This window comes from Thermomonospora echinospora, assembly GCF_900108175.1.
GTDB classification, from domain to species: Bacteria; Actinomycetota; Actinomycetes; order Streptosporangiales; family Streptosporangiaceae; genus Thermomonospora; species Thermomonospora echinospora.
This window is the reverse complement of sequence record NZ_FNVO01000010.1, coordinates 54385-112055: the sequence shown is the minus strand read 5'-3', so window position 1 is coordinate 112055 and position 57671 is coordinate 54385. Positions and strand designations below refer to the sequence as shown.

Genomic DNA, 57671 nt, shown 5'->3' with positions numbered 1-57671 from the left:
AGGCGGTGGCAAGCCAGGCCGAGGCCGCAGACGAGGAGCCGGTGGTACGGCCGGACGGGTCGTTCGCCGGGACGCCCGGCGACCCGGCACAGGGCGGACCCGCCGTCGCGGAGCCCGCCGAGCCGCCGGCCCGCACCGAGGCCCCGGCCCCCGGCGGCCCCTTGGCGTACGCCGAGGCTCCCGCGCACGACCAGCCCCCGGCCCTTGCCGAGGCTCCCGCGCACGGGCAGCCCCCGGTCCCTGCCGAGGCTCCCCTGCACGAACAGCCTCCGGCACGCGCCGAGGCTCCGGCGTACCCGGAGGTCCCGGTGCACCGCGAGGCTCCGGTTCCCGCCGCGGGCCCCTCGCCGGTGGACGCGCTGATCGCCGTCGCGGCCCCGGTGCCCGCCGAGCCCCCGGTGTCCGCCGAGCCCCCGGCGCCCTCCGCAGCCGCCGAGCCGCGGCCGGCCGCGGTGGGCGAGCCCCCGGTCGACTCGGTGGCCGTGGCCGAGCGGACGCCCGAGCAGCGGCAGCCGTACGTCGAGCTGGGCATGAACGAGGGGGAGTACCGGCGGGTCCGCGACATCCTGGGTCGCCGTCCCACCGCCGCCGAGCTGGCGATCTACTCGGTGATGTGGAGCGAGCACTGCTCGTACAAGAGCTCCAAGGTCCACCTGCGGCAGTTCGCCGACAAGGCCCCGCAGAACGACGCGCTGCTGGTCGGCATGGGTGAGAACGCCGGTGTGGTGGACGTCGGGCGCGGTCTGGCGGTGACGTTCAAGGTCGAGTCGCACAACCATCCGTCCTACGTGGAGCCCTACCAGGGCGCGGCGACCGGCGTGGGCGGGATCGTCCGCGACATCCTGTCGATGGGCGCCCGGCCGGTGGCGGTGATGGACTCGCTGCGGTTCGGGCCCGCCGACGCCCCCGACACCCAGCGGGTGCTGCCCGGCGTGGTGGCGGGCGTCGGCGGCTACGGCAACTCGCTCGGCCTGCCCAACATCGGCGGGGAGACCGTCTTCGACGCCTGCTACCTGCAGAATCCCCTGGTCAACGCGCTGTGCATCGGCGTGATGCGGCACGACGACATCAAGCGGGCGATCGCCCCCGGCCCGGGCAACCAGGTGATCCTGTTCGGCGCGACCACCGGGCCGGACGGCATCGGCGGCGCCTCGGTGCTGGCCTCGGCGACCTTCGACGAGGAGTCGCAGGCCAAGCGGCCCAGCGTCCAGGTCGGCGACCCGTTCATGGAGAAGCTGCTCATCGAGTGCTGCATGGAGCTGTACCGCGAGGACCTCGTGGTCGGCATCCAGGACCTCGGCGCGGCCGGCGTCTCCTGCGCCACCACCGAGCTGGCGGCGGCCGGCACCGGCGGGATGCACGTGGTGCTGGACCGGGTGCCGCTGCGCGACCCCACCCTGCGGCCCGAAGAGATCCTGATGAGCGAGTCGCAGGAACGCATGATGGCCGTGGTGGAGCCCGCCAAGGTCGAGCGCTTCCTGGAGATCTGCGCCCGCTGGGAGATCCCGGCGACGGTGATCGGCGAGGTCACCGACACCGGGCGGCTGGTGATGACCTGGCGCGACGAGGTGATCGTCGACATCCCGCCGGGCACCGCCGCCGACGAGGGCCCGGTCTACGAGCGGCCGTACGCGCCGCCCGCCGACCTGGCCGCACTGCAGGCCGACACCCCCGGCCGGCTGGCCCGCCCCGCCAACGCCGACGACCTGCGCAACACGGTGCTGTGGCTGGCCGGCTCGCCCAACCTGTCCGCCAAGACCTGGGTGACCTCCCAGTACGACCGGTACGTGCTGGGCAACACGGTGCTGGCCATGCCGGAGGACGCCGGGGTGCTGCGGCTCGACGACGAGAGCGGGCTGGGCGTCGCGCTGTCCCTGGACGGCAACGGCCGTTACGCCCGGCTCGACCCGTACGCCGGGGCGCAGCTGGCGCTGTCGGAGGCGTACCGGAACGTGGCGGCCACCGGGGCGCGCCCGCTGGCGGTCACCAACTGCCTCAACTTCGGCTCGCCGGAGGACCCGGGCGTGATGTGGCAGTTCGCGCGGGCCACCGAGGGGCTGGCCGACGCCTGCCAGGCGCTGGGCGTGCCGGTCACCGGCGGCAACGTCAGCTTCTACAACCAGACCGAGACCCAGCCGATCAACCCGACCCCGGTCATCGGGGTGCTGGGCGTGCACGACGACGTCCGCCGCCGGGTGAACATGGCCTTCCCCGCCGAGGGGCACATGCTGGTGCTGCTCGGCCAGACCCGTGAGGAGTTCGGCGGGTCGGAATGGGCGCACGTGGTCTACGGCCACCTGGGCGGACTGCCGCCGCTGGTGGACCTGGCCGCCGAACGGGCGCTGGCCGCCGTGCTGATCGCCGGAGCCCGTGAGGGACTGCTGTCGGCCTCGCACGACATCTCCGACGGCGGGCTGTCGCAGTCGCTGGTGGAGTCCTGCCTGCGCGGCGGGCTGGGCTGCCGGATCACCCTGCCGGGCGACCCGTTCGTCACGCTGTTCAGCGAGTCGGTAGCGCGGGCCGTGGTGGCCGTCCGCCCCGGCTCCGAGGCCCGCCTCGGCCAACTGTGCGAGGCCGCCGGGGTGCCGGTGACCCAGCTCGGCGTGGTCGGCGGCGACTCGTTCACCGTCGAGGGCCTGTTCTCCATCCCGCTGCACGAGCTGCGCGAGGCCCACGAGCGCCTGCTCCCCAGCTACGTCGCCTGACCGCCGCTCAGCCGGCCCGAAGGGGCGCCCCCGGCCAGGGGGGTGCCCCTTCGGCGTCCTTACCGGCGCGGTCCCGCACTCACGCGCGTTCGTCACGGCCTGGAACCGGCACCCCGCCGTGCTGAGCGGGTGTGCCGGCCTTCCCCGCCCATCCAGGCACCGGCATGCTCTCCATGAAGTCGCGGCCCTCTGGTGATGTCAGGCCGACAGTTCGGCGGAGGTCGGCTGCTCGGTGTCGCTCCGTGCGGTCCCGGCCGCGGGACGGGAGCCCAGGCCGAAGGCGACGATGACCGCGCCGAGGGCTGCGGCGGCCACCGGGACGAGCAGGGCCGTCCGGATCGCGTCCAGGCCCGCCTCCGGCGAGTTTCCGGTGCCCAGCGCCGCGACGTTGACGGCCGTCACCGCCGACAGGCCGAGTGCGATGCCGAACTGCGTCGCGGTGTACAGCAGGCCGACGGCCAGGCCATGCTCGCGTTCCGCCACGCCCTCGACGGCGGCCATGGTCAGCGGGCCGTAGGCCAGGGTGAAGGCCAGGCCCAGCAGGACCAGCGACGGCAGCATGGCGGCGTAGGTCCACTCCAGCCCGACCGGCAGGAACAGCGCGTACGCCACGGCCGCCAGCACCAGCCCGCCGAACAGCACCCGGGCGTTGCCGAACCGGTTCACCAGCCGCGGGGTCAGCGTCGGCGCGAGCACGATGTCGATGGCGATCACCAGCATGGCCAGACCCGTCTCCAGCGTGCTCCAGCCCCGCAGTTCCTGCAGGTAGAGGGTGACCAGGAACTGGAATCCGCCGAACGCTCCCAGGAACAACAGCGCCGCCGCGTTCGTGCGCACCAGGACGCCCGAACGCAGGACGCCCAGCCGCACCAGCGGGTCGGAGGACCGCCGCTCGATCGCGGCGAAGGCGGCCAGCAACGCCAGCCCGGCGGCGAGGACCCCGGCGGTGACCGCCCGGCCCTGCGCGGGGTGCTCCAGGCGGACCACCCCGTATGCCAGCAGCAGCATCGCACCGGTGATGGTCAGCGCACCGGGCAGGTCGAATCCGCCGGCCGGCCGCTCGGAGGTGCTTTCGGTGTCCTTGACCAGCGGGATCGCGACCGCCAGAATCACCGCCGACATGATGACCGGGGCGAAGAACACCCACCGCCAGCCGAGGGAGGCCAGCAGGCCCCCGGCGACCAGCCCCAGCGAGAAGCCGCCGGACGCAGTTCCCGCGTAGACGCCCAGTGCCTTGGTGCGCTGGGGCCCCTCCGGGAAGTTGCCGGTGATCAGTGCCAGCCCGGCCGGCGCCATGAACGCCGCCGCGACCCCGGTGACGAACCGGGCCACCAGCAGCATCCAGCTCTCGGTGGCCAGCCCGCCCAGCCCCGAGAACACGCAGAAGACCGCCAGCCAGAGCAGGAACATCCGGCGGCGGCCCAGCAGGTCGGCGGCCCTGCCACCGAGCAGCAGGAATCCTCCGTAGCCGAGCACGTAGGCGCTCACCACACCACTGAGCGTCCCGGTGGACAGGTCCAGATCTGCCCTGATCGACGGCAGCGCCACGTTGAGCATCGCGACGTCGACCCCCTCCAGGAAGATCGCGCCGCACAGCACCAGCAGTACGCCCCAAGCCCTGCCGTCCATCCGGCCGTCCGTCGTGGACATGAGTCGGCCCCCCTTCGATGCGGACCGATGCCGGTATCACCGGCGCCGGTCAGTTCCTCCTTGTAACCGAGAGCATCGTGGGACACCATGGGGAACCGTGGAAGAAGGCACTTCGAAGTCCCTCGGTAACTGCTGTGGTACCGGCGACGACCAGGACGCCTTCCAGTGGGACGCCCGGGCGGACTGCGAGGTCCGGCAGATCCTCGACCGGATCGCCGACAAGTGGTCGCTGCTGGTGATCGCCCTGCTGGACCGGCGCAGCCTGCGCTTCACCGAACTGCGCCGCAAGATCGACGGCATCAGTCAGCGGATGCTCACCCGTACCCTGCGCCATCTCGAACGCGACGGCCTGATCAGCCGCACCGTGCATCCGACCGTCCCGCCGCGGGTGGACTACGCGCTGACACCGCTGGGCGTGACCCTGCACGCCACCGTCCAGACGCTGGTCACCTGGACCGAGGAGCACCAAAGCGAGATCGCCGTCGCCCGCACCGCCTATGACGCCCGCACGGCCGCCGAGCAGGAGGCCGCCCGCCGGGAGGCCGCCGAACGCGACGCCGTCGCCCGCGACGTCCTGACCGGCCGCCGCTGACCGCACGGCCCGGGGCGCACGAAGACGGGACGACACGCCGGGCCCCGTGCCGCTCCGGCCCTCATCGCCCCTGCGGAAACCACGGCCGCCCGGCCCCTGCGCATCCCGGACGCGACGAGGGGCGCCCTGGTCGGGGCGCCCCTCGTTGTCCCGCGAGCTGCAGAGCGTCGGTCAGAAGACCGAGATGTGCACGTGGTCGAAGTGGTTCTGGGTGATGCTGCCGCGGTCGGACATCATCTTCCAGCCGGGGCTGCGCAGGTCGTAGATGCGCTGCTTCCAGATGATGTACTTGATGCCCAGCCGGGAGGCGTTCCTGATGGCGTAGTCGGACACCGCGTCGCCGTGGGCCAGCCGGGCGGAGGAGGGCATCGCGCCGGCGGTGCTCTCCATGAAGTCGCAGGCGCGGCCGGAGCCGTGGTCCAGCGGGTCGCCGGGGCGGGTGCAGCCGATCACCGGGAACGGGCCGTACTCGGCCTCGATCTCGTCCCGGACCTTGATCATGCGGGGGGTCATGCCGCCCGAGCCCACCATGGGGGACTCCGGCTTGTACTTCTTCAGCAGGAGCTGGACCCGGTCCCGCTCCTTGGCGATCTCGGCGATGTCCTTCTCCAGCGCCTTGATCTTGGCCTCCGCCTCCTGGCGGGCCTTGTCCTGCTGGGCGACCAGGGAGGCGATCTGCTGGACCTTGGCGGAGTGGGTCTGCGACAGGTGCCGGGCCAGGGAGGCGTTGCTGAGCACGCTGCCGGGGTCGTCGCTGGCGACGATCTGCACGGTGGGCTCGATGCCGTTGGTCATGTACTGCGAGGCGGCCAGCTGGGCGACCAGGGCGCGGGCGCCGATCAGGTCGCGGCGCAGCAACTCGACCTTCTCCAGCGCCTTCTTGGCCTCTTTCCGGGTGTCGCGCAGCTGCTCGAGATTGCCCCCGTACTCCTTCTCGAGCGACTTGATCTCCTTGGTCAGCTCGGCGACCTTCTTGATGTTGTCCGGATCGGCGGCCACCGGCTGCGCCGTCGCGGAGGCCAGCAGAAAGGCGCCGGCGGCCGTCGTGAGAGCCATGGTGGCGCGCCGGAACCCGCCGCGCGCCGTGCGCTTGCCACGAGTGGAGTCAGGGGTCTCCACGTCCTCTCCTCTCCTCGATCGCCTACCGGGTTAGCTGACGGGTTCGGGCCGGGAGATCGGCCCTGTCGCGGCCTGACAGGGCCGTGAGTTCACCCCGGGTCTGGTTGGGTCCCCGGTTCCCGGGCGGGACGACGCCGCGGGATTCGGCTTGCCGGTGCCCGGATCGCCCGCGGAGCGCCGGACGCGCCGTCCGGACGGCCCATGGGCAAAAAGGGCACCGTCGTGCACTTCGCCAAGATTAAACCCCTTGGGCACCGCTAGTGGCCATGGCTCCTCTTGACCATTTCCTGTCCGTCCCTTCACCCAGGGAGGCCGGGCCATCTTATGCGACCGACATCACAGGCCGCCCTTGAACAGCAGCCGGTTGCGGGTGCCGGCCGGCAGGCCGGTGATCTTGCCCTTGGTGGAGTTGGTGACCAGCCACCTGCGCACGTCGGAGAACTTGGCGCGGGGGTGACGGGACAGGTAGAGCGCGGCGGTGCCGGCCACGAACGGGGTGGCCATGGAGGTGCCGTCCAGCACCTTGCTGGAGCCGTTGCGCCAAGTGGAACGGATGCCGTAGCCGGGCGCATGGATGTCCACACACTCGCCGAAGTTGGACCAGACGGCCCGCTTGTCGGTCACGGTGGTCGCGCCCACCACGATCGTCAGGGGCGCCGAGGCCGGGGAGAAACGGCACGCGTTGTAACCGCGGGTCGCACCATCGCCGTTGCCGGCCGCGCTGACCACGGGGACGCCCGACCGGGACAGGGCGGAGACCGCTTCGTTGGCCGCGTTCGACTTGTTTCCGGCCAGGGACAGGTTCGCCACCGCGGGCTTTTGCGCGTTGGTCCGCAGCCACTGCAGGGCGGCGATGACGTCGGACATCGAGCCCTGCCCGTACCGGTCCAGGACGCGCAGCGAACGCAGTTGCACGGCCTTGGCCACGCCGTACTGGCGCGAGCCGATGATGCCCGCCACATGGGTGCCGTGCCCGTTGAGGTCCCGGCCGTCGCCGTTGAACTGGGGCGCGGCCCACACGCTGCGGGCCCGCTTGCCGAACTGCGGGTGGTTCGCGGTGATGCCGGTGTCGATGACGTAGGCGTGCACGCCCTTGCCGGTGGACCGGTAGGTGTAGCTCTTGGACAGCTTGGCGGAGCGCTGGTCGATGCGGTCCAGCCCCCACGGCAGCGGCGTGCGCTGCACCGTGGTGATCTTGACGACCTGGTCCTGCTCGATGGCCGCGACCTTGTCGCTGCGGCGCAGCTTGTCGAGCTGGGAACCGGTGAGCTTGGCGGAGAACCCGTTGAGCACCCCGTCAAAGCGCTTGACCCCGGTGGCGCGCACCTTGCCCGCCTCGGTGGAGGTGGAGGCGCCCGGCTTCAGCGTGACGATGTACTGCCCCGGCACGGGGGTGCCGTTCGCGGCGACCTGGATCGGCACCTGCTCCGGCCCGGCCAGCCCGGGCACGGTGACGGCGACACCGACGCTCGTCGCGACTGTGACGACGACCAGCACCCTTCGGGGGGTGACCCGCAAAGTGAACTCCTTCAGTCGGGGGACCGCCGGGCCCTAGGGGGATTGGGGGCGATACGGCGGTGGCAGAAGGGAACGGTAGTGGATTCAATCACCCGATTGTGGCCGAACCGGGACACGGGTCCTCTGCGGGCAGTGAGACGAGCGGTCAGCCCCGGCTGAGCGCGGCCCGGTAGCTCAGCGACGTCCCGGCCCTGGCCCAGGCGTAGTCGAGGCCGCCGCCGGGCTTGCGCGTCACCACGACGTTCCCTGCCGTGACCGTCCGGCAGGCGCCGGTGGGCTGCAGCGTCATCTCCAGCCTGACCCCGGTGCCGCCGGTCAGGGTCAGGCTGCACACGCAGTTGCGCGGGTAGACGGCGGTCGCGACGGTCCGCCCTGCCTCGAAGGTGACCTGGATGGGGAACGAGGCCTGCCGCTGCGAGTTGACCGCCGTGCCCCGCCAGGTGCCGGCGAACGACTGCGGGATGCTGCTGACCGGGCGGTCGTCGGCGGCCGACTGGGACGTCCCCGCCGTGCCGCCGCTCTTGCCGGAGTCGCGCATCTGCGGCCACAGCACCAGCACGATGATCGCCGCACCGGCCAGCACCCCGACCGCCAGCGAGACCAGCACGCCCAGCGGACGGTGGGTCCCTCCCGACCGGGCCTGCGGCGGCGTACCCGCGGGCGGGTGGGCGGCCCGGCCGTCCCGCTGCCACGGTATGGGCGACGGCTGCCGGCCGCCGCCCGCTTGCGCGGAGGCGGCGGTGAACCCGTCGAGATCGGAGTACACGGCGGTCTCGGACTGGCCCGCGTCCCCCGCCGGGGGGTACGGCGACGCCGCGAACGGCGGCGCGGACGCCCCTTGCGGCTCCGGGCCCTCCCCGAACCACCCGCCGCCTCCGGAGCCGTGCGCTGCTCCGGAGCCGTGCGACGCCGCCGCGGCGCCCTGCGGGGAGGGCGCGGCCGGGACCTCGGGCATGGGCTCGGTGTCGGTCGGGGGCGCCGGGCGCGGGGGACGCTCGGCGGCCAGGGTGCGGGCCTCGGTGACCATGGGCTCGGGCATGTCGCTCACCGGGCTCTCCTGGCCCAGCAGCCGGTCCAGCAACTGCCGGGCGGTGGGGCGGCGGGCGGGGTCCTTGGACAGCGCCTCGCCCACGACGCCGCGCAGCGACTGCGGCAGGGGGCCCAGATCCGGCTCCTCGTACAGCACCCGCTGGATCACCGCGGGCACCGAGTCGGCGCCGAACGGCATCCGCCCGGACGCGGCGAACAGCATCGTGGCGCCCCAGGCGAACACGTCCGCGGCGGGCCCCACCTCCGCCCCACCGAGCTGCTCGGGCGCCATGTAGGCGGGGGTGCCGGGCACGCCCCCGGCCAGCGTGAGGCCGCCGAGGTCCATGGCCCGGGCGATGCCGAAGTCGATCACCCGCGGGCCGTCGTTGCCGAGCAGCACGTTGTGCGGCTTGAAGTCGCGGTGCACCACCCCGGCCCGGTGGATGGCGGTCAGCGCGGTCGCCGTCCCGATGGCCAGCCGCTCCAGCGCGCTGCGCCCGCGCGGCCCATCGGTCAGGACCAGGTCCTGCAGCGAGGGCCCGTCGATGTACTCGCTGACGATGTAGGGCCGGTCACCGGCCACATCGGCGTCCAGCACGGCGGCGGTGCAGAAGGTGGCGACCTGCTTGGCCACCTCCAGTTCGCGGATGAAGCGGGAGCGGGCCAGCGCATTATCGCTGAGCCGGGCGTGCAGGAGCTTGACCGCCACCTGCTCGTCACCCGGACCGTGGCCCAGCAGGACCACACCCTGCCCACCCTGGCCGAGTCGGCCGACGATCTGGTAATCGCCGAGCCGTTCCGGATCGGTGGGGTCTAGCGGCCGGGCCTGGGGCATCGGCAAACCTCCGTGCATGAATCTCCAGCCACGCGGGCGGCATCTCCCGCGCGCCCCCTCGTCCTGGCCCCCGCGCCAGCGACCGTCCCTTTTTACCGTCTGGCCGGTGCTCCGGGATGCAGAGCCGCACACGTAACCCCGGTAACGTCGGTACCGATGTCCCGGTCACCTCTCAGCCGTGCCGTGTTGAACGAGCGGCTCGCCGCGCTCGGCCGCCCTCCTTACGAGGGCCCCGACGAGCCCGCCGCGTTGCGTCTGGCCGCCCTGAACGCCGTGCTGGCCGCCCTGGACTCCGGAGTGGAGCCGGGCCGGCCGGACCGGCCCCTGGTGCGGGGTGCGGTACGTGTCCTCCTCGACCGGCTCGCGGCAGCTTCGCCCGGCCGTTCGGTGGAGGTGCGGGTCCCACCGTACGCCGCCGTGCAGTGCGTCGCAGGCCCTCGGCACACCCGGGGCACCCCGCCCAACGTGGTCGAGATGGACGCAACCACCTGGATCCGGCTGGCCACGGGCAGGCTGAGCTGGGACGAGGCGGTGGCGAACGGGCTGGTGCGCGCCAGCGGGGCCCGCGCCGACCTGTCGGCGCTGCTGCCCGTTCCCCCGGCCTGATCCGCGGCGGAACGTCTCAGGAGTGGCCTCAGGGGGTGGTCTCGCCTCAGGGGTGGCCTCAGGGGGTCGGCTGGGGGCGGGCGAAGGGGAACTCCCGCTCGATGCAGTGCTGGCGGTCGGCGTCGGTGGGGTAGCGGTCGGGGTCGGCGCACTTGGCGGCATTGCTGAGCAGCCAGAACAGGCCCAGCGCACCCACCAGCAGGGTCACCAGCGAGACGCCGATGCCCATGAGGGCGATCCCTCGCCCTTCGGTGTTGCGCGAGGCCGCCACCACGCCCAGCACCAGGCCGGCCATCGCCAGCGGCAGCCCGAGCCCGCACAGCAGCAGCGTGGGCAGCCCCACCAGGCCCAGGACGAGCGAGGTCACCGCCATACCGGTACGGCGCTGCCGGACGGGGGCGTAGTGACGCTGGTAGCCGGGCACGGTCATCGCTGGGAACCTCCAGGGGAGCTGTGACGGGCGCGGACGCACGTCGTAGTCCAGGTTCCCGCCCGTCTGCGGCTGACGCCTTCCCCGAGGGCAAAGGTCCGTTCCAGGGTGGGCAAACAGGCATCATCGGGGACGCGGGACCCGTTGTGCGGCGTCCCCGGACGCCTCGGCGACGGAGCAGCCGATTCGGGCATCTAGACTGACCAGGTGCCTCAAGGTGACGGACGACTGAGCCACGACCTCGATCCCTTCGACCGCGGCCCGCAGGACGCCTGCGGCGTCTTCGGCGTCTGGGTACCCGCCGACGAGGCGACCCGGGCGGAGGTGAGCAAGCTCACCTACTACGGACTGTACGCACTTCAGCACAGAGGGCAGGAGTCGGCCGGCATCGCGGTCAGCGACGGCGCCCGCATCGTCGTGTTCAAGGACATGGGCCTGGTGGCCCAGGTCTTCGACGAGTCGGTGCTGAACACGCTGCGCGGCCACATCGCGGTGGGCCACTGCCGCTACTCCACGACCGGCTCGCCGACCTGGGAGAACGCCCAGCCGACGTTCCGTTCCTCAGGTGCCGGCGGGCTGGCCCTCACGCACAACGGCAACCTGATCAACACCCCGGAGCTGGCGGCCCGGCTGGAGTCGGCCGAGCTGACCGGCACCTCCGACACCGAGGTCCTCACCGCGCTGCTGGCTACCCGCGAGGGTGGGCCGTTTGCGGCGGCGCGGGAGATCCTGCCGGTGGTGCGGGGGGCGTACTCCCTGGTCTTCATGGACGAGGGCACCCTGTACGCGGCGCGCGACCCGGAGGGCATCCGGCCGCTGGTGCTGGGCCGGCTCCCGGTGGCCGGGCACGCCGGGCACGGCGGCGAGATCCGCCAGGGCTGGGCGGTGGCGTCCGAGACCGCCGCCCTGGACATCGTGGGCGCCCAGTTCGTCCGGGAGATCGAGCCCGGCGAGATGATCGCCGTCAACGAGGACGGGCTGCGCTCGCAGCGGTTCGCCGAGCCGCGCCCCAAGGGCTGCCTGTTCGAGTACGTCTACCTGGCCCGTCCCGACACCACCATCGCGGGCCGCAACGTGCAGTCCACCCGGGTGGAGGTGGGCCGGCTGCTGGCGCGCGAGCACCCGGTCGAGGCCGACATGGTCATCCCGACCCCGGAGTCGGGCACCCCGGCCGCGATCGGCTACGCCGAGGCGTCCGGCATCCCCTACGGCCAGGGCCTGGTGAAGAACTCCTACGTCGGCCGGACGTTCATCCAGCCGTCCCAGACCATCCGCCAGCGCGGCATCCGGCTCAAGCTGAACCCGCTGCGCGAGGCGATCGCGGGCAAGCGGCTGGTCGTGGTGGACGACTCGATCGTGCGCGGCAACACCCAGCGGGCGATCGTGGCGATGCTGCGCGAGGCCGGCGCCGCCGAGGTGCACGTGCGCATCTCCAGCCCGCCGGTGGCCTGGCCGTGCTTCTACGGCATCGACTTCGCCACCCGCGCCGAGCTGATCGCCGGGAACCTGAACGTCGCGGAGATCCGCGCCTCGCTGGGCGCCGACTCGCTCGGTTTCATCTCGCTGGACGCGCTGATCTCTGCCACCCGGATCCCCAAGGACCGGCTGTGCCGGGCCTGCTTCGACGGCGAGTACCCGATCCCGGTGGACGAGGGCTCCCGCGGCAAGTTCCTCCTCGAAGGGGCCGGTAAGTGACCTCGTACGAGGCCGCCGGGGTCGACATCGCGGCGGGCGAGCGCGCCGTCGAGCTGATGAAGGCCCGGGTAGCCGGGGCGCGCCGGCCGGAGGTCGTCGACGACGCCAGTGGGTTCGCCGGGCTGTTCGACGCCTCGGCGCTGCTGAAGTACCGGCGCCCGCTGCTGGCGACCTCCACCGACGGGGTCGGCACCAAGGTCGACCTGGCCCGCCGGCTGGGCGTCTACGACACGGTCGGGCACGACCTGGTCGGCATGGTGGTGGACGACCTGGCGGTGTGCGGGGCCGAGCCGCTGTTCATGACCGACTACATCGCCTGCGGCAAGGTGGTGCCCGAGCGGATCGCCGACATCGTGGGCGGCATCGCCGAGGCGTGCGCGCTGGCCGGCTGTGCCCTGGTCGGCGGGGAGACCGCCGAGCACCCCGGGCTGCTGGAGCCGGACGAGTTCGACATCGCGGGGGCGGCCACCGGCGTGGTGGAGGCCGACGAGATGCTCGGCCCCGACCGGGTGCGGCCCGGTGACGCGGTGCTGGCCATGGCCTCCTCGGGCATCCACTCCAATGGGTACTCCCTGGTCCGCCACGTCCTGCGCGGCAGCGAGCTGGACCTGGCGTCCGAGCCCGCCGATCTGGGCCGTCCGCTGGGCGAGGAACTGCTGACGCCCACCCGCATCTACGCCCAGGACTGCCTGGCCCTGGCCCGGGCCGGCGGCGTCCGCGCATTCGCCCACATCACCGGGGGCGGGCTGGCCGCCAACCTGGCCCGCTCGCTGCCGCCGGGGGTGGACGCCCGGCTGCGGCGCTCGTCCTGGACTCCCCCGGCGATCTTCGCGGTGCTCCAGGAGTACGGGAGGATCCCGCAGCCGGAGATGGACAAGACCTTCAACCTGGGCGTCGGCATGGCCGCCGTGGTCGCCCCCGACGCCGCCGACGCGGCCCTGCGGCTGCTGGACGAGCGCGGCGTGCCCGCCTGGGTCCTGGGTGAGATCACCGAGGGCACCGGCAATGCCCACCTCGACTGACCATGGCCCGCAACAGCCCTCCTCCGGGGCCGTGCGGCCGCCCCGGCACGGGTGCCCCCGGGTGACGGACGGCGCGGAGGCGGAATCGTGCCGCCGGACGTCCGGTGTGCGCCTGCCGGCCGGACATGGCAACTCCCCGGGCTCTACGGGCGTCCCAAGGGATGTGATCTTGCGGCGGGCGTGGCGGACGGTGAAGGAGCGGAGGCTGGTCGCTCCTGGTGCGGTGGCCCTGGCGCTGCTGGGTTACGGGGCGCTGCTGCCCACCGGGTGGGTCTACGCCAGTTCGGCCCCGCATCGGGCGTCCGTGGAGACGGTGGCCCCGGCCCCGGTGGCGCTGGTGCTGGGCGCGGCGGCATGGGGCGACCGGCCGTCCCCGTTCCTGGCGGGCCGGCTGGACGTGGCGGCGCATCTGTACCGGGCGGGCAAGGTCAGGGCGATCCTGGTCACGGGCGACAACAGCCGTAAGAGCTACGACGAGCCCACCGTGATGTGGAACTACCTGACCTCCCAAGGCATCCCTGGTGGCAAGGTGGTCCGCGACTACGCGGGGTTCGACACCTGGGACTCCTGTGTACGGGCCAGGCGTGTCTTCGGCGTGGACCGGGCGATCGTCGTCACGCAGGCGTTCCACCTGCCGCGCGCCGTGGCGCTGTGCCGGGCGGCGGGAGTGGACGCCGACGGGGTAGGGCACGACACCATGAAGGAGTACGCGGCAACGACACAGTACGGGTACCTCCGGGAGGGCCTGGCCTCCTTCAAGGCACTGACCGACATCGCCACCGGCCGCGCACCGCGCTTCCTGGGCCCCAGGGAGCCCGGCATACACCAGGCCCTGCGGTCACCCTGACGTGCCGCCGCAGATCTGCCGCAGGTCCGGCGAAGGGATCCCAGGCGTCGCGGCGGAACGGCCCGATGTGACAAACGCCACTGCCCTGCCGTGGGGACAGGGCAGTGGCGGAAGGTCACGCGGACGGCGACTCAGCGCCCCGGCTTACCGCTCTCGCGGTCGTCGGCGTCGTCGTCAGCGAAGTCGGAGTATTTTTCGACGAGGTCGTCGTAGGAGTCGTCATAGGGGTCGTGGTTCGACGAAGGGACTCCCAGCTCCTCCTTTAGGCGGTCGAGATCCGTGCCGCCGCTGTTGTACTTCAGCCGACGAGCAACCTTTACCTGCTTGGCCTTGGCTCGGCCGCGCCCCATGGCTCGACCCCCTCGATGGTCAGGACCTTACGTCCCATCTACGCTCGCGTACGCCACACGCACTGACGCAACCTCGGTCGTGCGTCAGCTCGGATACAACCGTACCCGTTTTGCGCCCGGCTCGGTACGTGGTCCGTTCGGTGGCGACACGCTCGCTGCGGAGACTCCAAGTGTATCCACTGACGTCCCCGCTCTGTCTGAAGGGGGACGATTCCGGCCCATCCGCCCCCGCGAAGGCGGAGGAGCCGGGCGCGGCGTCCGCCGGGGACGGCCGCCATGAACACTCTCCGTGAGCGCCCATGACGGCCGTCGCGGGCCCGGTGGACGGTCGCGGGGGTTCGGCCGTCCGGCCGTTCGGTCAGCCGTTCAGGAAGATGCCCCGCAGTCGGCCGACGGCGGTCATCCGCCGCTCGGCCAGCCGGTCGGCGGCCACCGCGGGCGGCACCCCCTCCTCGGCGGCCAGCGCGAAGATCCGCGCGGTGGTGTCGAAGATCTGCGTCGCCTTGGCCTTGGCGCGCTCGAAGCTGAAGCCCTCGATCTCGTCGGCGACCTGGATCACGCCGCCGGCGTTGACCACGTAGTCGGGTGCGTACAGGATGCCCCGGTCGGCCAGCCGCTTCTCCACCCCCGGGTGGGCGAGCTGGTTGTTGGCGCCGCCGCACACGATCCGGGCGCGCAGCAGGGGCACCGTCTCGTCGTTCAGCGAGCCGCCCAGCGCGCACGGCGAGTAGACGTCCAGGTCCGTCTTGACCAGGGCGTCCCCGTCGGCGACGACCTCGACCTCGGGGTGCAGGCGGCGCACCCGGTCCACGGCGGCCTCGCTGACGTCGCAGATCACCACCTCGGCGCCGTCCTCGCGCAGGTGCTCCACCAGCCGGTGCCCCACCTTGCCGACGCCCTCGATGCCGACGCGCCGCCCCCGCAGCGTGGGGCTGCCCCACAGCGCCTGGGCCGCGGCCCGCATGCCCTGGAAAACGCCGTAGGCGGTCAGGACGGACGAGTCGCCCGCCCCGCCGTGGGCGACCGTGCGGCCGGTCACGTACGTGCTTTCCCGGGCGATGACGTCCATGTCCTCGCTGTAGGTGCCGACGTCGCAGGCGGTGTAGTAGCGGCCGTTCAGCGACTGCACGAACCGGCCGTAGGCGCGCAGCAGCGCCTCGGACTTGTCGAGCTCCGGGTCGCCGATGATCACCGCCTTGCCGCCACCGAGGTCCAGCCCGGCCAGGGCGTTCTTGTAAGCCATGGCCCGCGACAGGTTGAGCACGTCGGTGAGCGCCTCGTCCTCCGACCCGTACGGGTAGAAGCGGGTGCCGCCCAGTGAGGGGCCGAGCGCCGTGGAGTAGATCGCGATGATCGCGCGCAGGCCGCTGGCCTCGTCCTGACAGAAGACGACCTGCTCGTGGGAGGGTCCGCTGCCCTTGTGGGGCGACCCGAAGACATTGGTCACGGTGGTGACTCCTTTCTGCCTCGGGATCAGACTAGGACGGCGGCGGCCTCCGGCGCCCGGGCCCCAGGGGTGACGCTCGAACGACTTTTTCACACCGATCCCATCCGCCAACGCCGCGAACGCGCCGGGGCCGGGGTTACGGGTATCGGCGGGGCCGACGTGTCACGATGCGGAAGTGTTGCCCTACGCCGCCTATCTACGCATCTACGAGCCGGTGACCGCGTTCCCGGAGCCGCTGAGGTCGGTGTGGACCGCCTACGCCGAGTCGGGCCGGCGCTCCGGGCGGGCGCAGGCGCTGGTGGCCGAGCACGGCGAGGCGGTGCGGCGGCTGGCGTCGGCGGTGGTCGCGCCGGAGGCGGAGAGTTCGCACGCCTACGTCCGGCGGGCCGGCGGGATGCTCTACATCTGTCCCTGGGAGACCCGGCTGCGGTCCTGGCTGGCGTTCGCCCGGTTCCGCGACGGTCTGCCGCCCGGCCTGTCCGGCGCGTTCCTGCCGGAGCAGCGGGCGCGGCAGGCGTCGGCGGAGTTCGAGCGGTGGAAGGCGAGCGGGCGCACCCTGCATCCGCACATCCTGTCCAGCACCTGGCACGTGCCGCTGTCGTGGTTCGTGCCGTTCGATCCGGCGGAACGCCGCCTGCTCCTCGGCGACGACGATGCGGAGCTGGCCGGGGGGACGGGCGGGCACGGCGGCGACGTTCGCCATGAGCGCAGCGTGACCGATGGTCACGGATCGGGTGACGGCCCGGAAGGCGGGTGGCCCGGCGGGCTCAGCGGGCTCAGCGGGCCGGAGACCGGCGCGGCGGGTCTGCCGGGGGGTGCTGCCCCCTCCGGCAAGCCTCAGGGGCCCGTGGGGCCGCGCGGGCCCGCCGGGACCTGGATAGCGGGCTCCGGGGACGTGCCGGCCGAGGGCGGCGGCTCCCCCGGCCCGACGAGGGCCGCAGCGACGCGTACGCTCGTCTATGTCACGGCCATGCCCGAGGCCCGGCGGCGGCTGGAGCGGGCGCGGCGGCTGGCGGACGGCCTTCCCGGCGGGGCGCTGGAGCCCGGGCACCTGGACACGGTCGCCCGGTGGCTGGCGGAGTTCCACCCGTCCGCGCTGGTGGAGCTGGACTACGGCGGACTGGTCCACCTGGTCGACGACGAGCGGCTGCGGGCCGACGAGTCGGTGCGCGAGATGGCCGTGGCGCTGGCCGCGATGGAGCGCGGCGAGCCCGAGCTGACCCTGGCGATGCACCGCCGGCTGGGGGCTCGCTGGCGGTCCGTGCGGGCCCTTGAATCCGCGAACTGACCAAAATTCCTAAATCCGCGGGCGATGCGACCATACGTGTCGCTAGAATCACGCAGCGTGATGCAGTCACCACGAACACACAGTTGGTGCCAGGGACTTGATTGTGGCGCTCTGTGGTGGCAAGGTTACACCTTGTGATGTCATAGTGGCTCTTTCGGGCCATAGGGGACATCGGTGACCGCGCGAGATCAACACAGATCGCAGGATCGTGAACGGTCCACGGAGGAGAGGCCGCACAACATGTCAGCACGAACGCCAGAGGCCGAGCCCCTGTTGACGCCGGCAGAGGTGGCGACGATGTTCCGCGTCGACCCCAAGACCGTCACCCGCTGGGCGAAGGCAGGCAAGTTGACCTCCATCCGCACCCTGGGTGGCCACCGGCGCTACCGGGAGGCCGAGGTGCGCGCGCTGCTGGCGGGAATCCCGCAGCAGCGCTCGGAGTAGCACGCCCGAGCCCCCTGCCGGGGGCACGGCGTGTGACCGAACGCGCCTGGTGCCGTCACGGGCACCGTGTTTGGGGGGCGGCTAGGAGGCCGCTGAACACCTTCGTCCCATGTGGAAGAGGAACCGTCAGCGGCCCCCTGGGCGAAGACTCCAGGTCCCGGACCGCGGGTGCGGGGCCCGGAGTACACGACCCGGGTGGTCGGCGAAACCCGTCCGCGCCCGTACCAGAACCGGTACGGGCGCGGACGGGACCGCCACGGCACATCCCGGGACGGTGAACGATCGACCGGGCCGTACCGGGGCGAGGGCGAGGCTGGAAAGGGCGGGGCCTGAAAGAGGCCGCCTCAGTCCTCGGCCTGGCCCAGTTCCTCCTGGGTGAGGCGGTCGAACAGGGCGGAGATCCGCGGGTCGTGGCGGCCCGCCGCGTGCAGCAGCACCACGATCTGGTCGACCAGGAGCCGCTCCAGTTCGTCGCGGGCGAGGTCGCGCCGCTCCAGCCAGTCCATGGCCGCCGTCTCCACGCACGCCATCCAAGAGCGCAGCGTGATGCGGAGCACGGGACCGGGCTCGGGAATGTCCAGGGCGTGCAGGATCCGGTCCAGCAGCAGGCTCCGGATGCCGTTGATGATCTCCCCGACCTCGCCGGAGCGATCGGCCGGCCCGCCGCGCAGCAACGCGCTGTAGCCGGAGGCGTGGCTCTCCACGAAGTCGAAGTAGCGGGACAGCGACAGCCGCAGGCGCTCCAGCGGCCTGCCCTCGGTGGGCGGTTCGAGCAGCACCGACAGCCGGCCGGCGGCGCTGCGCAGCGCCGCGACGTACAGCTCGTACTTGCCGCCGAAGTAGTGGTACACCAGCGCGCGGGAGGCGCCCGCCGCCACCGCCACGTCGTCGATGGACACCTCGTCCGGCGGCCGGGTGCTGAACAGCCGGAGCGCGGCGTCGATCAGCTCGTCGCGCCGCTCGTCGACGCTGAGCCGGCGTCTGCCCTGCCCCCGCCGTCCGCGCGCGGGAGAGGCCGTACGCTCACCGTCCACCTTCGCGTTCACCGACCCGTCCGCAGTCCGCCGCGCGCGAGCGGTCGCATGCCCACTGACCTGTCCACCTACGCGCCCACCGATCCATCCACAATCTGTCACGCCGGATCGGCCGAAAACCCCGTCCGCGCGGCCCCTGCCCGTTGCTTCCGAGCGGTCGCATGCCCGCCGACCTGCTCGTCCGCGGGTCCACCGGCCGTCCGTGGCGCCGCCTTGCAGGCCGCCGCCCGATCCGTCACCTGCGCAGCGTAGCCGAGGACCGGATGACACCGAGCGAGCGTGTCACCTCCGAGCGACATCCCGGTTTGGTTGCTGTGATCCCGAACACCACTGCCCCCAATCCCCATTGACGACTGACCGTTACTCGTTGTTGCGACCGCTTGGAGCGCTTGCAAGGCATCATGGGTCATCTCCTCCGTTTCCGAGGAAGGCGTCCGGCGGCGGGTCCCCGTCGATCACGTGCCGAGCGTCCAGACGGCAGGTCCTGCAATGCCCCCGACAGGAGCGCCATGTCAGCTCGTGAAGGTGTCCCCGCCGCCGGATCCGGGCGGGGCGGCGAGTCCCCGCCGGGGCCCGCCACGCCCAAGCCGACCATCCGCAACGTCGCCGAGCGCGCCGGTGTGTCCAAGTCCCTGGTGTCGCTGGTGATGCGCGGCTCCCCGCACGTGAGCGAGCGGCGCCGGCAGGCGGTGCTCAAGGCCGCGCGCGAGCTGGGCTACCGGCCCAACGCGGTGGCCCGCAGCCTGGTGGAGGGGCGCACCAGGCTGATCGGCGCGATCGTCGCCGACCTGCACAACCCGTTCTTCGCCGAATTCCTGGACGGCCTGCAGGAGAGCCTGCACGGCGAGGGGCTGCGGATGCTGGTGGGCAGCGGCCGGTGGGACCCGCTGTTCGAGGCCGAGGCCGTCGAGGCGTTCCTGGAGATGCGGGTGGACGGGCTGGTGCTGCTCAGCGTCGTCCCGGACTCGCTGAAGGAAGCAGCGGCCAGCGTGCCCGTCGTGGTCGTGGGCGAGCGGGACGTGGCCGGGGTCGACATCGTGGTGGACGACGACGAGCTCGGCGCCAGCCTGGCGGTGGACCATCTCGTCCGGCTCGGACACCGGCGGATCGCGCACATCGAGGGGGCGCGATCCACCACCGCGCGCTACCGGCGGACCGGGTACGAGAGCGCGATGCGCAAGCACGGCCTGGCCGACCAAGTGGTGGTCGAGCCCGGCGACTTCACCGAGGAGGGCGGCTACCGGGCCGCCCGCAGCCTGCTGACCCGCCCCGACCGGCCGACCGCCATCTTCGCGCCGAACGACCTGGTGGCCACCGGCGCGCTGTCGGCGGCCGACGAGCTGGGGCTGCGGGTGCCCGCCGACGTGTCGATCGTGGGCTATGACAACACCCATCTGGCCGCCATCCGGCACATCTCGCTGACCAGCGTCGACCAGCCCCGCCGCGACATGGGACGGGTCGCGGCCGAGCTGTTGTGCGCCCGGATCGAGGATCCGCTGCGCGAGCCCAGGCAGAACCTCGTGGTGCCCCACCTGGTGGTGCGCTCCACCACCGGTCCCGCCCCCACACCGTGACCCGGTGACCTGCGGGACGACGGCTGGTCGAAATCCGGGTGATCGACTCCCCGTACGGGTGGGCCACCGGTAAGAGGCGGGTCAAGCCTCGCGCAACAGGGAGGACCGGGGCTCTTGGTGAGTGGTTAATGGAGCCCACCGTTCCCCCGCCGGCGTACGGGTTCTGCCCGGCCGCCCGATGGACGAGGGGAAGCCATGTTCACCTGGGGGTGTGATCGTGCGTGATCCCGAGTTGGTGTCGTGCGCCCAGCGCGCGGCGAGCGAGCTGGAACGTGCCTGGTCGCAGTGGCGTCATTCGCGCGGGCTGGCCGGGCCGGCGCCGGAGTCGGTGACCGGCTATGTGACGCACTCGATCGACCATCCGTGGGGGCGGCCCCGGGTGGTGCTGGGCCTGGACGCCGACGAGGCCCACGCCCTCGCCGCACTGCTCGGCGGGAGGAACGCGGCGCCGGCCCTGGTGGACGCGCCCCCGAGCCGGGAGGACTCGCTTCCGGGCCGCGAACTCGATCGCAAGGACACACCGTCCGTCCGGGAGATCCCACCGCCCGGCCGGGAGGACGCACCCCTGGGGCGGGAGAGCACACCGCTCAACCGCACGGATGCGCCCCTGAGACAGGGGAACACACCGCTCGACCGGACGGACGCCCCGCTCGCCCGGGAGAACGCAACGCTCGGCCAAGAGGACGCGCTGCTGGGCCGCGAGAACGCGGCGTTCGGCCGGAAGGAAGCAGCGTTCAGCCAGGACAACTCACCGTTCAACCGGAGAGACGAGCAGGTCAGCCAGGACACCTCACCGCTCAGCCGGAGGGAGGCGGTACTCGGCCAGGAGGGCTCACCGTTCAATCGAAGGGCCGAGCAGGCCGGCCACGAGGGCTCACCGTTCAGTCCCCGGGACGCGGGGCTCGGCCAGGACACCTCACCGTTCAGCCGGAGGGACGAGCAGGCCGGGCAGGAGGGCCCACCGTTCAGCCCGAGGGACGCGGAGCTCGGCCAGGACACCTCACCGTTCGGCTGGGGGGACGAGCAGTTCGGGCAGGAGGACGGGCCGCTGGGCAGGGAAGAGGCGTCGCCGGATCCGAGGGGCGGGTCACGGGGCCAGGGGGGCGCGGCGCTGGGGCGGGAGGACGTGCTGCGTTAGGCAATATCGGTCACACGTGATATATGCCACAGGGGCTCGTCGGCTCATACCGATCCGGTGGTCGCGTTTGACGTATGCCGGAGTGCGTGCAGACTGACAGGGTCGGTCACGAAACTGTCACGGGGAGATCACTTTGAGCATCCGTCGATGCAGGTCAGCGGCCGTGGTGCTGGCCCTCGGCATCGGAGCGCTCACCGCCTGCGGGGACGGCGGCGCGGACGGCTCCCAGCAGGCCGCCCAGACGGCGGCGCCGCCCACGGCCGCGCCCGGCCCGCCGCAGCCCTCGCAGGACGTCCGCAAGCCGGGCGGGTCCGCGCTGAGCGGCAAGACCATCGTGATCGACCCGGGGCACAACGGCGGCAACGCCCGCGCCCCCCAGGCGATCAACAAGCTGGTGGACATCGGCAATGCCAAGAAGGAGTGCGACACCACCGGCACCGCCACCAACGCCGGTTACTCCGAGCACGCCTTCACCTGGGACGTGTCGGTCAGGCTGCGCAAGGTGCTGGAGGACCGGGGCGCCAAGGTGGTCCTCACCCGTCCCAACGACAAGGGCGTCGGCCCCTGCATCGACGAACGCGCCGCCATCGGCAACGAGAACAACGCCGCCGCCGTGGTGTCGGTGCACGCCGACGGCTCCTCCGCGAGCGGGCACGGCTTCCACGTCATCGAGCCCGCGCTGGTGCGGGGCGTCACCGACGCTGAGTACGTCAACCGGTCGCACCGGCTGGCCCTGGCGATCCGGGACGCCTACCACGAGGGTACCGGGCTCCCGTACTCCAACTACCTGGGCGAGCAGGGCATCGACCGGCGCAACGACCTCGGCGGGCTGAACCTGTCGGAGGTCCCGAAAGTCTTCATAGAGACCGGCAACATGCGCAACGCGGGCGACGCCGCCAAGCTGTCCAGCGCGCAGTTCCGGCAGCGGATCGCCGACTCCCTGGCCCAGGGCATCGACGACTACCTGCGCTGATCCCGCTCTCGCGAGGCGTCCCCGAAGCTCGGGTCCCACGCCCGTTCTCCGCGGAAGTCCCGGTCCGGCCGCCCGCCCGCGTCGGTGCTCCGTCGCGGTGGACCCGGCCATGCGGGCGCTTCGCCGAGTTCGCCGGGGTCGCGCGGACCCGCGAGGATGGGCGGGTGGGCGAGAGAGGCGATGCGCCGGGCCGGGTCCGTTCCTTCTTCGAGCGGGCCGGCTACACGGTGGCCGGGGTCAGGGAGTTGCTTGGTCCGGTGGCGGGCGGGGCGCTGGCGCGGGACGAGATCGTGCCGGCGTTGCGGGCGGCCTCAGGAGGCTCACCGCTGGAGGCGGCGGTCCGGCTGTGCTGGCTCCAGGTTCCGGTGCCGGAGTCCGCGATCCCCGAAGCCGACGCTCTCGTCGCCCTGGGGCTGGCCGAGCGGGCGGGCGGCGAGTTGCGCCCGCTGCTGCACGTCGAGCCGCTCGAAGGGACGGACGGTGGTCACCTCGGTCATGTGGTCTCCGACCTGAAGGTGCGCCCGGGCGACGGGAGCGCCCTGCGACCCGATCATGTGGTCGGGTCGGGCGGCGCCTCGGCCGGGCTGGCGCAGCTGGCTATCCACAGCCCTGTGGACAACGCTCTCGATCTCGGCACCGGCTGTGGAGTGCAGGTGCTGCACCTGCGCGGGCGGGCCGCCCGGCTCACCGCCACCGACCTGAATCCCCGCGCGCTGCGGCTGGCCCGGATGAGCTTCGCGCTGTCCGGGCTGGACGGCGTCGAACTGCTGGAGGGGTCTTTGTACGAGCCCGTCCGGGACCGCCGTTTCGACCTGATCGTCGCCAACCCGCCGTTTGTGATCTCCCCGGGCGGCGGGCTGGTCTACCGCGAGTCCGGCCTGCCCGGCGACGACGTCTGCCGCCGCCTGGTCACCGGCGCGGCCGACCGGCTCAACGCCGGCGGCTGGTGCCAGCTCCTGGCGAACTGGCTGCATATCGACGGTATGCCGTGGCAGGAGCGAGTCGCCGGATGGGTCCCCGCCGGGTGCGACGCCTGGGTGGTGCAGCGCGACGTCCAGGACCCCGCCGAGTACGCCGAACTCTGGCTGCGCGACTCCTGCGAGGTGGGCACCCCCGAGTACGCGGCGCGGTACGAGGCCTGGCTGGACTACTTCGAGCGGCAACGCGTCACCGGCGTCGGCTTCGGCTGGATCACGCTCCGCAACAGCGGCGCCGACCACCCGGTCGTACGGGTTGAGGAGATCCGGCACGCCGTCGAGCAGCCGGTCGGCGCCTACGTGGCGCGGATCCTCGACGGGCTGACCGCCGGCCCCCGGTTTTCCACAGGTTGTCCACAGGGTCTGCGGACGGCTGAGGGCGTCGTTCAGGAGCAGATCGGCCCGCCCGGAGCGGAGGATCCGGAACGCATCGTCCTGCGGCAGCGCGACGGGCTCCGCCGGGCCGCCGGGGTCGGCACCGTGGAGGCCGCCCTCGCCGGGGTGTGCGACGGCTCGTTCCCACTGCCGCCCCTCCTGGACGCCATCGCCGAGCTGATGGACCTCCCCAGGGAGCAGGTCCACGCCCACGCCGACGCCGTCCTCCCCGAACTCATCGCCGACGGCTTCTTCGAGGTGATCTGAGGGCGGACCGCGGTCAATCCTTGGGGCCGATGGCGTCCTGGAGGGTGCGGAAGGCGCTGCCGCGCAGGCGGCGGGACAGGTCCCGGTGGACCTGGTGCGCCCACAGCGGGCCGCCGTAGATCATGGCCGTGTACGCCTGGACGAGGGTGGCGCCCGCCCGCAGGCGTTCCCAGACGTCGTCGGCGGTCTCCACGCCGCCGACCGAGATCAGCACCAGCCGGTCGCCGACCCGTCCGCGCAGCCGGCGCAGGACCTCCAGGGACCGCGCCTTGACGGGGGCACCGGACAGCCCGCCGGTCTGCGCGGTCAGTTCCGGGCCGCTGCGCAGGCCCTCGCGGGCGATGGTGGTGTTGGTGGCGATGATGCCGTCCAGCCCCAGGTCCAGCGCCAGGTCGGCGACCGCGTCGATGTCGGGGTCGGCCAGGTCGGGGGCGATCTTCACCAGCAGCGGCACCCGCCGGCCCGGCGAGGCCGCGTCGGCCGCCTCGCGGACGGCCTCCAGCAGCGGGCGCAACTGCTCGACGGCCTGGAGGTTCCGCAGGCCCGGGGTGTTGGGGGAGCTGACGTTGACCACCAGGTAGTCGGCGTACGGGGCCAGCCGGCGGGCGCTGGCGACGTAGTCGCCGACGGCCTGCTCCTCGGGCACCGCCTTGGTCTTGCCGATGTTGACGCCCACCACCGTCCCGGGGCGGCGGGCGCGCAGCCGGGCCGCCGCGGCCTGCGAGCCGTGGTTGTTGAAGCCCATCCGGTTGATGATCGCCCGGTCGGCGGGCAGCCGGAACAGCCGCGGGGCCGGGTTACCGGGCTGCCCCTGGCCGGTGACGGTGCCGATCTCGACATGCCCGAAACCGAACGCGCCCAGCGCCTCGTACGCCTCGGCGTCCTTGTCGAAACCGGCGGCCAGCCCGAGCGGCCCGGGGAACTCCAGCCCCAGCGCCCGCACCGTCAGCGCGGGGTCGCGCGGGGCCAGCAGCCGCCGCAGCAGCCGGGCCAGGCCCGGCGCCGACTGCAGCAGCCGCAGCGCCCGCAGGGTGGCGCGGTGTACGGCCTCGGCCGGGATCCGCGCGATGACCAGTGCGAAAAGAAGTCGGTACATCGGCGTCGATTCTCTCAGGCCACCGGTGCCGCCGGGCCGGGGGGCCGTGTTGAACCCGGTCGGCGGCAGGGGCCGTACTGCCTGCCGACCCGGGAGAGCGGCGCGGGTGTGCCGCTCTCGTGGATCGGCACGAGCCCCCCGACGCGAAGGAAACGACGATGGACATTCCCCGATGGGCACTCCCCGTGGCGGCGCTCGCCACGGCCGGGATGCTGCTCACCGCGTGCGGCGGCGAAAGCCCCAAGCAGAACGTCGCCGCCGGGTCCAAGCAGACCGCCGAGCCCCTGGAGGACCCGTCCGCAGACCCGTCCGCGGACGTCGAGGCGACCTCGCTGGAGGTCGCCGACGACCCCGAGCTCGGCAAGATCGTGGTGGACGGCGAGGGCAACACGCTGTACCGCTTCGACAAGGACACCGCCGACCCGCCGGCCTCCAACTGCAACGGCGCGTGCGCCAAGGCGTGGCCGCCGGTGACGACCTCCGACGACGCCGCCGTCAAGGGCCTGGACGCCGACCTGGTCGGCACGGTCAAGCGGTCCGACGGCACCGAGCAGGTGACGCTCAACGGCTGGCCGCTGTACCGGTACGCCAAGGACGAGAGCCCGGGCGACACCCGCGGCCAGGGCGTACAGGGCACCTGGTTCGTCAGCACCCCCACCGGCAAGAAGGCCGGGGCCACCCCGTCGCCGGCGCCGCGCAACCAGAACAACGGCGGCGGCAATGGCGGACGCTGGACGGGTAAGACGACGCTGAAGGCGGTCCAGAACGACAGGCTCGGCGCCATCGTGGTGGACGGCCAGGGCCGCACCCTCTACCGCTTCGACAAGGACGTGCCGAAATCCGGCAAGTCCAACTGCAACGGCGCGTGCGCCAAGGCGTGGCCGCCGGTGAAGTTCACCGCCAATATGACCCTCACCGGCATCAAGGGCAAGGTCGGCAACATCATGCGCGCGGACGGCGTCTGCCAGGCGACGCTCAACGGCTGGCCGCTGTACCGGTACGTCAAGGACCAGCAGGCCGGTGACATCCTGGGCCAGGGCGTGCAGGGCACCTGGTTCGTCAGCGACCCGAACGGCAGGAAGGCCCTCGGCGCCGGCGACGCTGACGGCGGCGGCAACGGCGGCGGGGGCGGGGGCTACGGCAACGGCGACGGGGGTTACGGATACTGACGGCCCGGGGACACCGATGGCGGCCGTCACCCGGCGTGATCACGCGACATCCGAACGGAATGCCGCGAGGTCACGCCGGTGGCATGTGCGCCGGGCGCACAGACCGTTTTCGCGGACCCGAGCCGGCCCGGCAGCCGAGGGCGAGCATTCGAAGCGGCATTCGCGCAGGTCCGGCGCCTAGCCGGACGATTGTCCCGCACCGGGCCGACGCCTTGGGCCCCTGGGCCCAGCCTCCGCATTAGGTCCGGCCCAGACTTGACATTGGGCCCCTCCCCGCGCCGAATAATGTGATCACCGCATTTACGTGATGATCCTGCTCGGTTAATCTCGATCCCGTTTCCTGCTGTCCAATGCCGTGCAAGGTCGCACGGGCACCGCCCCGTGCGTCGGCGAGGGCCTGTCCGCGATAACGCGGCGCGGGTGAAGCGGAAGGGGTTCGGTGAGGGATCGACTGGACGTCCTGCGGCTCCGGATCCGCCGGGGCGCATCCGCCGGAACGGTCGTCACGCTGGCGTTGGCGCTGGTCGCCACGGTCTTCGGCGTCGGGGCGCTGGGCCGCGCCGCCAACGTCCACGACGGCAGCGTGTGGCTGTGGAGCAGCAAGCACGCGCAGGTGAGCCGGGTCAACGCGCAGTCCGGCCGGGTCGACCTGCGGCAGCCGGTGATCGAATCTCGCGGCGACCGGGTGCGGGTCACCCAGAATGACCGATACCTGATCCTGCACGACCTCGTCACCGGCCGCGTCACCTCCGTGGACCTGAAGTCCCTGGGCTTCTCCGGCCGCCTGGACGTGGGGGCGCGCGGCGACTTCCGGTTCGTCCTCAGCGAGCACGGCGCGTTCATCGTCGACCGCGCCAGCGGCGAGATCCGGATGGTGGACCCGGCCACCCTGCAGCCCGTCGGCGAGGCGCTGCGCCTGCCCGGCCCGCTACGCGGCGGGGAGTTCGACACCTACGGGGTGCTGTGGGTGGTCTCCCCGGGCCAGGGCACCGCCATCGGCGTGCGGATCACCGGGGGCAAGCCGGCGGTGGCCGAGACGGTGCCGGTGGCCCGGCCGGGCCGCGACCTGGCCGTCACCGTCCTGGACCGCGGGGTGCTGACGGCCGACCGCGGCGGGCGCGAACTGGTGGCGGTGACGGGCGGCAAGGCCCGCCGGATCACCTCCCCGGTGCCGCTGACCGGGGCCGACGTGCCCGACCGCACCAACGGGTCGCTGGGCGCGGTGACCGTGTCGGCCGCCAAGTCCGTGGTGTCGGTCGCCGACGTGGTCGAGGACGGCGACGACACCGTGACCACCAGGCTGGACGACTCCCGTCCCGGCGTCGCGGTGCCGTTCTCCGGCAGGCTCTACGTGCCCGACTCCGACGGCCGCCGGGTCCGCGTCTACCAGCCGGGCGGCCGCCAGGTCGGTGTGATCACCGTGCCCGGCGGCCGCGGCGGGCTGGAACTCCAGGTCCACGAGAACAGCCTGTTCATCAACGACCCGAGCGGCAGCAACGCCGCCGTCGTCGGCTCCGACGGCAAGGTCAAGGTCATCGACAAGGACGAGGGCCCGTCCACCATCGGCGGCGACCGCTCCCGTGACCCGTCGCCCAGTTCCAGCCCGCAGGACGAGCCCAGCGGAGACCGTGAGGGGCCCGTGCCGCCCCCTACCCGCAGGCCCGAGGCTCCGCCGGAGCGGTCGAACCCTCCGCTGCCCCGGCCCACGGCCGTGCCCCCCACGGAGCCCTCGTTGCCTCCCCGGCCGCAGCCGAGCGACACGCCACGCGACCGGCCGAGCGACAGACCAAGCGACAGACCGAGCGGCACGCCGAGCGACAGACCGAGCGGCACGCCCGACCCGTCCTCGTCGCCGCCCGCCTCGCAGCCACCCGGCTCCCCGTCGCCCTCGCCGACGCCTTCCCAGCCGCCCGAGGCCGGCGCCCCGCCCAGTTCCCCGGTGCCGGTGAACGCGGTGGCCGGGGACGGGCAGGTCGAGCTGTCGTGGTCGCAGGCGCACTCCCCCGACGCGCCCGTCGACAGCTACCAGGTGACCTGGAACGGCGGCACCCGCACCGTGCCGGGCACCCAGCTGGGGATCACCGTGACCGGATTGGCCAACGGCACGAAGTACCGGTTCCGGGTGACGGCCACCAACCGGTACGGCACCGGGCCGTTCGCACAGTCCGAGGAGGTCACGCCGGCCGCCGAGCGGCCCGGCGTCCCCACCGACGTCTGGGCCGAGATGCAGGGCACCACCGTCGTCGTGTGCTGGGACCCGGTGGAGGGCGCCGACAACTACACCGTCACGTCCACCGACCACGACGGCGGCAGCACCTACCCGGTGCGGACCGCGAGCGCCTCGCCGCTGATAGGCGGCAGGGTGGAGCTAAGGATCGCCAACATGCCGGCCGGCTCGTGGTCGTTCACGGTGGTGGCGCGCAACTCCTCCGGCGGCGGCGGCGCCCCCAGCGCGCCGAGCAACGTCCTGCGGGTCGAGGGCACCACGCCCGACCCCACCCCCACCCCCACGCCCCCCAACCCCACCCCTACGCCCCCCACCCGCGACCCCGATCCCGAGCCCACGATCCAGCCGCCCGACCCCATCACCCCGGGAGGTGATGCCGGCGGCGACAATGACGACGGCGGCCTCATCAGCGTCGACCCGCCGCCGAACGACGGCCAGCCGGGCCAGGTCGAGCCGGGAGAGCCCACCAGACCGTGACCACCGACACCTACCTGCACGCCCCCGGCAAGCCGCTGACCGCCAACGAGGCCGCCATCGCCGCCGACGAGGCCGACCGGCTGGCCACCGCCATCGAGAGCGTGGTGCTCGGCAAGCCGGGGGTGGTGCGGCTGGCGCTGACCGCGCTGTTCAGCGAGGGCCACCTGCTGCTGGAGGACGTGCCCGGCGTGGGCAAGACGACCCTGGCACGGGGGATCGCCGCGGTGATGGAGGGCGACTGGCGGCGCGTGCAGTTCACCCCCGACCTGCTGCCCGCCGACGTGACCGGGGTCACCGTCTTCAACCAGCGGTCCCGCGAGTTCGAGTTCCACCCGGGCCCGGTGTTCGCCAACGTGCTGATCGCCGACGAGATCAACCGGGCCTCCCCCAAGACCCAGTCGGCGCTGCTGGAGGTCATGGAGGAACGGCACGTCACGGTGGACGGCCACCGCCATCCGGTGCCGCGCCCGTTCCTGGTGGTGGCCACCCAGAACCCGGTGGAGATGGACGGGACGTACCGGCTGCCGGAGGCCCAGCTCGACCGGTTCCTGATGCGGCTGTCGCTGGGCTACCCGGACGCGGCGGCGGAGCTGGCGCTGATGCGGGGGGCGGCACTGCGCTCCCCCGAGGATGTGGAGCCGCTGACCAACGCACGGGGCGTCGCGCTGATGGGCGAGCTGGCGGCCCGGGTGTTCGTGCACGACCAGGTCTACGAGTACGTGCTGAAGCTGGCCCGGCAGACCAGGGAGCATCCGGATCTGCGGCTGGGCGTCTCGCCGCGCGGCACCGTCGCACTGGTGCGCGCCGCCCGCACGCACGCGCTGGCCGACGGCCGCCCGTTCGTCTCCCCCGAGGACGTCAAGGAGCTGGTGGGGCCGGTCTGGGCGCACCGGCTGGTGCTGACCCCGGACGCGGCGCTGCGCGACCTGACCGGCGCGGCGGTGCTGCACCAGATCGTCGAGGCGACCCCGGCGCCGCGTCCGGGGCTGGCGCCGGCGGCCGCGGAACGAGCCTGACGCCGTGCCGACCCGACGGGGGCTGCTGGTCGCGGTGGCGGGGGCGGTGCTGCTCGCCGGGGGCCTGGCGTTCGGGTACCGGGAGCCGGTGCTGCTGGGGGCCTTGGCGCTGCTGACCGTCGCGTCCGCCGTGGCGATGGTGGGGCGTCCGGTCCGGCTGCGGGTGCGGCGGCGGATCCCGACCGTCCGGGTGACCGGCGGCACCACGATCACGGTGACCCTGGAGGCCGTCGTCGAACCGTCCGGCGGGACCGCGCGCCCAGACGCCGGAACGCCCGGACGCGCGGGGCGGCGGTCCCTGGTGGCGGCCGAATGGATCGCCGGTCCCGGCGGGCGGGTCCGGCGGGCGCTGCCCGACCTGCGCGGCGGTTCCGGCCAGGTGTCGTACGAGCTGGCCGCCGAGCGCCGGGGCGTGCTGGACATCGGCCCGCTGGAGGCCGGCCGGATCGATCCACTGGGCCTGGCCGCCACGGTCCGCCGCCACGGCGAGACCACCCGGGTGTGGGTGCATCCGAAGGTGCATCCGATACGGACGGTGCCGGCCGGGCTGATGCCCGATCCCGACGGCCAGGGGGACGCGGTGCAGGCCGGCGGGCTCACCTTCCACGGCCTGCGCGAGCACGTACCCGGCGATGACCTGCGGCAGGTGCACTGGCGCAGCTCGGCGCGGCACGGGCGGCTCATGGTGCGCGAGTACGTGGACACCTCGCGGCCGCGGATCGTGGTGCTGGTGGACGAGCGGGCGGCCGGACGCGACACGCTGGACCAGGTGGCGGAGGCGGCGGCGTCGGTGCTGGCGACGGCGGTCCGGGCCGGGCTGACCTGCGAGCTCCAGCTCTGCGGGGGCCGCCGCGCCGACGGCCGGGCCGGGCCTTCGGCGATGCTGGACCTGCTGGCCGAGATGGAGCCGGCGGCGCCCGGATCCGCCGGGGGTTCCGCCGCCCATCCCGGTCTCGCCCGCGCCTGCCGGCTGCTGCGGATGCGACCGGCCGCGGACGTGGCCGTCCTCATCGGCGCCACCCTCGGGGACGCCGACCTGGCCCTGTTCGGGGAGCTGCGGGACTGCTACCGCGGCCTGGTGGCGGGGATCGTCGGCGGCCGGCCCCGCGCCGCGGTCCCCGGCGTCCTGCTGCTGGCCGGGCAGGACGCCGGGGAGTTCGCCACCAGGTGGGACGAGGTACGGGAGTGGCGGTGAGTCCTGGCGTCCCCGCCCGTGGTGCGGCGGCCTGGACGCTCGGTACGGCGTTGAGCCTGGCGGTGCTGGCCCCGGGGCTGGTGTTCGCGCCCGGCTACACCGACCCCGGCATGGTCCGGTGGCTGCTGGGCTGCGTCGCGGCCGGGTCGGTGGCCGTGGCGTCCCTGCTCGCCGGGCGGCTGCCGCCCGTACGGGCGCTGCTGGGCGGGCTGCCGGTGCCGCTGGCGGCGCTCGTCGCGCTGGCGGCATGGCGTCCGGGCCAGACGCCCGGGGCGGTGGCCGGGGCGGTCGACGCGCTGCTGCACTCCGGCGCCCGCATCCTGACGACGACGCCGCCCGTACCGGTGACGGTCGACACGCTGGCGCTGCCGCTGACGGCGACCTGGCTGACCGGTGCGGCGGCGGTCGCGGCGGCGCGGGCGGCCCGGCCGCTGCTGGCCCTGGTGCCGCCAGTGGTGCTGCTGGTCGGCGCGGTGGTGCTGGCCGGGCCGGACGCGCCGCCCGGCTACCCGGCCGTGGCGGTGCTCGTGGCGGCCGGGGCGCTGCTGCTCGGCACCACGCCCGGCCCGCAGTTCGGGTACGGGCGCATGGACGGCCGTGCGGTGCTGCGCAGCCTCGGCGTCGCGGCGGTGCTGGCCGTGCTGGCCGCGTTCGCCGCGCCGCCGGTGCTGGACGGCTGGGCGCCCACGCCACCGGACCTGCACACGGCCGTGCAGCCGCCCGCCGAACTGGACCAGGCCGTCAACCCGCTGAGCTACCTGCCCGCGTGGGCCGCCGGACCCGCCCGCCCGCTGCTGGAGGTACGGGCCGAGCGGCCCGTCGAGCTGCGCTGGGTGACCTTGGCGGACTTCACCGGCCAGACCTGGCTTCCGGAGGCCGGCTACCGGCCGACCGGCGGGACGGTCCCCGCGCCCGATCCCGCGCCACCCCGTACCACCTCATACCGCGCCGACCTGCGAGTGCACGACCTGCCCGGCCCCTGGCTGCCGGCGGTGGGCCATCCACGCGCGGTGCAGGGGCCGCCGGTCGCCTATGACCCGGCCTCGGGCACGATCGTGACCCGCAGCGGGCAGAGCGCCGGCCGGCATTACACGGTCACCGGGGACGTGCCCGCCTGGCGGCCCGGTGACGCGGTCAATGCGGTGGTGCCCACCGACCCGGAGTTCGAGCGGTACCGGGAGCTGCCGCCGGGGGCGCCCGCCCGGATCCGGGACGTCGCCGCGGTCGTCGCCGGGACCGACAGCCCGTACCGGCAGGCCGTCCGGCTGGCCGAGCACCTGCGCCGCGACTACGTGGTGGACGTGCGGGGACGGGGCGGCCACGGGTACGCCAGCCTGGCGGCGTTCCTGGTCATGCCCGGGGAGGGCCGACGCGGACGGGGCACCCCCGACCAGTTCGCCAGCGCGTTCGCCGTGCTGGCGCGTGCGGCCGGACTGCCCAGCCGGGTCGTCGTGGGGTTCGAGCAGGGCGTCGCGGACGGGCCGGGCCGCTACCAGGTCCGCACCGGTGACGCGGTGGCCTGGGGCGAGGTCTACTTCGACAGGGTGGGCTGGGTGCCGTTCGACGTCGTCCCCGGCAGCCGCACCTCGACGAGGTCGGCGGCGGCCCCCCAAGGCAGCGTGCCCAGCCCGCGGCCGGGCGGGAACGGAGCGGGGCAGCAGCCCGGTGGCGGCCGGCCGGCGACACCCGCCGCCACGCCCCTGTCCGGCCCTGGGGCGGGCGGGGGTTCCGGGGCGTGGCTGCTCGTCGCCGGGGCGCTGGTGGTGCCGGCCCCGTTCGTCGTCGTTCCGCTGCTGCGGCGCCGGCGGACGCGGCGACGGCTCTACCGGGGGACGCCCGCCGAGCGGATCATCGGTGCCTGGGCCGAGGTGCTGGACGGGCTGCGCCTGGCCGGGCGCCCGGTGCCGGCCGCCTGCACCGTCCGGGAGGTGGCCGCCCTCGACCCGGACGCCGGGTTGCGGGAGCTGGCGACCCGGGTGAACATGGTCGGCTTCTGGCCCGCCGGGGGCGTCGACCCGGCTGAGGCCGTCGCGGCGGCCGACTTCGTGGCCGGCTACACGCGCGCGCTGCGGCGGTCACGGCCGCCGCTGCGCCGCCTGCTGTGGTGGCTGGATCCGCGCCCGCTGCTGTGGTGACGTTCAGGTGCGACGCTTGGTGCAGACCGGTGTGGCGGCGGCGACCTGGTCCACGCTGAGCACCGCCACCACGGTGAAGCAGTAGTTGACGCCCGGGTTCAGCCCGCTGATCTCGGTGCGGGTGCTGCCCACGGGCACCTCGGCCAGGGTCGTGGGGGTCCTGCCGGTGGGACCGCCGACCACGTAGTAGGAGGCCTTGCCGCCGCTGCCGTCCCGCCAGGTCAGGGCGGCGGCGACCTGCCGGTCGGTGATGCGCACCTGCTGGGGGGAGTGGGGCCCGTTCGCGCGCGGCTCGATCAGCGTGCCCTCCGGGGCCGGCGCGCTCCCGCTCGCGCCCGGGCGCGGCTTTTCCGACCCACCGCCGCCCAGCGCCGGGATGATGACGAGCAGGCCCAGCACCAGTCCGATCGCGGCGGCGGCGAAATACGCCGAACGGCGGCGGTGCGGGGACGCCGGTTTGACGCGCGGCCCGCGGTGCCCGGGCGGGATCTGCTCGTATCCGCTCTCGTCGGGCGGTGCGAAGCCGGGCCCGATCTCCGTGCGGTAATCGACCTGGAAATCGGGGAGGTCCGCCTCCGGCACGGGGCCGGCCGTGTCGAACGACTGCTGCTCCAGCCCGACCGCATACTGCGGCGAGGGGCCGGCCGTGTCGAACGACTGCTGCTCCAGTCCGACCGCGTACTGCGGCGCGGGGATGGCGTCCGGCGCCTCCTTGGCCGCCTCCGCCACCCCGCCGGTCTCCGCCACAGGGGTCCCGGGGCCGGACCGCCTCTTGGGGGCCACGTCCGGGTCCGGCCCGTACGCGGCCACCGTCCCGGGAGCGTTCGCGCCCTCGGCCGCGGACAGGTTCGGCAGAGCGAGCCAGCCGCCGTCGACGGCCTGCTCACCGGACGACGCCCCCTCTAGAGGATCACCGGCCCAGGCCGAGGCGTCCCCCCCGGCGAAATCCCAGCCGGACTCGGGTCTGCCCGAAACGGCCGCCGACCTGGAATCCGCCGGCGCCCCCGGCCCGCCCGAAGCGGACGGCGAAGCAGCCCCCCGACCGGAAGCGGACTCCCCCGAACCGGCGTCCCCCTCAGAGAGCCCCCAGTCAGTCCCCGGCGCGTCGGGAACGACCGGCAGGCGAGAGTCCGTCAACGCCTCCGGTTCATCAGGAACGGACCGCGAAGCAGCCCCCCGAGCAGAAGCGGGCTCCCCCGGACCGGCGTCCCCCTCAGGGAGCCCCCAGTCGGCCCCCGGCCCACCGGAAGCAGGCGGCGAAGCAACCCCCCGAGCAGAAGCGGACTTCGCCGAACCAGCGTCCCCCTCAGGGAACCCCCGGTCGGCCCCTGACTCATCAGAAGCAGCCGCCCCAGCAGAAGCGGACTTTGCCGGGCCGGCGTCCCCTTCGGCGAAATCCCAGTCGGTCCCCGGCTTGTCCGAAACGGCCGACAGGCGAGGGCCCGTCAACGCCTCCGGCTCTTCGGGAAGGGAACCGGTCGGGGCCTTGGGGACGGTGTCGGACCAGGCGGAAACGGGCTCCCCGAGATCGGGCTGCCCGTCGAAGAACCCCCAGCCCGGTCCCGGTCTTTCCGGGGCGCTCTCGGCGGGCGGTTCGGGGGCCGCGGACCACACGTGGAGGTCCCGCGCTTCCGGCTCGGGCGCCGGGGGGCCGGCGGCCGGAAGGGTCCGGGTGTCGACGGTGGCCAGCGCGGCAGCGAACTCCTCCGCGCTCGCGTACCGTTCGGCGGGGTCCTTGGCCAGTGCCCTGGCCAGTGCCCGCTGCAGACCGGTGGTCGCCGCCGCGCCCGGTACGGGCGGAGCGGGCTCACTCCGCACCCGTTCGCGGTAGGTGAACAGGTCCGGCTCGGTGTCGGGATCGGTGAACGGCGGCCGACCGGCCAGCAAGGTCCACAGCGTGGACGCCAGCCCGTACACGTCGGACGCCGGTGACTGCGGCAGTCCCTGGAGGGCCTCGGGCGGGCGGTGGTAGGGGATCGCCCCGGCGAGCGCGCCGGCGAGTTCCTCGGGGATGCGGCACATCGGGAAGTCGGCCAGCACCGGGCCGGACTCGGCCCGCAGGATGTTGGCCGGTGTCACCGCACGGTGCAGCAGCCCTTCGGAGTGCGCCACGGCCAGCGCCCCCGCGATGGCGCGGCCCACTTCGACGACCTCGCTCACCGGCAACGGGCCCTCGCGGACCAGGACCTCGGCGTAGGAGCCGCCAGGGCAGTACTCCATCGCCGTGTAGGGGCGGCCGGTGGTGGTCACGCCCGTGTCGTAGAGCGTGGCGATGTGCGGGTGCTCGGAGATCCGCAGCGTGCTGGAGCGTTCCTCGTCCCCGACCGCCCCGACCGGCACGGCCGGTTCGTCCAGGCGCAGTACCTTCAGCGCGGCGGGGTTGCCGTCGCCGTCCCGCAACGCGTGGTAGACGACCGCGCCCTTGCCTCGATGGAGTACCGACAGGGAGTGGTATCCGGTGACGAGGCGGGCGATGAACTCATCACCTTTCATCGCCGACATGATCGACATCCTGCCACCGCGCTCCACCTCTTGGGGAGACCCAGAAGGGGGCCCAGTGCCGCATGGTCTCCCTGTCGTGGACGCGGCGACGCCTTCGGGGCGCTGGGGCCTGCGGGGACGGCCGAATATTCGGTGGGGACCGAATGATCTTTCCCCTACCGTCGGGGCCATGACGCGACAGATCACGGCACCGGTCCGTACCTCCCCCGAGCCGGCCGCCCTGGCGGCCGTGGCGGTGACGGTGCTGGCCTGGGCGTCGGCGTTCGTGGCCATCCGGTGGGTCGGCAGGAGTTACGAGCCCGGCGCACTGGCGCTGGGGCGGCTGCTGGTCGGCAGCGCCGCCCTCGGCGCGCTCCTGGCGGCCCGCCGGGCCTGGGTGGCCCCCAACCGCCGCGAGTGGGGGCTGCTGGCGCTGTGCGGGGTGGCCTGGTTCGCCATCTACAACGTCGCGCTGAACGCGGCCGAGCAGCATGTGGACGCCGGGACGACGGCCATGCTGGTCAACATCGGCCCCATCCTGATCGCGGTGTTCGCCGGTCTGCTGCTCGGCGAGGGCTTCCCCCGCTGGTTGCTCATCGGGCTGGCGGTCGCCTTCACCGGGGCCGTCCTGATCGGGCTCGGCACCACCGGCGGCGGTGAGGGCGGTGACGCCGACCTGCTCGGAGTGGTGCTGTGCCTGGTCGCCGCCGTCACCTACGCCATCGGCGTGCTGTGTCAGAAGCCGGTGCTGCGCCGGCTGCCCGCCTTGCAGGTGACCTGGCTGGCCTGCACGATCGGGGCCGTCACCTGCCTGCCGTACACCCCCGCCCTGGTGGACGACCTCGGCGACGCGCCGGTGGGCGCCACCGGCGGGCTGGTCTATCTCGGCCTGGTGCCCACCGCCCTGGCCTTCAGCACCTGGGCGTACGCGCTGGCCCGCATGGACGCCGGGCGGCTGGGCGTGACCACCTACCTGGTGCCGCCGGTCACGATCGTGATGGCGGCGGTCCTGCTGAACGAGTTCCCCAGGCTGCCGGCCCTCGTCGGCGGAGTGGTCTGCCTGGCCGGTGTCGCGCTGTCCCGCCGGTCCTGACCCGGCTCACCGAAGCATCTCCGGTATGTGAAATTTCCACGATGCCGGAATGTCACCGCCGTGAGTGATCATGTCGGTGAACCGGGTCGGCTTCCCACGGTCGCGCCGTGTCGCCGGCCATGTCGCCATGGTTCTCCCTTGGAGAAAGGTGTGCGCATTTTTACGCTCGGTAAGGGTCACCTGGTGAAACGGGGCATACGGTGGGAGAGGTCCTGGATGGTCCGGCTGTTTTACCGCCGTCCGGCAGATCGTGGTCCCGCTCGTTCGGGACGGCCGCCGGAGGGCCGTGGCGGCGCCCCTGACGGGCGTCATGGCCACGACGGTCGGCCCTCCCGCAGCCCTCGGATCGGGGCCCGGCCGCTTCGCCGATCCCGCCGAGCACCCTCGAAGGGGCGACATGTCCGCAGTTCATCGCGCTGGAATCAAGGGATACGGCAAGCCGGCGGCAAAGCATCGACAAAAGGCGGCACGTGGCCGGAATCCCGACGGTGACCGGCCGATTCACATTCGGTGGTGCACGGCGTGGAGGGTCGCGTATAGTCGGAGGCGATCGAGGGCTTTCCACACGTCAGTGCGGAGCCGACCATGTCCGTCCCGACTCCCGCCACCGCATCTGGACGCACACAGGCCGGCGAGCAGGACGTCCCGACGCCGCCGCACGCCGAGGCGTCCCGATCGCGCCGCACACCACCCGGTGAATCGACCGGCCCGGACACCGCCGGCCCGTCGCGCCCGTCCGTATCCGTCCACACTCCAGAGGTCACGGCCGCTGACTCGTCCGGCGAACACCACGCCGCCCTCGACGCACGCTCGGACCCGCGCATTCGCGCGGGCCGTCAACTCCGTATGGGAAATCTCTGCATGTACACCGACACCGTCGCCCACCCCGCGATCCAGGTGACCAGCCGGCGGCTGGCCGCCCGCACCGTCGTCGCGATCGAGGGCGAGCTCGACATCGCCTCGGCGGCGGCGCTGCGCGAGAAGCTGTTCGCCGAGTTCCGCCGGGCCCGCGCCGCCGTGGTCCTCGACCTGTCGGGCGTGTCCTTCTGCGACGCGGCCGGCCTGTCCGTACTGGTCGCCGCCCGGCGCCGGGCGCGCCTGCTGGGCCTGTCCCTGTCCCTGGCCGCCCCGCGCCCGTCGATGAGCAGGCTGCTGCAGATCACCGGCCTGCAGCGGTCCTTCGACGTCTGCCCCACCGCCGGCGCCACCGCCTGAGCGAACACCCGGTTCGTAAGACTGTTTTACCTGGTCAGGGGTATGGCGTGGGTGGACGCTAGGGGAACGGTGCCGGGAAGGGGGTCCCGCGGATGGCCGGAACCGTCGTTTCACCCTCTCAGGACGAGCTGGTGGGCTGTGTCGATGCGGCGGTCCAGGCTCCGTCGATCCACAACAGCCAGCCGTGGCAGTTCCTGCTCGTGCCCGGCGGGGTGGAGGTGCACTCCGACCCGTCCCGGCGGTTGCCGGCGGTCGACCCGCAGGGGCGTTCCATGCACATCAGCCTCGGCGCCGCGGTGCTCAACCTGCGGCTGGCGGTGCGCTACCTCGGCCGGCGGGAGCACACCGAGCTGCTCCCCGATCCCCGCGACCGGCGGCATGTGGCCACGGTCCGGGCGGGTGAGCGGTACACCCCGGGAGGCGACGACGAGGAGCTGTACGAGGCGATCCCGCACAGGCGCAGCAACCGTTCCCCCTTCGAGGACGTTCCGCCGCCGCCGGGCGCCCTGGAGCCGCTCATCACGGCCGCCGCCGCCGAAGGCGCCGAGCTGCGCTTCCTCGACCAGGACGAGTCCGACTTCCTGCTCTACCTCGCCCTGATGGCCGACGAGCGGCGCCGGGAGAGCCCCGCCTACCGCAGGGAGCTGTACAACTGGGTCACCGACGACCCGTACCGCGACGACGGCATTCCGCTGGCGGCGGTCGGCCCGTGGACCGAGGGCGGGCCCGTCTCGCTCCGCGACCTGGCCCCTGACCGGGAGGTTCCCGGCCGGGCGTCCGTACGGCTGGAACGCGAGCCGACGGTGGCCGTCCTGACCGTCCGGGGGGAGGACGCGCCGCCGCAGTGGCTGCGCGCCGGGCAGGCGATGCAGCGGGTGTGGCTGGACGCCACCCGTCGGGGGCTGGCCGTCTCGGTGTTCACCACACCATTGGAGGACCCCGAACTGCGGGACGCGCTGCGCCGGCCCAGCGATCCCATCACGTACGTCGCGTTCCGCCTCGGCTATGCGCCCCCGGCGGCGGCCACCCCGCGACGCCCGGTGGACGAGGTGATCGCCTACACCCGTCCCGTCCCGATCAGGCCACCGCACCTGGGCTGATCCCGTCGGCCAGGCCCTACCGGCCGGCGCGGGCGAGGAACAGAGCCCGTTCGCGTTCGTTGCGGGTCAGGTCGGCGGCGCGCCGGAACTCCTCGCGCGCCTCGTCCAGGCGGCCCAGTTTCTCCAGCAGGTCGCCGCGTACGGCGGGCAGTTGCGGATAGCTCCGCAGGGCGCGCTCCCTTACCAGGGCGTCCACGATCTCCAGCCCCCGGGCCGGGCCGTACGCCATGCCCACCGCGACCGCCCGGTTCAGCTCCACCACCGGGGAGGGGGCGACGTGGGCGAGCACCCGGTAGAGAGCGGCCATCCGCTCCCAGTCGGTGTCCTCGGGCGTCACCGCGCGGGCGTGGCAGGCGGCGATCGCGGCCTGCAGACCGTACGGGCCGAGCGTGCCGAGCTCCTCGGCGCGGGCCAGGGCCGCCAGCCCCCGGCGGATCAGCAGCCGGTCCCACAGCCTCCGATCCTGGTCGAGCAGCAGGACCGGCTCGCCGTCGGGCCCGGTCCTGGCGCGGATCCGGGACGCCTGGATCTCCATCAGGGCGACCAGGCCGTGTGCCTCGGCCTGGTCCGGCATGAGCCCGGCCAGGACACGGCCCAGACGCAGCGCCTCCTCGCACAGCGACGGGCGCGTCCAGTCGTCACCGGCGGTCGCCGAGTAGCCCTCGTTGAAGATCAGGTAAATGACCTCCAGGACGGACGCGAGCCGGCCGGGCAGCTCGTCCGGCGGCGGCAGCTCGATCCGCACCCCCTTGTCGGCGAGGGTGCGCTTGGCCCGGAAGATCCGCTGCCCGACGGTCGGCTCCGGGACGAGGAAGGCCCGCGCGATCTCCTGCGTCGTCAGGCCGCCCAGCAGCCGGAGGGTGAGCGCCACCCGCCCCTCGGCCGGCAGCACGGGATGGCAGGCGGTGAACAGCAGGCGCAGCAGGTCGTCGCCGATGTGGTCGTCGAGTTCGTCGATCAGCTCGGCCTCGGCCGACTCCTGGCGGACCGCCAGGTCCCGGCCGACCTCGGCGAGCTTGTCGGTGTAGCGGGCGTTGCGGCGAATCAGGTCGATCGCCCGGTGTCTGGCGGTGAGCATCAGCCACCCGCCCGGGTTGTCCGGCACGCCGGACTGCGGCCACTGTTCCAAGGCGATGACCAGGGCGTCCTGGGCCAGCTCCTCGGCCAGGCCGACATCGTGGAGCAGCCGGGCCAGCCCCGCGACCACCCGCGCGGACTCCATCCGCCAGACCGCCTCGATCGTCCGATGCAGATCATCGACCGTCATGCCGACAGATCAAACCACTCCCGCCCCGCCCCCGGCACCCCGTCCGCCCTCGGCCGGACATCACGAACGCCGCCCCGGCCGGTCCGGCGGCCCGTCGCGTTCCCGTGGTCGGGGCGGCGGGCGGCAGGATCCGAAGGCGGGGCGGCGTTCCGATCGCTGGCGGGGGGTCAGGCGAGGGCAGCGAGGTCCTCGGGGCCGAAAACGCGCAGTACGTCGGCCTCGCCCTCCCAGCCCTCCCACAGGTCGCGGTGCAGGCGCAGGAAGCGGGAGGCCCACTCGACGGCCTCCTCCTTGGCGCGGACCTGGTACAGCGCGTAGCTGATCAGTTCCTTGGCCTCGGCGAACGGGCCGTCGGTGACGCTCAGGTCCCCTCCGGTGAGGGTGACCCGCGCCCCCTGCGCGCTGGGGGCCAGCCCGGCGGTGTCGAGCAGGGCGCCGGACCTGGTGGCCTCCTCTCCGAGCTTGGCGATGGCCTCCATCAGGTCGGCGGGCGGCGGGGTGGCGGGCTGGGCGGTGGCCCGGAGGGTGATCAGGTAACGCATGGAAGTGCTCCCTTCGATGAGGTGGCCGGCCGGGATCAGGTGTAGCGGAACGGCCGGGTCTGGATCTTGGAAAACGAGCGGTCGGTGGTCTAGGCGTGCCGGTAGAGGTGCAGCGACAGGGCCGACAGCCAGGCCCAGGCGAGCACGACTCCGGCGACGAAGGTCACGGTGGCCCACGAGGCGCCGCCACCGGTCGAGATCGCGGCGAACGACAGCAGGAACAGCACACCGGTGAGCCGGGAGTAGCCGGCCCACCCCCGGCGTCCCCCGGCGGCGAACCGGCGGGCGATGACGAAGCAGGCGGCGATCAGGCAGGTGAAGCCCACCGCGCCGGCGGCGAGGTGGAGCATCCCCTGCCAGCTCACCGCGCCCGGCCCGGCCGGCGTCCCAGCCGGGAAGCCCATCGCCGGATCGGCCCGGAAGACCCCCGCGGCGATCAGGCTCACCCCGTACCCGGCGACGAGCCGCGGCACCCAGGTCCCGCCCCGTCCCGGGCCCAGGGCGCGGCGCAGGCCGACCGCGCAGGCCAGGGTCGCCGCCGCGGTGACCATGAAGTTGGCGATGTGGATCCAGCCCAGGTCGCCGTTGGCCAGCAGGCTCCAGGAGTGGCGGGTCAGGTCGAACCCGTCCCGGGTCAGCGCCTGGGCCAGCGACACCGCCACGTACACCGGCCCGGCGATGACGCCGTAGCCCAGGAGCGACCTGGTGACGCTGGTCTCCCGGTCGCAGGTCGCCGGGTGCGCGATCCTCGTCCGCTGCTCGATCATGGCCTTCTCCTCGTGTGCCGCGGGCCGGGGCTTCCTGCCGCCCCTCTCGACCCTCTGACCACGCTTCGAACGGGGGAGCGCGGATTCGACAGACCGCCCGGATTTTTTCTCAGAATTTTTTCGGCGCAGGTCACGGTGGCCCTTGGGCGGCGGATCGCAGCCGCCGCCCAGAGCCGGACATCGGCGGCGCCCGGTCCCTCGCACCGGCCCCTGGGACGGGGCGTTCGTCACGGGTGGCGGTCAGGCGGTGGTGATGCTCCGAGGTGATCGCCCGTCCTCCGCTCGGGTCCCTCAGGTCGTTCTGGCCGCTCGGCCCGGCGGGCCGTTCTGGCCGATGGCGTCACAGGAGGCGGGCGATGCGTTCGGCGGCCGACAGCACCAGGGGCGCGATGGTGGTCTCGTCCTCGCGTTCGCCTATGGTGACGATGCCGATGCTGGCCTCGGCGGGACCGGAGCCCGGCAGTATCGGGGCGGCCAGGCCCCAGGCGCCCGGCTGGAGTTCGCCGGAGGTCACCGAGTAGCCGGCGCAGCGGGCGCGGGTGACGGCCTGGCGCTCCCCCTGGCGGGGCGGGCGGCCGATCAGGATGGCGATGCCGGAGGCGCCCTGGTCGGCCGGATGCCGGTTGCCCGCGCGGTAGGCGACGTGGATGTTGGAGCCGCGCGGCTCGCTGACGGTCAGGACGACCGCCTCGTCCTCGGTGTCCAGGACGGTGATGAACGCGGTCGCCCGGCAGGCGTCGGCGAGGGTCTGCAGTTCGGCCGTGGCGGCGCCGCGCAGCCGGTGGCGGACGGCCTCGTTCAGCTCGACGATGCCCAGGCCCAGCAGGTAGGTGTGGCCCTGGCGGGTGACCAGGCGGTGCCTGCCGAGCGCGGCCAGGTGCCGGGAGACGGCGTTGCGGTGCAGGCCGGACAGCCGGGACAGCTCGGTGATGTTCAGCCCGTCGGGGTGGTCGCGCAGGATCTCCAGCAGGTGCAGGCCCGCGTCGACCGTCTTGGAGCCGGCCGGCCCGGCGGCGGTGTCCCCGTCGCTCACCGGGCACCGAGCCGGGGAGCCGGGGTGTAGCGGACGGGCAGGTGCTTGATCCCGGCGATGAAGTTGGACACCAGCCGGGTCGGCGGGCCCGCGTACTCGATGTCCGGCAGCCGCCACAGCAGCTCCCGGTAGAACGCGCGCAACTGGAGGCGGGCGAAGTGCGCGCCGAGACAGACGTGCGGGCCGTCGCCGAACGAGACGTGCTCGTTGGGAACGCGGGCGATGTCGAACCGCATCGGGTCGGGGAAGCGGCGCTCGTCGCGGTTGGCCGAGCCGTGAAAGACCACCACCTTGTCACCGGCGGCGATCGGCTGTCCCGCCAGCACGGTGTCACGGACGGCGGTGCGCCGGAAGCTCAGCACCGGCGGATGCCAGCGCAGCATCTCCTCGATCGCCGGGTCCAGCAGCGTGGGATCGGCCAGCAGCCGGCGGTGCTGGTCGGGATGGTCGAGCAGGGCCATCAGCCCGCCGGGCAGGGCCGAGCGGACGGTGTCGTTGCCGGCGATCACGAGCAGGAAGAAGAACATCGACAGTTCGGCGTCGCCGAGCCCGTGCCCGTCCGGCCCGGCGATCGCCAGGGCGGTCATCACGTCGTCGGCGGGCTCGCGGCGTTTACGCTCGGCCAGCCGGTGCGCGTACTCGAACATGTCCGCCAGCGCCGCCGGGGAACGCGGGTCGACCGGCGCGCCGTCGGGGCCGCGGACCACCTCGGCGTGCTCGGGGTCCTGGTAGCCGATGACGCGGTTGGTCCACTCCAGGATCGGGTCCCGGTCCTCGGGCGGGATGCCGATCAGGTCGGCCAGGTTCTGGATGGGGAAGTCGTCGGTCACGTCCACCGGCAGGTCGCACTCGCCGCGCTCGGCGATGTCGTCCACCAGCCGCCGGGCCCGCGCCCGCACCTGGGCGGCGAACCGCTCGACACGGCGCGGGGTGAACGCCCGGGAGACCAGCCGCCGCAGCCGGACGTGGTCGGGCGGGTCGAGGTTGAGCATCATCTGCCGGATGAACGGCAGGTCGGCGGGGTCGGGGTCGCGGATCTGCGTCGCCCCGGCCCACGAGCTGTACTCGGTGTGCGTGCGCAGGACGTGCACGACGTCCGCGTACCGGGTGACGGCCCAGAAGCCGGGGCCGGCGGGCCAGCCGCCGACCTCGTACTCCTCCTGCCAGTGGACGGGGTGCTCGTCGCGCAGCCGCCGGTACGTCTCGTGCGGCGTGCCCCGCGCGTACAGGTAGGGGTCGAAGACGTCGAGTCGATGCCGGGTGTCGGTCATGCGTTCCGTTCTGTCGAGCGGCGGCCCCGGCGGGCGAACGGCCGGGGCCTCGGGGCCCGGGATCAGGCGGCCAGGAAGCGCTCCATCTGTGAGATCAGGGCCAGCGGCGCCTCGGCGGGGGCGTAGTGCCCGGCGTCGGCCAGCACCACCAGTTCGGCGTTCGGGTACCACTCCAGCCAGGTGGCGCGCATGACGTCCGGGGACAGCGCGGGGTCCAGCCCACCGGCGATGACCAGCGCCGGGGTGGTGTTGCCGACGACCTCGGCGTGGAAGTCGGTGCGGGCCCAGGCGTCCAGGTAGGCGCGGAACGCCGGGACGGCCGAGTTGCCCAGCGAGCCGGCCACCATCTCGTCCAGCCAGCGGGCCGGCAGCCGGGAGCCGGTCGTGAAGTCGATGATCGCCCGCCGGTTGCCGGGCTCGTCGGCGGCGCCGGAGAACAGCGCCCAGCCGTCCTCGTCGAAGGGCACCCCGGAGGCCGGCACCGGGGAGATCCCCACCAGCTTGCGGACCCGGCCGGGGGCGTCCAGCATCACCCGCTGCATGGCCGTCCCGCCCATCGAGTGGCCCACCAGGGAGAAGGTGTCCCAGCCCAGCTTGTCGGCCAGCGCGATCACGTCCCCGGCGATTTCGGCCAGGGTGTAGTCGCCGGTCAGGTCGCGGGCGTCGCCGTACCCCCGGTAGTCGGGGAAGGCGTAGGTGAACGCGTCGGCGTCGAGGTACGGGTGCAGGCCGCGGAACGACGTCCGGTCGCCGAACCAGCCGTGCAGCGCGATGACGCGGTGCGGCCCGGAGCCGTGGATGTCGTGGGGCAGGACGGCGGGCGACTCGGTGGCGGACATGGCTGGCTCTCCTTCGTCAAGGCCCCAGGAAGGACCGGGAACTACGGAACGGGGGGCAGCCGGGACCGCCGGGGCGGATCCCGGGACCGGCGGAACGGATGCGGGGGCCGCGGCCACCGGCCCGAAGACCGCCGGAACGACCCCGGGAACCGAAGAAGCGGACCCGTGGAGCATCGGACCGGGCGCGGGAACCGACGAGGCCGCTACGGAAACCGCAGCAGCGGACCCGCCGTCCATCAGCCCGGCTCCAGGGGCGGACAGAGCCGAAACGGAGACCGGCGGAACGGACCCGCAGACCACCGGAACCGCCACAGGAGCGGACAAGGCCGGACCAGAAGCCGACCCGGCAGGCTCACGGACCGCCGGAACGGACACCGGGTCGGGCAAGGGGGCCGCCGCAACCGACGAAGCAGGACCACAAGCCACCGAACCAGACTCCGGGACCGGCAAAGCAGAACCAGGAGCCGACCCGGCAGGCTCGCGGACCGTAGGACCGGGAAAGGCGGCCGTGGGAATCGACGAAGCAGGATCACTAGCCACCGAGCCAGACTCCGGAGCCGGCAAAGCAGAACCAGGAGCCGGCCGGGCGGGGCCGCAAATCGCCAGGACGGGCACGGGGGCGGACAGAGCGGCTGCGGGAGCCGACGGGGTGGGACCACAGATCGCCGGAACGGACGCGGGAGCGGGCAGCGCCGCCAGGGGAGCCGACGGGGCAGGTCCGCAGATCGCCGGGATGGAGGCGGGGCCGGGCAGGGCCGGTATCAGGGTCGGCGGGGCGGCGTCGCCGGGTGCGGGAGCGGGTTCGCGGCCGACCGGGGCGGGCTGCGGGGTCGGCCTGGCCGGCTCGAAGGGCGCCGGGGACGGTTCGGAGGTCGTGGTGGCGGGCTCGGCGGGGGACGGGGTGGGCTCGGAGGGCGCCGCCTGGTCGTCTTGGTGGCAGCGGATGCCGAACCACACGTACTTGCCCTGGCCGTCGCCGTACGGGATGGCGCCCCACCGGTCGGCCTGGGCGTCGACCAGGAACAGCCCGCGGCCGTTCTCGGCGATCCAGTCCGGCTCCCGTAGGCTCGGCAGCAGCGGATCGGGGTCGTGGACCTCGATCCGGACCGTCCCCGCCGCGACGGTCATCCGGATCGACACGCCACGGACGCCCCGGGGGCACGGGGCGGCGTGCAGCACCGCGTTCGTCACCAGTTCGCTGGTCAGTTCGACCAGCAGCGCGGACGCCTCACAGGAGGGGCGCACCTCCCAGATGTCCAGCGTCTGCGCCACCCACCGGCGGGCGATGGCGGGCGCGCGCAGCGAGCCCGGGAGGTCCAGGCTCGCCGAGAGCCGGTCCTGGGCGGGAGCGGTGTTCACGTGGGGGCCGCCTAACACCTCAACATGCCCGAATAGCGGGCACAGTGATCAAATTGTGGGCATCACTGAGATGATTCGACTGCTCTCGCCCCGCTGTCAACGAGAATGCCGAAACTTCCTGGACCGAGGGGACCGTTCGGTCAAAAGCGACAGGTGAGACGGGTCGCAACCCGTGGGAGCACCCCGGCCGGTTCGCCCGGTGGCACCGGCTCGTGCCGTGCCCTGTGCGGCGGTCGGCGGCCGTCCTTATCGCGGGGTGGCGAAGGCGGGGGCGGCGTGGACGGGTGAGTCGACCGCGTCGATGGCGGTGAGGAGTTCCACGGCGCGGCCTCTGGTGACGGCGCCGCTCCGGTAGCGCTCGGCGACCTTGGTGCGCAGTAGGTCGAGGCGCTGGTCCACCTCGACGGGGCGGTGGGCGGCCAGTTCGTTCTGGAAGTCGGTGACGAGCCGGTCCAGCTCGGCGGCCACCTCGGGATGGAGTTCGCCGTGTACGCGGCCCGCCTCGATGACCTCCCGCACCCGGCTGAGCCTGATCACCAACGTTCGCCGGGACGGGGCACGCCGGGGCGGCGTCACCACCTTGGTGGGCGGCGGGCTCGGTGACGCCGACCGCACGGCGGACGAGGGCGGCGCGAGCGACGGTGACGCGAACGACGGTGAGGCGAAGGACGGCGGTTCTGTCTGCGGGGTGATCGACGGGCCGGGCAGCGGGGAGAAGGGCGGTGCCGAGCGCCTGCCCGCCGGGTCCGTTTCCGGCAGGATCACCGCCGTGAGCACCGTCGCGGCGGCCAGCCCGACCGCGGTGGCGATCCCGAGCATCCGCGCGGGCCCTCCGGAGAAGCGTCCGCGGCGGTGCGGCGGGATCGGGAGTGCAATGACGACGTCCTCGCGCACCAGGGACGGGGATCCGGTAAGCGCGGCGTGCGCCTTGGCGGCGGTGGGGCGTTCCCGTGGGTCGTCCGCACGGCAGCGCGAGCATAGGGCGGCGACATCGGCCGGAACGTCGGCGGGCCAGTTCCCCTCCAGCGCCCGTTCGCCCGTCAGCATCTCGGTGAGCGTCACGCCCAGCGCGTGAACGTCGGCCGCGGCGTCATCGGGCCGGTCCGGGGCCGGTCCGCGAAAGGCCAGGGCGATCCCGAAGTCGAGCACCTTGACCCCGTCCCCGCACAGGAACACGTTCGCGGGCCTGACATCACCGTGCACGACCCCGGCGGCATGGGCTGCGGCCAGCGCCTCGGCGATCTGGCCGCCGATCCGTACCGCCTCATCTGCGCCCAGCGGTCCGTCGGTGAGCCGGTCGGCGAGCGTTCGCCCGTCGAGCAGCTCCATCACCAGGTACGGGACGGGCCGCCCATCGATGCCGCCGGCCTCCCCGTGGTCGTGGACGGCGGCCACGCGCGGATGCACCAGCCCAGCCGCCGACCGCGCCTCGTTCTGGAACCGGCGGCGGAACTCACGCCCGTCCACGAGCTCGGGACGCACCACCTTCACCGCCACCGGCCGGGCCATCAGTTCGTCCGTGGCCCGCCACACCTCGGCCGCGCCGCCGTCGCCGATGCGCCGGTCGAGCCGGTAGCGGGCGGCGATGAGGACACCTGAGCGCACGTGGAGCCGTCCCTCCGAGATCTGCGGCCTTCGCCCTCTGGTACGCGTGCGGACCCGCCCGCGGCTCGATCGAACCCGGCGCGTCCCACGAGCCGTACCCCAGACCAGCCCCACTCCTGGAGGTATCGAGTTGGCCGGTTCCATCGATCCGGGTCTGCTCCGCCGTACCGCGCACAGCCCGTCGTACTTCGCGCTGGCCCGGGCGGGCGGCGGGCGTCACGACGAGCTGATCGACTTCTGCATCCCGTGCAACCCGTACTTCCCGACGCCCGAGATGTTCGGCCGGCTGGGGGGCATGCTGGAGACCGTCCTGAAGTACTACCCGAGCGACGCCGACACCATCACCGCCGAGCTGTGCGGCACGCTGGGGCTCAACCCGCAGACGGTGGCGATGGGCAACGGCTCCACCGAGCTGATCACCTGGATCGACCATCTGCTGGTCCGCGAGAGCCTGGCCACCCCGATCCCCACGTTCGGCCGCTGGACCGACCAGCCGCTGGAGACCGGCAAGCGCGTGGACATGTTCCGGCTGCCGGAGGCCCACGACTTCGCCTTCGACGTGGACGCCTTCACCGGCTTCGTCCGCGAGCGGGGCTCACGGGTGGCCGTGGTCTGCAACCCCAACAACCCGGACGGCGGCTACGTGGCGCGCCGCGAGGTGCTGCGCCTGCTGGACCTGCTGGTGGACCTGGACCTGGTGGTGGTGGACGAGTCGTTCATCGACTTCGTGGACGCCGAGCCGCTGACCAGCGTGGCCGACGAGGCCGCGATCCGGCCCAACGTGATCGTCCTCAAGAGCCTGGGCAAGAACTTCGGGCTGCACGGCATCCGGTTCGGCTATCTGGTCGCCAACCCGGCGCTGGCGGGCCGGGTCCGCCGGGCGCTGCCCAAGTGGAACCTCAACTCCTTCGCCGAGGTGGTGGTGTTCCTGCTCAAGGAGCACCGGGAGGAGTACCTGCAGAGCCTGGCCCGGCTGGCCGCCGACCGCCGGGCGATGGCCGGGCAACTGGAGTCGCTGCCGGGGCTGAAGGTCTTCCCGTCGCAGGGCAACTTCATCATGATCAGGCTGCCGGACGGCCGGGACGGCGTCGGCCTGCGCGACTACCTGCTGAACGAGCACGGGGTCTTCGTCCGCGAGTGCGGCAACAAGCTGGGCGGCGGCAGCCAGTTCCTGCGCCTGGTCGTCCGCCCGCAGCCGGACGTCCACCGCCTGGTGACCGGCCTGGCCGCCTACTTGTACGGCACCGACAAGGCCCGCCCGATCTCCCACCTGCAGTTGTACGAGCCGTCCGGGCACGCCCAGCCCGCCGAACAGACCGCCTCCGCCGACCGGATCCCGTTCACCAACCAGGCGCCGCCGACCCAGCCGGTGCGGCTCCCCCCGCCGGACCAGGATCCCCGAACGGTCTGCGCCTGCGGATGCGGCGACCCGCTGTCCCACTCGTCCGCGACCACCAACGCCCTGCTGGAGGCCATCTACAGCTCCCGTACGAGCTGACCCCGCACCGGCCTGACCGCGCTCGAAGGCCCGTACGGCACCTCCCCCGTTCCCGCACGGCCCGGCGTTCCCGTCGCGGGACGGCATTTCCGCGACCGGCCGATGCGCTGCGGCCGATGCCCTGCGGTTGATGCGCTGCGGTCGATGCGGCGTGGCCGTGGTGACGGTCGCAGCCGCCTGTCCGGCTGAGCCCGATCATGTTCTCGCGCCGTCACGGCCCCGCTGTGCTGGAATAGCCGTCGGGGCCGATGGGTTCATGTAGTTGAAAGTTCTACTAAATGGAGGCGCGTCACCATGCAGTTCGGGATCTTCACGGTGGGCGACGTCACCACCGACCCCACCACCGGGCGCACGCCCGGCGAGGCGGAGCGGATCAAGGCCATGGTGACGATCGCGCTCAAGGCCGAGGAGGTCGGGCTGGACGTGTTCGCCACCGGTGAGCACCACAACCCGCCGTTCGTGCCGTCCTCGCCGACCACCATGCTCGGCTACATCGCGGCCCGCACCGAGCGGCTGATCCTGTCCACCGCGACCACGCTGATCACCACCAACGACCCGGTGAAGATCGCTGAGGACTACGCCATGCTCCAGCACCTGGCCGACGGCCGGGTGGACCTGATGATGGGGCGCGGCAACACCGGCCCGGTCTACCCGTGGTTCGGGCAGGACATCCGCCAGGGCATCCCGCTGGCCATCGAGAACTACCACCTGCTGCACCGGCTGTGGCGCGAGGACGTGGTGGACTGGGAGGGCAGGTTCCGCACCCCGCTGCAGGGGTTCACCTCCACCCCGCGTCCGCTGGACGGGATCCCGCCGTTCGTGTGGCACGGCTCCATCCGCAGCCCGGAGATCGCCGAGCAGGCCGCCTACTACGGTGACGGCTTCTTCGCCAACAACATCTTCTGGCCGAAGGAGCACTTCCAGCGCCTCATCGACCTGTACCGCCGCCGCTACGAGCACTACGGGCACGGCTCCGCCGACCAGGCGATCGTGGGGCTGGGCGGGCAGGTCTTCATGCGCCGCAACTCGCAGGACGCGGTGAAGGAGTTCCGCCCGTACTTCGACAACGCCCCCGTCTACGGCCACGGGCCGTCCCTGGAGGAGTTCACCCGGGAGACGCCACTGACGGTCGGCAGCCCGCAGCAGGTCATCGACCGAACGCTGGAGTTCCGCGAGCACTTCGGTGACTACCAGCGCCAGCTGTTCCTGATGGACCACGCGGGCCTGCCGCTCAAGACCGTCCTGGAGCAGCTCGACATCCTCGGCGAGGAGGTCGTGCCGGTGCTGCGCAAGGAGTTCGCCGCCCGCAGGCCCGCACACGTACCCGAGGCTCCGACCCACGCGAGTCTGCTCGCCGCCGCCGCCAAGGCCGAGGCCGGGCAGGCCAGGCAGGCCGGGCAGGCCAGGGGTGCCGCGCAGGCCGAGGACGCCGGGAGCGCCCGATGAGCACCCGCCGGATCGCCGTCGTCTCCGCCGGCCTGAGCGTCCCCTCCGCCACCCGGCTGCTGGCCGACCGGCTCACCGCCGCCACCGTGGACGCCCTGCGCGAACGGGACGTACAGGGCCGGGCCGAGGTGGTCGAACTGCGCGACCACGCGCACGACATCACCAACAACCTGCTGACCGGCTTTCCCGCCGCCGCGCTGCGCCGGGTGACCGACGCGGTCGCCGGCGCGGACGCGGTGATCGCGGTAACGCCGATCTTCAGCGCCTCCTACAGCGGCCTGTTCAAGTCGTTCTTCGACGTCCTCGACCAGGACGCCCTCACCGGCCGGCCGGTGCTGATCGCCGCCACCGGCGGCACGGCCCGCCACTCGCTGGCCCTGGAGCACGCCCTGCGCCCGCTGTTCGCCCACCTGCGCGCGGTCGTCGTCCCCACCGCCGTGTACGCGGCGTCCGAGGACTGGGGCACCGGCGGCGACGCCGACCGGGGCCTGGCCGACCGCATCGCCCGCGCCGCCGGCGAACTGGCCGACCTGCTCGCCGACCGCACCCCGACCGTCAGGAAGGACCCCTACGAGGACCCCACTCCCTTCAAAGACCTTCTCCCCGGAGCCTGACCCGCCCCTCCCGGGGTCGGCCGACCCTGCGTCCACTCGCCTACCGGCCGGAGCGTCCCGTCCGAACGATGACCGGCGGCTGGGCGCGCGCCGGGGTGAGGCGGCGGCGGGGTTCCAGGGCGCAGACCACCCAGGCGGCGGATGCGAGGAGCAGCAGCACCGTCCACAGCCTGTGGGCCGACTCCCACCGATCGTCGCCGAAGGGCACGAGCAGCGGAACATCGTCCGCCAGCACCGTGGCCGCCACGAACAGCGCCAGCAGCGTGCCCGCGGCGGCCGGGCCGGGTGCCGTCAGGGCCGTGAACCGCACCGCCCCTGCGGCCAGTCCCACCGCCAGGGCGCACAGCGCCGCCGCCTCCCCGGTCAGCGCGCCGACCGGCAAGGCCACGTCGTCCGTTCCCGCCGCCGCCACGCCGAGCACCACCGCCCACCACACCGCGACCGGCGGCAGCAGCAGAGCCACCCGCAGCCCCTGGCGCAGCGGACGCGGGACCGGCAGCACCGCGACGGTGTGCCGGGCCGGGTCGTCGAACACGAACGCGATGGCCAGCGCCCCGCCCAGCGCCGCCATGCGCAGCAGGTTGACGACGGCGTCCACGCCGATGTCCGGCGAGAACAACCCGGGCACGGCCACCAGGACGAGCCCGAGCCCGCCACCCGCCGCCAGCGCCGTCCACGGCAGGCACCGCGCCGCCGGGCGGAGCAGCGCCCGCACCACCGTCTCCCGCCTCACGCGCACCTCCATTCCCGGTCGGCGGCGGTCTCGGCGGGAGCGGTGACACCGAGCAGCGCGGCCACGCGGTCGGTCGAGGCGTCAGGCCGCACCAGTTCCGCCCAGGACGCCTTGACCTGCCGGGCGACCTCGGCCGCCGGCCGCTCCAGCAGCGCCCGCACGACCGCGTTCTCGCGGTCCCGTAGGCGGATCTCGAGGAGCGGTGACCAGAGCGTGGACGTCTGGGTCCTGGCGAACGCGGCCCTCCCGCCGGGGGCTCCGTTGACCGCCATCCACATCATCAGAACGCCCCGCGCGTCGCAGTACACGCCATGGTTCTCGTCATCGACCACCATGCCCCGGGCGACGCTCACGGCGAGTCCCAGCCTCCCCTCGTCGCCCCACACGGTGCTCACCGTCACCTCGCCCCGCGGCCCCGGCGGCAGCTCTTCCACGATGCCCGAGGGACCACCGCCCGAGGGACCGTCGAGCGCGTTCACCCGCTGCCGGACGACGAGCCCACGGGAGGCGGCCGGTTCCCCGGCCAGCGACCGCACCCCGTCGACGACCACCCGCCACTCATCGACCCAGGGCACGAACTCCGGGAACGCGCAGTACGTCGTCGTCCCACGCCGCAGGCACTCCTGCACCGAGGCCGGGTCACGGGTCGCCCGCTCCCGCGCCTCGACCAGCGCGGCGGACGGCCCGGTCACCTGCATCACCGTCCCCGCGACGGTGACGCCCAGCGCCCCGAGCGCGGTGGCCCGGACCGCCGCCGTACGACCGCCGGAGGCCAGCGCCGCGACCGCACCGGCCAGCACGGTCAGGCCCACCAGGTAGAGGGCGTGCCAGCGTGCGGGACGGCCCACCAGATCCGACGGCAGTGGCGCCGCGCCCTCGTCGGCGACCAGCGGCACCAGCCACCGCACGCCGTCCGGCAGGACCGCGAAGACGAACGTGACCGCCAGGATCGCGACGACTGCCGTCGCCCCGGCGAACATCGAGGGGACCAGCCTGCCCAGCAGCACGCCGAGGACCCCGAAGAACAGCACCATCAGCGGTCCGGTCGCCAGCTCGAAGCCCGACGCGTGCCCCACCGCGCCGGGCCGCGTCGCCTCCCAGGCGAACATCCCGGCCACCGCCGCCGCGACGACGAGCGTCAGCGGCAGGACCGACAGGGCGTGCGCGACCGTCCGCCGCCACGGCGGCATCACCAGCACCCCGAAGTGCGCCTCGGTGCCGTGGCGGAGGGAGCGCAGCACCGCCGAGTTGGCCGCCAGCAGCCCCGCCAGGCCGACCAGCAGCGGCCCTAGCTGGCTCTCCCGATCCACCTCCTGGAGTACCTGATGGGTGTCCCGCCACGAACCCGACCACAGCGGCCACAGCAGGTACCCCGCCAGGGCGATGGCGACCATCGGGTGCAGCAGCAGCCGCCGTGCCTCGACCCGGGCCAGCGCGAGCACCGCCCGCACCGCCCCGGCCGACTCCGGGGCCTGCACCGGCCGGTCCAGAACCGTCATACCGTCACCTCCGATGCGCCGTCGAGCGTCAGCAGATAGCCGTCCTCCAGCGTCGGCTCCAACAGCCGCGCGCCGGCCGGCGGGTCGCCCACGTTGCGGAACTCGCCCGTACCGGTGCGCCAGCCGGCCAGCGCCTCCGGCGACCGCTCCGGGCTCGCCCACACCCGGCCCCGCGCCCTGGCCACCAGCTCGCCCGGCGTCCCGTCGAACCGCACCCGCCCCTTGTCCATGACCACCACGCGGTGGCAGAGCATCGCCACGTCCTCGGTCTGATGGGTCGACAGCAGCACGGTCCGGCCCTCCCCCGCCGCGGCGATCAGCTCGCGGAACCGCATCCGCTGCTCGGGGTCCAGGCCCACGGTCGGCTCGTCCAGCACCAGGAACCCCGGATCGCCGACCAGCGCCGCCGCCAGCGCCACCCGCTGCCGCATCCCGCCCGACAGCGCCCTGATCCGCCGCCCCCGCACCTCTGCCAGGCCGACCTCGTCCAGCACCCGGCGCACCTCGGCGTGCCGGGCCCTACGGTCGGTGTGCTCCTTGAGGATCGCCACGTAGTCGACGAACTCGAACGCCGTGAAACCGGAGTGGAACCCCGGGTTCTGCGGCAGGTAGCCGAGCTCCCGGCGGGCCTGGAGCCGGCCGCGCACCGTACTCGGGTCGTGGCCCAGCAGGGTCAGCGCGCCCCGGTCGGGCGGCGTCGCGGTCGCCAGAATCCGCAGCAGCGTCGTCTTGCCCGCCCCGTTGGGGCCCAGCAGCCCGGTGACGCCCCGTTCGAGCCGCAGCGACACCTCATCCACCGCCCGAGTGCCCCGGTAGGACAGGCTCAGCCCGGAGGCCGAGATCGTGGGGTGCGTCATGACAGCCTCCCGGCCGTGAATCGGAGAGACGGGTTCAGATGGCGGCCGGTCTCGAACCGGTCGCGCGCCGCCGCCAGCGCCACGGCCGCGGCCAGCGCCGCCCCGCCCGCGGCCAGCCGCCCGGCCGACGTGAGCGGGAACAACGCCCCGTGCGACGACAGCAGTTGGTCGGCCAGCAGGGCGGCCACCCAGCCGAAGCCGACCAGCGCGGGCGCGGCGACCGTCCCGAGCCACGGCATCAGCGCCAGCCCGAGCGTGGTCAGCGCCAGCGCCGGCAACAGCCAGCCCACCGTGACCGCCCCGAACGACGGCACCGCCAGGCTCGCCGCCAGCGCCACCGGCACCGTCGTGGCCAGCACCGCCACCGTCCGCACCATCAGCAGCCGGAACGTGTGCACCGGCGCGACCACCGCCATTTCGTAGGTGGGATCCAGGGCGGGGCCGAAGGAGGCCGCCACGCCCACCAGCGGCAGCAACGGCGCCGTCAGCAGCAGCAGCAACGGCGTGGTCTGCCGGCCGACGATCGCCCCCAGCAGCAGGGTCAGGGCCATCGCCGTCAGCCACGACCGCCGCAGCACCGGCGTCGCCGCCAGCAGCCGCGCCGTGTGGTCCGGTACTCCGACCCTGGTCAGCAGGGATTCGACGGGTCCCGGACGGGGCGCGTCCAGTTCGGCGTCCAGCCGTGCCCAGCCCGCCGCCAGTTCGTCCGGGTCCGCGTGGGCGCCGAGCGCCAGCCGGCACCGCTCGCACGCCATCAGATGCGTGTCCGCCGACCACAGCCGCGGCGGCGCGAGATCCCCCGTCGCGTACGCCCGCAGGTCGTCCTCGGGCACATGCCATGTCATGCCAGCTCCTGCCGCAGTTGCCGCCGGGCCCGCATGGCCCGGGTCTTGACCGTTCCCGGCGGGATGCCGAGCAGCGCGGCGGCCTCCCGGGTGGTCAGCCCGTCGATCACCGTCGCCTGCAGGACCGCCCGCAGTTCGGGGGACAGCCGCTCCAGCGAACCGGCGAGATCGCCGTGTTCGATCCGGGTCAGCACATGCTCCTCGGCCGACACCTCCTCGCGGTGGCGCAGCCTGGCCAGCGCCTGCCGCAGCCGGCCACGGGCACCGTCCCCGCGCAGCGCGTCGACCAGCCGCCGCGCCCCGATCCGCCACAGCCAGCCGGCCACGTCGCCGTCGTGGTGGTAGCGGGCGGTGCCGCGCCACACCGCCAGGAAGGTCTCCTGCACGACGTCGTCGACCAGCGCGGCATCGGCGCACCTGCTCCGCAGCCGCGCTCTGAGCCACGGCGCGTACCGCCGGTAAAGCTCCTCGAAGGCGCCCCGGTCCCCGTCAGCGGCGGCCCTCACCAACTCACCGTCGCCCGGACCCGCCCTGCTCACGCTCGTCACATTGACTCATCGCATCGGGCCGTCCGGCCGGTTCACGCCGCCGGCGTCCTGTCCGAGAGCCGACCCGGCATCGCCGGAAAAACCGATTGTTTCGGCCCGGCGGGCGACCTAGTGTCCCCAGCATGGGAGATCTCGCGGTCGACGCGGCGGTGACCGGTGGGGACGGCCGCTACACCGCCGAGTTGTCACCCGAATGGGACGCCTGGGGTCCCAACGGCGGATACCTGGCCGCGATCCTCGTCCAGGCCGCCCGCGCGCACAGCCCGCTGTCCCGTGTGGCGTCGGTGTCCTGCCACTTCGTGTCGGTGGGCCGGTTCGCACCCGTCGAGCTGGAGGTGGTCGGCCTGCGCCGGTCCAAGCGGGCGGAGTCGGTGCGGTGCTCGATGCGGCAGGACGGGAAACCGATCGCCGAGGCACTGATCTGGCTGACGGCCGACCACCTGGACGGGCTGCGCCACGACGCCGCGACGATGCCGGAGGTGCCGGGGCCCGAGCAGTTGCGCTCGTTCGCCGAGCTGACCTCCGACTCGGATCCTCCTCCCCTGGCCATGTGGAACAACATCGAGGGCAAGCCCCTCTACTGGCCGGAGGATGGGGAGAGTGTCACGCCGGGCAGGCCGTACTACGGCGCGTGGTACCGCTTTCCAGCGCACACCACCGACGACGTGGCCCGGCAGCTCGTGCTGCTCGACGTACTGGCCTGGGGGTCGGCCTGGAGCGCCCACCCGCCGGACAGCGGCTACATCGCCCCCAACCTCGACCTGAACGTGCAGTTCCACCGCCCGGCCGCCGAGGAGGAGTGGCTGTTCGGCGAGGGCACCGCCGACGTGGCCGAAGACGGGCTGATCGGCTTTCGCACCAGAGTGTGGTCACGCGGGCGGAAACTGCTCGCCTCCGGCTCCGGTCAACTGCTGTGCCGCCCCGATCCGTCGATCCCGCGCTGACCGCCCGCCCACTCGGTGCGCCTCGACCTATGCCGGCCGATCCAGGCGACCGCGAACCGGGTGGACATGGCCGAGGCACTGGCCCCATCGCCGCCATGACCGGCCCGCAAGTCCCTTGGCCGCACAGCAGCTCCGATCAGGCGGCCGGCCGTGGGTCAGGTGCCGCTGAGGGCCACGGTCGGGGACACCCTGGCGGCGCGGGCCGCCGGGTAGAGTCCGGCGACCGCTCCGACCAGCAGCGTGGCGGCCAGCGCCCCGGCGAAGACCCACCAGCGCAGCGCGATCGGCAGGTCCCGCGTCAGCGCGTACCCGGAGGTGATCAGCGCACCGAGCACGGTACCCGCCGTGCCGCCCAGCGCCGACAGCAGCAGCGACTCGGTCAGGAACTGGACGCGGACGTGGCCGCGGGTGGCGCCGAGCGAGCGGCGCAGGCCGATCTCGCGGCGGCGTTCCAGCACCGAGATGACCATCGTGTTGGCCACCCCGACGCCGCCCACCAGCAGCGCGACCGCCCCCAGCCCCAGCAGGGTGCCGGCGAACGCCTCGTCGGCGGCGGCCCGGGCGGCCAGCGCGTCGGAGGGACGGCTGACCTCGACTTCCTCCGGGTTCTCCGGGTTGATGGTGCGCGCCAGGACGGCCTGGACGTCGCGCACCGACTCGGGGGTGGACCGCTCGTAGACGGTGGTGGGATACCCGTCGAAGCCCAGGTACGTCCGCGCGGCGTCCCAGCCGACCAGGGCGGAGCGTTCGATGTCGGGGGCCAGCGGGGCGGGGCCGAGAACGCCGACGACGGTGAACCAGCGATCGTTGATCCACACCGGGACGCCCGGCTCGGTGATCCCGAGCCGGTCGGCGGCGACCGGGCCGAGCACCACCGCGGGGTAG

General features: G+C 73.4%; 47 protein-coding genes and 1 riboswitch (1 of these 48 running past the window's edge). Of the genes, 24 read left to right on the top strand and 23 right to left on the bottom strand.

Going from position 1 to position 57671, the window contains the following annotated elements:
• Positions 1-482: 482 nt before the first annotated feature.
• On the top strand, positions 483-2705 hold the full coding sequence (purL, locus tag C4U03_RS22435) for a phosphoribosylformylglycinamidine synthase subunit PurL (protein WP_407701443.1): 2223 nt from the start codon (positions 483-485) through the stop codon (positions 2703-2705).
• 198 nt (positions 2706-2903) lie between these two features.
• Here the strand turns inward: purL and C4U03_RS22430 are convergent, their stop codons facing one another.
• Positions 2904-4355, bottom strand: coding sequence for an MFS transporter (locus C4U03_RS22430; protein ID WP_103939824.1), 1452 nt, complete (start codon positions 4353-4355; stop codon positions 2904-2906).
• A gap of 97 nt (positions 4356-4452) precedes the next feature.
• Between C4U03_RS22430 and C4U03_RS22425 the strand changes: the two genes are divergently transcribed.
• Positions 4453-4947, top strand: coding sequence for a winged helix-turn-helix transcriptional regulator (locus C4U03_RS22425; RefSeq protein ID WP_200827396.1), 495 nt, complete (start codon positions 4453-4455; stop codon positions 4945-4947).
• Positions 4948-5118: 171 nt separating this feature from the next.
• Here C4U03_RS22425 and C4U03_RS22420 read toward each other — a convergent pair whose 3' ends face one another.
• The 3 genes from C4U03_RS22420 to C4U03_RS42555 form a co-directional block, all read right to left on the bottom strand.
• Positions 5119-6066 carry a coiled-coil domain-containing protein gene (locus C4U03_RS22420; RefSeq protein WP_103939822.1) on the bottom strand — a complete coding sequence of 316 codons (948 nt, stop codon included), beginning with the start codon at positions 6064-6066 and terminating at the stop codon, positions 5119-5121.
• Between the two features lie 3 nt (positions 6067-6069).
• Positions 6070-6210: riboswitch (cyclic di-AMP (ydaO/yuaA leader) on the bottom strand.
• 192 nt (positions 6211-6402) lie between these two features.
• Positions 6403-7584: a S8 family peptidase gene (locus C4U03_RS22415; protein WP_103939821.1), complete on the bottom strand. Its 1182-nt coding sequence runs from the start codon at positions 7582-7584 to the stop codon at positions 6403-6405.
• Positions 7585-7729: 145 nt separating this feature from the next.
• The gene (locus tag C4U03_RS42555; protein WP_268817527.1) at positions 7730-9448 is read right to left on the bottom strand and encodes a serine/threonine-protein kinase; all 1719 of its coding nucleotides are present in this window, start codon (positions 9446-9448) and stop codon (positions 7730-7732) included.
• A 156-nt stretch (positions 9449-9604) separates the two neighbouring features.
• On the opposite strand from C4U03_RS42555, the gene C4U03_RS22405 reads away from it, so the two are divergent.
• A complete protein-coding gene (locus C4U03_RS22405) occupies positions 9605-10054 on the top strand; it encodes a sterol carrier family protein (RefSeq protein ID WP_103939820.1) in 450 nt (149 codons plus the stop codon).
• 58 nt (positions 10055-10112) lie between these two features.
• Here C4U03_RS22405 and C4U03_RS22400 read toward each other — a convergent pair whose 3' ends face one another.
• Positions 10113-10484 (bottom strand): DUF4190 domain-containing protein, encoded by a 372-nt coding sequence (locus C4U03_RS22400; protein WP_103939819.1) that lies wholly within the window; start codon positions 10482-10484, stop codon positions 10113-10115.
• Positions 10485-10691: 207 nt separating this feature from the next.
• On the opposite strand from C4U03_RS22400, the gene purF reads away from it, so the two are divergent.
• From purF to C4U03_RS22385, 3 genes are all read left to right on the top strand, one after another.
• Positions 10692-12179 (top strand): amidophosphoribosyltransferase, encoded by a 1488-nt coding sequence (gene purF, locus C4U03_RS22395; protein WP_103939818.1) that lies wholly within the window; start codon positions 10692-10694, stop codon positions 12177-12179.
• Positions 12176-13201: a phosphoribosylformylglycinamidine cyclo-ligase gene (purM, locus tag C4U03_RS22390; RefSeq protein WP_103939817.1), complete on the top strand. Its 1026-nt coding sequence runs from the start codon at positions 12176-12178 to the stop codon at positions 13199-13201. Before purF ends, purM begins: the two co-directional genes overlap by 4 nt.
• A 163-nt stretch (positions 13202-13364) precedes the next feature.
• Positions 13365-14048: a SanA/YdcF family protein gene (locus C4U03_RS22385; protein WP_235018046.1), complete on the top strand. Its 684-nt coding sequence runs from the start codon at positions 13365-13367 to the stop codon at positions 14046-14048.
• Positions 14049-14179: 131 nt separating this feature from the next.
• On the opposite strand, the gene C4U03_RS22380 is transcribed toward C4U03_RS22385, so the two are convergent.
• Positions 14180-14398, bottom strand: a complete 219-nt coding sequence (locus tag C4U03_RS22380; protein ID WP_103939815.1) for a DUF3073 domain-containing protein — start codon at positions 14396-14398, stop codon at positions 14180-14182.
• Positions 14399-14756: 358 nt separating this feature from the next.
• Positions 14757-15845 carry a Glu/Leu/Phe/Val family dehydrogenase gene (locus C4U03_RS22375; protein ID WP_103939814.1) on the bottom strand — a complete coding sequence of 363 codons (1089 nt, stop codon included), beginning with the start codon at positions 15843-15845 and terminating at the stop codon, positions 14757-14759.
• A gap of 175 nt (positions 15846-16020) precedes the next feature.
• Between C4U03_RS22375 and C4U03_RS22370 the strand changes: the two genes are divergently transcribed.
• Both C4U03_RS22370 and bldC read left to right on the top strand, forming a co-directional pair.
• A complete protein-coding gene (locus C4U03_RS22370) occupies positions 16021-17133 on the top strand; it encodes a hypothetical protein (RefSeq protein ID WP_103939813.1) in 1113 nt (370 codons plus the stop codon).
• 240 nt (positions 17134-17373) lie between these two features.
• Positions 17374-17577, top strand: a complete 204-nt coding sequence (bldC, locus tag C4U03_RS22365; protein ID WP_012850682.1) for a developmental transcriptional regulator BldC — start codon at positions 17374-17376, stop codon at positions 17575-17577.
• A 344-nt stretch (positions 17578-17921) separates the two neighbouring features.
• Here the strand turns inward: bldC and C4U03_RS22360 are convergent, their stop codons facing one another.
• Entirely contained in the window at positions 17922-18623 is a 702-nt protein-coding gene (locus tag C4U03_RS22360; RefSeq protein ID WP_200827395.1) for a TetR/AcrR family transcriptional regulator, read from the bottom strand.
• Between the two features lie 497 nt (positions 18624-19120).
• Here C4U03_RS22360 and C4U03_RS22355 point away from each other — a divergent pair, with 497 nt between their 5' ends.
• From C4U03_RS22355 to C4U03_RS22340, 4 genes are all read left to right on the top strand, one after another.
• A complete protein-coding gene (locus tag C4U03_RS22355) occupies positions 19121-20185 on the top strand; it encodes a LacI family DNA-binding transcriptional regulator (protein ID WP_103939812.1) in 1065 nt (354 codons plus the stop codon).
• Positions 20186-20396: 211 nt separating this feature from the next.
• Positions 20397-21323 carry a hypothetical protein gene (locus C4U03_RS41970; RefSeq protein WP_235018045.1) on the top strand — a complete coding sequence of 309 codons (927 nt, stop codon included), beginning with the start codon at positions 20397-20399 and terminating at the stop codon, positions 21321-21323.
• Between the two features lie 133 nt (positions 21324-21456).
• Positions 21457-22296, top strand: coding sequence for an N-acetylmuramoyl-L-alanine amidase (locus C4U03_RS22345; protein ID WP_327373365.1), 840 nt, complete (start codon positions 21457-21459; stop codon positions 22294-22296).
• 164 nt (positions 22297-22460) lie between these two features.
• Complete coding sequence (locus C4U03_RS22340) at positions 22461-23915, top strand: DUF7059 domain-containing protein (RefSeq protein ID WP_103939811.1); 1455 nt, start codon at positions 22461-22463, stop codon at positions 23913-23915.
• Positions 23916-23928: 13 nt separating this feature from the next.
• Here C4U03_RS22340 and C4U03_RS22335 read toward each other — a convergent pair whose 3' ends face one another.
• A complete protein-coding gene (locus C4U03_RS22335; protein WP_103939810.1) occupies positions 23929-25011 on the bottom strand; it encodes a quinone-dependent dihydroorotate dehydrogenase in 1083 nt (360 codons plus the stop codon).
• Between the two features lie 158 nt (positions 25012-25169).
• Between C4U03_RS22335 and C4U03_RS22330 the strand changes: the two genes are divergently transcribed.
• The 5 genes from C4U03_RS22330 to C4U03_RS22310 all read left to right on the top strand — a co-directional run bounded on the left by C4U03_RS22330 (position 25170) and on the right by C4U03_RS22310 (position 33230).
• The gene (locus C4U03_RS22330) at positions 25170-26180 is read left to right on the top strand and encodes a hypothetical protein (protein ID WP_103939809.1); all 1011 of its coding nucleotides are present in this window, start codon (positions 25170-25172) and stop codon (positions 26178-26180) included.
• A gap of 439 nt (positions 26181-26619) precedes the next feature.
• Positions 26620-28884: a fibronectin type III domain-containing protein gene (locus C4U03_RS22325; RefSeq protein ID WP_103939808.1), complete on the top strand. Its 2265-nt coding sequence runs from the start codon at positions 26620-26622 to the stop codon at positions 28882-28884.
• A complete protein-coding gene (locus C4U03_RS22320; RefSeq protein ID WP_235018044.1) occupies positions 28881-29900 on the top strand; it encodes an AAA family ATPase in 1020 nt (339 codons plus the stop codon). The genes C4U03_RS22325 and C4U03_RS22320 overlap by 4 nt, the downstream gene beginning before the upstream one ends.
• 4 nt (positions 29901-29904) lie before the next feature.
• Positions 29905-31095, top strand: coding sequence for a DUF58 domain-containing protein (locus C4U03_RS22315; RefSeq protein ID WP_103939807.1), 1191 nt, complete (start codon positions 29905-29907; stop codon positions 31093-31095).
• The gene (locus C4U03_RS22310; protein WP_146087469.1) at positions 31092-33230 is read left to right on the top strand and encodes a DUF3488 and transglutaminase-like domain-containing protein; all 2139 of its coding nucleotides are present in this window, start codon (positions 31092-31094) and stop codon (positions 33228-33230) included. The genes C4U03_RS22315 and C4U03_RS22310 overlap by 4 nt, the downstream gene beginning before the upstream one ends.
• 3 nt (positions 33231-33233) lie before the next feature.
• On the opposite strand, the gene C4U03_RS22305 is transcribed toward C4U03_RS22310, so the two are convergent.
• Entirely contained in the window at positions 33234-35723 is a 2490-nt protein-coding gene (locus C4U03_RS22305) for a protein kinase domain-containing protein (RefSeq protein WP_160147062.1), read from the bottom strand.
• 178 nt (positions 35724-35901) lie between these two features.
• On the opposite strand from C4U03_RS22305, the gene C4U03_RS22300 reads away from it, so the two are divergent.
• From C4U03_RS22300 to C4U03_RS22290, 3 genes are all read left to right on the top strand, one after another.
• Positions 35902-36804, top strand: a complete 903-nt coding sequence (locus C4U03_RS22300; RefSeq protein ID WP_103939805.1) for a DMT family transporter — start codon at positions 35902-35904, stop codon at positions 36802-36804.
• Between the two features lie 861 nt (positions 36805-37665).
• The gene (locus tag C4U03_RS40525) at positions 37666-38019 is read left to right on the top strand and encodes an STAS domain-containing protein (protein WP_160147061.1); all 354 of its coding nucleotides are present in this window, start codon (positions 37666-37668) and stop codon (positions 38017-38019) included.
• Between the two features lie 131 nt (positions 38020-38150).
• On the top strand, positions 38151-39119 hold the full coding sequence (locus C4U03_RS22290; protein ID WP_103939803.1) for an Acg family FMN-binding oxidoreductase: 969 nt from the start codon (positions 38151-38153) through the stop codon (positions 39117-39119).
• Between the two features lie 16 nt (positions 39120-39135).
• Here C4U03_RS22290 and C4U03_RS22285 read toward each other — a convergent pair whose 3' ends face one another.
• The 7 genes from C4U03_RS22285 to C4U03_RS22250 all read right to left on the bottom strand — a co-directional run bounded on the left by C4U03_RS22285 (position 39136) and on the right by C4U03_RS22250 (position 47802).
• Positions 39136-40386 (bottom strand): RNA polymerase sigma factor, encoded by a 1251-nt coding sequence (locus C4U03_RS22285; protein ID WP_103939802.1) that lies wholly within the window; start codon positions 40384-40386, stop codon positions 39136-39138.
• Between the two features lie 167 nt (positions 40387-40553).
• The gene (locus C4U03_RS22280) at positions 40554-40928 is read right to left on the bottom strand and encodes a YciI family protein (RefSeq protein WP_103939801.1); all 375 of its coding nucleotides are present in this window, start codon (positions 40926-40928) and stop codon (positions 40554-40556) included.
• A gap of 89 nt (positions 40929-41017) precedes the next feature.
• Positions 41018-41695 carry a DUF998 domain-containing protein gene (locus tag C4U03_RS22275; protein WP_103939800.1) on the bottom strand — a complete coding sequence of 226 codons (678 nt, stop codon included), beginning with the start codon at positions 41693-41695 and terminating at the stop codon, positions 41018-41020.
• A gap of 340 nt (positions 41696-42035) precedes the next feature.
• On the bottom strand, positions 42036-42728 hold the full coding sequence (locus C4U03_RS22270) for an IclR family transcriptional regulator (protein ID WP_160147060.1): 693 nt from the start codon (positions 42726-42728) through the stop codon (positions 42036-42038).
• The gene (locus C4U03_RS22265; RefSeq protein ID WP_103939798.1) at positions 42725-43999 is read right to left on the bottom strand and encodes a cytochrome P450; all 1275 of its coding nucleotides are present in this window, start codon (positions 43997-43999) and stop codon (positions 42725-42727) included. The genes C4U03_RS22270 and C4U03_RS22265 overlap by 4 nt, the downstream gene beginning before the upstream one ends.
• A 62-nt stretch (positions 44000-44061) precedes the next feature.
• Positions 44062-44838 (bottom strand): alpha/beta fold hydrolase, encoded by a 777-nt coding sequence (locus C4U03_RS22260; RefSeq protein WP_103939797.1) that lies wholly within the window; start codon positions 44836-44838, stop codon positions 44062-44064.
• Between the two features lie 1605 nt (positions 44839-46443).
• Positions 46444-47802, bottom strand: coding sequence for a protein kinase domain-containing protein (locus C4U03_RS22250; protein WP_160147059.1), 1359 nt, complete (start codon positions 47800-47802; stop codon positions 46444-46446).
• Positions 47803-47932: 130 nt separating this feature from the next.
• Here C4U03_RS22250 and C4U03_RS22245 point away from each other — a divergent pair, with 130 nt between their 5' ends.
• The 3 genes from C4U03_RS22245 to C4U03_RS22235 all read left to right on the top strand — a co-directional run bounded on the left by C4U03_RS22245 (position 47933) and on the right by C4U03_RS22235 (position 51360).
• A complete protein-coding gene (locus tag C4U03_RS22245) occupies positions 47933-49300 on the top strand; it encodes a pyridoxal phosphate-dependent aminotransferase (protein WP_200827394.1) in 1368 nt (455 codons plus the stop codon).
• Between the two features lie 294 nt (positions 49301-49594).
• On the top strand, positions 49595-50746 hold the full coding sequence (locus C4U03_RS22240; RefSeq protein WP_103939794.1) for an LLM class flavin-dependent oxidoreductase: 1152 nt from the start codon (positions 49595-49597) through the stop codon (positions 50744-50746).
• Entirely contained in the window at positions 50743-51360 is a 618-nt protein-coding gene (locus C4U03_RS22235; RefSeq protein WP_103939793.1) for an FMN reductase, read from the top strand. Before C4U03_RS22240 ends, C4U03_RS22235 begins: the two co-directional genes overlap by 4 nt.
• Before the next feature lie 40 nt (positions 51361-51400).
• On the opposite strand, the gene C4U03_RS22230 is transcribed toward C4U03_RS22235, so the two are convergent.
• The 5 genes from C4U03_RS22230 to C4U03_RS22210 are packed head-to-tail and all read right to left on the bottom strand — an operon-like array spanning position 51401 to position 55833.
• Positions 51401-52093, bottom strand: a complete 693-nt coding sequence (locus tag C4U03_RS22230; protein ID WP_103939792.1) for an ABC transporter — start codon at positions 52091-52093, stop codon at positions 51401-51403.
• Positions 52090-53592: an ABC transporter permease gene (locus C4U03_RS22225; protein WP_103939791.1), complete on the bottom strand. Its 1503-nt coding sequence runs from the start codon at positions 53590-53592 to the stop codon at positions 52090-52092. Before C4U03_RS22225 ends, C4U03_RS22230 begins: the two co-directional genes overlap by 4 nt.
• Positions 53589-54449 carry an ABC transporter ATP-binding protein gene (locus C4U03_RS22220; protein ID WP_103939790.1) on the bottom strand — a complete coding sequence of 287 codons (861 nt, stop codon included), beginning with the start codon at positions 54447-54449 and terminating at the stop codon, positions 53589-53591. The genes C4U03_RS22225 and C4U03_RS22220 overlap by 4 nt, the downstream gene beginning before the upstream one ends.
• Positions 54446-55294: a hypothetical protein gene (locus C4U03_RS22215; RefSeq protein WP_103939789.1), complete on the bottom strand. Its 849-nt coding sequence runs from the start codon at positions 55292-55294 to the stop codon at positions 54446-54448. The genes C4U03_RS22220 and C4U03_RS22215 overlap by 4 nt, the downstream gene beginning before the upstream one ends.
• A complete protein-coding gene (locus C4U03_RS22210; protein WP_235018043.1) occupies positions 55291-55833 on the bottom strand; it encodes an RNA polymerase sigma factor in 543 nt (180 codons plus the stop codon). Before C4U03_RS22210 ends, C4U03_RS22215 begins: the two co-directional genes overlap by 4 nt.
• Before the next feature lie 131 nt (positions 55834-55964).
• Between C4U03_RS22210 and C4U03_RS22205 the strand changes: the two genes are divergently transcribed.
• Complete coding sequence (locus C4U03_RS22205) at positions 55965-56786, top strand: thioesterase family protein (protein ID WP_103939787.1); 822 nt, start codon at positions 55965-55967, stop codon at positions 56784-56786.
• 155 nt (positions 56787-56941) lie between these two features.
• Here C4U03_RS22205 and C4U03_RS22200 read toward each other — a convergent pair whose 3' ends face one another.
• Positions 56942-57671, bottom strand: partial view of an ABC transporter permease gene (locus C4U03_RS22200; protein WP_235018042.1) — the 3' portion only. Its footprint extends 458 nt past the window's final position; only the last 730 of its 1188 coding nucleotides appear in the window; its start codon lies off the right edge, out of view; it ends in the stop codon at positions 56942-56944.

What these genes read in the sequence shown, in the direction of transcription:
- C4U03_RS22275 (WP_103939800.1), bottom strand. Translation starts at nt 41,695, where the DNA reads ATGATCGAGCAGCGGACGAGGATCGCGCACCCGGCGACCTGCGACCGG.
- C4U03_RS40525 (WP_160147061.1), top strand. Translation starts at nt 37,666, where the DNA reads ATGTACACCGACACCGTCGCCCACCCCGCGATCCAGGTGACCAGCCGG.
- C4U03_RS22205 (WP_103939787.1), top strand. Translation starts at nt 55,965, where the DNA reads ATGGGAGATCTCGCGGTCGACGCGGCGGTGACCGGTGGGGACGGCCGC.
- C4U03_RS22355 (WP_103939812.1), top strand. Translation starts at nt 19,121, where the DNA reads ATGTCAGCTCGTGAAGGTGTCCCCGCCGCCGGATCCGGGCGGGGCGGC.
- C4U03_RS22285 (WP_103939802.1), bottom strand. Translation starts at nt 40,386, where the DNA reads ATGACGGTCGATGATCTGCATCGGACGATCGAGGCGGTCTGGCGGATG.
- C4U03_RS22220 (WP_103939790.1), bottom strand. Translation starts at nt 54,449, where the DNA reads ATGACGCACCCCACGATCTCGGCCTCCGGGCTGAGCCTGTCCTACCGG.
- C4U03_RS22380 (WP_103939815.1), bottom strand. Translation starts at nt 14,398, where the DNA reads ATGGGGCGCGGCCGAGCCAAGGCCAAGCAGGTAAAGGTTGCTCGTCGG.
- C4U03_RS42555 (WP_268817527.1), bottom strand. Translation starts at nt 9,448, where the DNA reads ATGCCCCAGGCCCGGCCGCTAGACCCCACCGATCCGGAACGGCTCGGC.
- C4U03_RS22305 (WP_160147062.1), bottom strand. Translation starts at nt 35,723, where the DNA reads ATGAAAGGTGATGAGTTCATCGCCCGCCTCGTCACCGGATACCACTCC.
- C4U03_RS22430 (WP_103939824.1), bottom strand. Translation starts at nt 4,355, where the DNA reads ATGTCCACGACGGACGGCCGGATGGACGGCAGGGCTTGGGGCGTACTG.
- C4U03_RS22240 (WP_103939794.1), top strand. Translation starts at nt 49,595, where the DNA reads ATGCAGTTCGGGATCTTCACGGTGGGCGACGTCACCACCGACCCCACC.
- C4U03_RS22235 (WP_103939793.1), top strand. Translation starts at nt 50,743, where the DNA reads ATGAGCACCCGCCGGATCGCCGTCGTCTCCGCCGGCCTGAGCGTCCCC.
- C4U03_RS22260 (WP_103939797.1), bottom strand. Translation starts at nt 44,838, where the DNA reads ATGTCCGCCACCGAGTCGCCCGCCGTCCTGCCCCACGACATCCACGGC.
- bldC (WP_012850682.1), top strand. Translation starts at nt 17,374, where the DNA reads ATGTCAGCACGAACGCCAGAGGCCGAGCCCCTGTTGACGCCGGCAGAG.
- C4U03_RS22335 (WP_103939810.1), bottom strand. Translation starts at nt 25,011, where the DNA reads ATGTACCGACTTCTTTTCGCACTGGTCATCGCGCGGATCCCGGCCGAG.
- C4U03_RS22280 (WP_103939801.1), bottom strand. Translation starts at nt 40,928, where the DNA reads ATGCGTTACCTGATCACCCTCCGGGCCACCGCCCAGCCCGCCACCCCG.
- C4U03_RS22225 (WP_103939791.1), bottom strand. Translation starts at nt 53,592, where the DNA reads ATGACGGTTCTGGACCGGCCGGTGCAGGCCCCGGAGTCGGCCGGGGCG.
- C4U03_RS22300 (WP_103939805.1), top strand. Translation starts at nt 35,902, where the DNA reads ATGACGCGACAGATCACGGCACCGGTCCGTACCTCCCCCGAGCCGGCC.
- C4U03_RS22400 (WP_103939819.1), bottom strand. Translation starts at nt 10,484, where the DNA reads ATGACCGTGCCCGGCTACCAGCGTCACTACGCCCCCGTCCGGCAGCGC.
- C4U03_RS22215 (WP_103939789.1), bottom strand. Translation starts at nt 55,294, where the DNA reads ATGACATGGCATGTGCCCGAGGACGACCTGCGGGCGTACGCGACGGGG.
- C4U03_RS22405 (WP_103939820.1), top strand. Translation starts at nt 9,605, where the DNA reads ATGTCCCGGTCACCTCTCAGCCGTGCCGTGTTGAACGAGCGGCTCGCC.
- C4U03_RS22330 (WP_103939809.1), top strand. Translation starts at nt 25,170, where the DNA reads ATGGACATTCCCCGATGGGCACTCCCCGTGGCGGCGCTCGCCACGGCC.
- C4U03_RS22265 (WP_103939798.1), bottom strand. Translation starts at nt 43,999, where the DNA reads ATGACCGACACCCGGCATCGACTCGACGTCTTCGACCCCTACCTGTAC.